Origin of the sequence: Streptomyces aureoversilis, from assembly GCF_042657885.1 — a bacterium.
In the GTDB taxonomy this organism is placed as follows: Bacteria; Actinomycetota; Actinomycetes; order Streptomycetales; family Streptomycetaceae; genus Streptomyces; species Streptomyces aureoversilis.
In genome coordinates this window covers 168,235-224,338 of sequence record NZ_JBHSKJ010000005.1, presented here as the reverse complement: position 1 = coordinate 224,338, position 56,104 = coordinate 168,235, and the positions used below count along the sequence as shown (strand labels likewise).

Here is a 56,104-nt window from a genome sequence, read left to right as displayed (position 1 = left end):
CGACATGGCCTACATCGGCCTCCTCGACCCCGACGGCGAAAGCTCCTGCATCCGCGCCTCCGACGGCGACACCACCGCCCTCAACGTGGGCCTGCGCGTGGCCGGCGGCCACGGCCTCGGCGGCGTCGTCCACGGGAAGGCCGCGCCCTCCTGGACCGCCGACTACCTCGGCGACGACCGCATCCCCCACTCCGAGGAGATCGACGAGGTCGTCCGGGCCGAAGGCCTGCACGCCATCATGTCCGTGCCCCTGCAGCACGGCGACTCCGTCTTCGGCACGCTCTACGGCGCCAACCGCAAGATCCGGCACTTCGCGCCCGACGAGATCGGGCTGATGCGCTCGCTCGCCGACCTCGCGGCCGTCGCCATCGAGAAGGCCCGGCTCCTCGACAGCGCCCGCGCCGAGGTCACCGAACTGGAGCTGGACAGCTCCCGCGCCCGCACCTACCTGACTACCGAACGGCGTCTCGCGGACGTCCGCAGCCGGCTCGTCGACCTCGTGCTCGACGGCTGCGACCTGCCCGCCGTCGCCGCCGAGGCCGCGGCCGTCCTCGACGGCGCGCTGATCGTCCGCGACGCCGACGGGCGCACCCTGGCCGTCGCCGGCGACCCGCCCCCGTCCGCGCTCGACGAGGCCGACATCGCCAAGGCCGTCCTCGACGCCCACGCCGGGCGCACCCCCGTCCGGGCCGGGGAGCGCGCCTGGGTCGCCTCCGCCGCGGCCGGGTCCGAGGCCCTCGGGGCGCTCGTCCTCGTCCCCGCGCAGCCGCCCACCGACAAGGAAGTGCGGCTGCTGCACTCGACCGCCCAGGTCTGCGCGACCCTCCTGCTCATCCAGCGCAACACCGCCCTCGTCGAGGGCCAGGTCCGCGACGAGCTCTTCGACGAACTCCTCTCCGGGCGCCGGCTCTCCGCACGGCTCGCCGACCGCGCCCGGCGCCTCACCGTCGACCTCACCCAGCCGCACGTCGTGGTCGTCGCCCGGCCCGAAGGCGGGCCCCAGGGCCGGGCCGTCGTCTGGGCCTCCTCGTACGCCTACCGGATGTCCGGCCTGAAGAGCGTGCTCGACGGCAGCATCGTGCTCCTGCTGCCCGGCAGCGACGCCGGCGCCACCGCCAAGGCCGTCTCCGAAGAGCTCACCCCGCTCCTGCACCACCCGGTGACGGTCGGCGCCGCGGGCCCCGTGACGGGGGACGGCGCGGTCCACCAGGCCTACCAGGAGGCCCTGCGCTGCGTGGACGCCCTGACCGCCCTCGGCGACACCGGAGGCTACGCCTCGCCCGGCGAACTCGGCTTCCTCGGCGTGCTGCTCGCCGAGGACCACGACGTCGACGGCTTCGTCCAGTCCGCGCTCGGCCCCGTCCTCGAGTACGACATGCTCCGCCTGACCGAGCTCACCCACACGCTGGAGGTCTACTTCGCCTCCGGCAGCAGTGCGACGGCCGCCGCGGACGTCCTCCACGTCCACCCCAACACCGTCTACCGTCGCCTGGAGCGCATCACGGAACTCCTGGGCCCGACGTGGCAGAAACCGGACCGGGCCCTGGAGATCCAGCTGGCGCTCCGGCTGCAGCGCACGCGGCACCTGCTGAGCCGGCGGCCGGACGGGGGGTAGGCGCGGGGGCCCCTGCGGGGGGCGGGGCGTACTGGTGCGGGGCTCCCGCCTCCGCGGGGCATCCGTTTCCCTGCCGGGCCGGGCGCATTCTTCCGCCGCGGCGGTGAGTAAGCGGCGACGGCGTGTCCGGCGGTGCCGGGCGTGCCTGAGGCGGGTGCGGCACCGCCGGTTGCCGCCGTTGGGGCTGAGCGCCGTTGCGGCGGGGGTATGGGTGCGCGGCACCCATGACCGCCGGAGCGGGAGCCGGAGCCGGGGCCGGAGCCGCCGCGAGCGCGGGCGTCAGGCGTACAACGCCTCGCCCGTGAGGGCGTAGGCCGAGGTCAGGGACGCGACTGCGTACGCCGCCGAGGACAGGGTCATGTGGCGGTGCCAGCCGGGGAAGGAGCGGCCCTTGAAGTCGCGGAGGCCCACGCGCGCGCCGACCTCCTCGCAGTCCGCCGCCGTGTCGTGGGCGAGGCGGGCCAGCCGCGCCAGTTCGCCGGCGGGCGTGCGGACCATGTCCGTCAGCCAGATCCGCTCGGGCGCTCCCTCCGGGTCGCGCCACTCGCCCAGCAGCAGCCCGGGCCGCTGCCCGCCCGCCGACAGCCGCCCGTGTCCCACCGGCAGCGCCACCGGGACCGCCGCCACCAGCCCGGCCCCCGCGATCCGGCGGCGCAGGCCCCGTACGCCCTGCAGGATCCGCAGGGCGGGAACGGGCCCCAGGCCGTGGCCCGGCAGCGCCGGGTCGGCCACGACCAGGCGCGCCGTGCCGCACACGCGGGCCAGCACCGGCAGGCCCGCCTCGGCGAAGCGCCGCACCGCGGGCCCGACCCGCGTCGTGGGCACGTCCAGCACGACGGGCCGGCGCGGCAGCTTCCACTTCCGCAGGTCGTCGAGGACCGTGCCCGTCGCGCTCTCGTCCGCGGTCTCCTCGCGCAGCGCCGACGCCGGGATGCCGGCGCCCTGCTCGGCGGGGCCGTCGGCTCCATCGGCCCCATCGGCCCCGCCGGGCAGGAAGAGCCGCCAGTGCACCGGCACGGTCATCGCGCCGGAGGCGAGCCACACTCCGAACGCGCGCTGCGCGTTGACCGTCTCGCCCAGCTCGGGGTCGAACTGCCGGCGCACGCCGACCGAGTGCTCGCCCCGCTTGGGGATGATCAGCTGCCGTACGACCCAGGCGCGGGCGGGCGCGATGCCCTCCACGTAGCGGCCGAGGGCCTCGCGCAGCGGGTTCCAGTGCCAGGTGGAGCTGCAGATGAAGTGGTGCAGGCTCTGCTGGCCGCCGGGCGCGCCGACGGCGCCCGCGATGTTCTGGATGGTCTTGCGGCCGCTCGCCGTGAGCAGTCCGTGCAGGTACTGCTCGCCCTTGCTGCGCTGGTCGCTGCGGCGCAGCGACCGGAACAGCACCTCGGCCATCTCGGCGACGAGGTCGTCGGGAACCCCCGGCCCCGTCACCGGCCCGGTCCTCGCCATCGGCCCGCCCACCGCCGGGAACGGCCCCCCGTGCCGCAGCCCCGTCACCATCGCCGCCTTGTTCACGGCACTCCCCCTCATGCCTCGCACCACGGCAGCCGCAGCCGGCTGCACTGTCACGATGCCGCCGCGGGGGCGCCGTGGAGGAGGGGAGGCGTACACACACTTGGGGCCGCGGGTGGTGAACGGTCTCCACACGCGGGGGTGGCCGGACACCCCCGCAGGCCCCCCGCAGGCGGGCCGGGCCGGGCGGGTCAGGTCGTCGCGACCCGTACCGAGATGCCCGCCAGGACCGTGCCCATCACGTAGCGCTGCATCCGCAGCCACCGCGGCCGGCGGCGCAGGAAGCCCGCGATGGAGCCGGCGCTCATGGCGATCAGGGCGTTGCCGGTGACGGCGACGGCGATCAGGGTGAGGCCGAGGACGAGGCTCTGACCTGCCACGGAGCCCCGGTCGGGGTCGATGAACTGCGGCAGCACGGAGATGAAGAGGATGGCGATCTTCGGGTTGAGGAGGTTGGTGACCAGGCCCATCGTGAAGAGCTTGCGCGCCGGGTCCGGCGGCAGCGGCTTCGGGTCGAACGCGGAGACCCCGCCGGGCTTGAGGGTCTTCCACGCGAGGTAGGCCAGGTAGGCGGCGCCGGCCAGTTTGAGGACCGTGTAGACGGCGGGCACGAGGCTGAAGAGCGTGGCGAGGCCGGCGACGGCGGCCAGCAGGTAGACGAAGAAGCCCACCGCGACGCCCAGCAGGGAGACGAGCCCGGCCCGCCGCCCCTGCGTGATCGAACGGGACACCAGGTAGATCATGTTGGGGCCGGGGGTGAGGACCATGCCGAGTTCTACGGCGGCTATGCCCACCAGCGCCTGAGTGCTGACCATGCGACTCCTCCGGGAGTGTGGGGTGCCGGCGGCCGGTCGGACCGTGGCCCCGCCCACCGCCGGTGATCACGTCATTCAACCCGGGCCCACGCCCCCGTGGCGGCAATTTTCGTGGCGTACACACCGAAGTCGGCGGCCTCGCGGCCCAGGACGCGCCGCACCCCGTCGGCGGGCTCGGCCGTGTGACCTGCGCGGTGCAGGGCGAAGAGCGCGTTCAAGGCCGTCGCGGCCGCCTCGGGCAGTCCTGCCGCGAGCAGTTCGGCGCGGTACTCCTCCGGCGTCAGCTCCACGTAGGCGATCTCCCGCCCCGTGGCGCGGGCGATCGTCGCGACGGCCTCGCCGAAGGTCAGCCCGCGCGGCCCGGAGACCTCGTACACGTCGTCGGTGTGCTCGGCGCCGCTGCGCGTGAGCAGCGCCGCAGCCACCTCGGCGATGTCGTCCGCGTCGACGAACGGCTCGGGCACGTCCCCGATCGGCAGCCCGAGACGCCCCTCGCGGACCGGCTGCCACCACAGGTCCTCGCTGAAGTTCTGGCTGAAGTTGCTGGCCCGGACGATCGCCCACTCGGCGCCGGAGCCGCGGACGGCCTCCTCGGCGACGGCCATGCCCTGCCCGAAGTCCGGCCCGACGTGCGCGATCCCGCGCCCGGAGAGGACCACGAACCGGCGCACGCCCGCCTCGACGGCCTGCCGCACGAAGACGGGCACCGCCTCGTACCCCTCGTCCGGGGCGATGAGGTAGACGGCCGAGGCCCCTTCGAGGGCGGCGGCCCACGTGCCGGGCTCCGTCCAGTCGAAGCGGACCTCGCCGGAGCGGGACGCCGCCCGGGCCGGGACACCCGCGGCACGGAGGGCGCGGACGACCCGGCGGCCGGTCTTGCCGGTCGCGCCGAGGACGAGGACGTCGTGGGGGGAAGTCGTGTTCTTGGAAGCGGTGTTCGTCATGGGTACAGCCAACCCGCCGGCCGCGGCGCCCACCATGGGCGACAGTCCGGGGCGCATGTCCGGGCGTACGAGCCGCCCGGACGAGCCGTCCGGCAGGCCGCATATCGTGCCCTCCATGGACCCTTTCGATGATCTGTTGCGGGGTGTGCGTGCCAACGGCGCCGTCTTCGGGGGGTCGGTGCTGTCGCCGCCGTGGGCGCTGCGGTTCACCGACGACGTCTTCCTGACCTTGTGCGCACCGCTGCGCGGCGGGGGCTGGCTCGTTCCGGCGGAGGGCGGGCCGCGGCGGCTGACCGCGGGCGAGACGGCGATCGTGCGCGGTCCGGACCCGTTCGTCTTCACGGACGATCCGGACTCCCTGGAGGGCGTCGCCGGCCCCGTGCGGGAGGTGTCCTGCGGCGGCCCGGACGCGGCGGGCCCGGGAGACCCGGCCGGCGGGGGCGTGGACGGGCGGACAGTGCTCATGGCGGGCGCCTACCGCGTGCCGGGGGAGGTTCCGCGCCGGCTGCTGCAGGTGCTGCCGCCCGTGCTCGTCGTCCCGGACGACCACCACGACTGCTCGTCGATGCGCGGGTACCTGGAGTCGCAGCTGTCCGCGCGCCTGCCCGGGCGGCAGATCGTGGTGGACCGGCTGCTGGACTGGCTGCTGGTGTGCACGCTGCGGGACTGGTTCGACCGGCCCGAGGCGGCGTCGCCCGCCTGGTACCGGGCGCTGGGGGACGAGGTCGTGGGTCCCGTCCTGCGCGCGATGCACGAGGCGCCGCACCGGGCGTGGACCCTGGCCTCGCTGGCGGCGGTCGCGGGCGTGTCGCGCTCCACGTTCGCCAAGCGCTTCCACGAGCTGCTCGGGGAGCCGCCGCTGGCGTACCTCACGGAGTGGCGGATGACGCTGGCCGTGGACCTGCTCGGCGAGCCGGGGGCCACGCTGGCATCGGTCGCGCACCGGGTGGGATATGCCGATCCGTTCGGATTCAGCACGGCGTTCAAGCGGGTCCGGGGGGTGAGCCCGAGCGCATACCGGGCCGGACGGAAAGCGGCTGATCAGCCGGTTTTCGCGGGCTGAATCACCGGAATCCTTACCCGGGGCCCAAACATAGGAATACGCCGAAGGTGGCCGGAAATTACGCCCGGGGGAGCGGGGCGCCCGCACCCTGTGCTTTACGCAACTCCCTTGCGCAAAGCGGAACTTGAGCGTCCGAATCACCGTGCGACCTGCCGCTACCCGTAGTGTCCGGGGAAAGCAACCGGCCATCTTTTCCCTGCAAATGTGACGGCAATCACAATCCTCGTGGCGTAAGTCGCCATTCCGCCTAGGGTGATCGCGCTGCCCGATGAAGTACCGAAGTGCTGAAGTGCTGATGAAAAACTGCACTGTGGATTGCTTTGCTTGTTAACCGCTCAGGGAGGCTGACGGTGGATAAGGCCGGCGACATCGACAACCCCGCACCCCCCTCACCCCCTTCCCTGTTGCTCTCCACCCGTCCCGAACCACTGGAAGCGCCCTATCCGCCCGGCAGCCTGGACCTGGACGGGGCCGCGGTGGACCATGCGGCCCTGGAGGACCGGTACCCGGTCTACGCGAAGTTCGGGCAGGAACTCGGGAACACACCCCTGATCGAACTGCCGGGCCCGGACGGCGGCGCAACGGTGCTCGCCAAGTGCGAGTGGGAGAACCCGGCCGGTTCCATCAAGGACCGCGTCGCCTACGCCCTGCTCGGCAGCGCCCTGCAGCGGCACGGCGCCCGCCCGCTCGACGAGCTCCGCGTCCTGGAGTACTCCGGCGGCAACCTCGCGAACGCCCTCTCCCACCTCTGCGCGGAGCTGGGCATCCGCTCCCGCTTCGTCCTGTCCTCGGCGAGCCCCCGCAGCCTCCTCGACACCCTCGCCGGGCGCGGTGCGCGCGTCGACCTCGTCGACAAGGAGCGCGGCTTCCTCGACGTGGTGCGCGAGGCCCTGCGCATCGCCGCCGAGGAGCCCGAGTGGACCCTGCTCTACCAGCACCGCAACCCCGCCAACGTCCTGCTGCAGGAGCGCACCACCGGCGCGGAGCTCACCGCGCAGCTCGGCGGCCGCGTCCCGGACGCCTGGGTGGCCTCCATCGGGACCGGCGGCACCCTCATCGGCGTCCTGCGGGCGCTGCGCGCACGCTTCCCCGCCGTCCGGGCCGTCGGCGTCACCCCCGCCGAGCTGCCGTACGGAAGCGAGCAGCCGCCCAACGGGCAGCGCAAGTACGCCGGTTCCGGCGGTATGGGTCACGGCATCCGGCAGCCGTTCGTGACGCTCCACGACGACGAGGTCGAGCACCGCACGGTGTCCTATCCGCGCGCCTTCGCCGCCATGGGCGAGTTCCACGACCTCACCGGCCTGCGCATCGGCAGCTCTGCCGCCGCCAACTGGCTCGCCGCGAAGGAGACGGCCGCCGCGCTGCCGCCCTCGGCGACGGTCGTCACCGTGCTTCCCGACGCCGGGACGCCCGAGGAGTGGGAGCAGCTCGGACGATGACGCGCCACGCCGCCGCAACCACCGCAACCACCGCAACCCTCACAGTGACGACAACGACCTCCGAGGGGCGCTGAGATGGCTCACCTGGTCCTGGTCGAGACGACCCCGACGGCCGGTTTCAAGGTCGTGAGCGAGGCCGTCGCGCTCGGCCACGAAGTGACCTTCGTGGCCCACTCCCTCGACCCCTACCTCGCCGCGGAGGGCGGCGAGGAGGCGCTGAAGACCCCGACCCGGCTGCTCACCGGAGTCCCCACCACGGACCCGGCAGGCCTGCTCGACGTCATCGGCTCCCTCCACCGCAAACACCCCGTGCACGGCGTGCTCGCCCTCAGCGAGGGCCACCTGCCCGCCACAGCGGAGGTCGCCGAGGCCCTCGGCCTGCCCTTCGAGAGCTCCGAGGTGATGCGGCGCCTGCGCGACAAGCACGCCGTGCGCGAGCTCCTGGGCGCCGCGGGCGTCCCGCAGCCGGCCTTCCGGCGGGCCCTGACGGTCGCTGAGGCCGTGGCCGCGGCCGGGGAGCTCGGCTACCCGGTCGTGGTCAAGCCGGCCGACGGCTTCGGCTCGCTCCACGTCGGCGTCGCGAACGACGCCGTCGAGGTCGCCGCCCTGGCGGAGGCCATCGCCGGGACGCGCTCCTACGGGCGCGGTGTCGCCGGCAGCGGAGTGGCGCTGCTGGAGGCGTACGTCCCCGGCCCCGTCGTCAGCTGCGAGATGGTGACCGTCGACGGCGTCAGCACCCCGTACGGCTGCGTGGACCGCATGCTGGCCCCCGCGCCGCACCCGGTCGAGCTGGGCGGCTGCTTCCCCGCCGAGCTCGCCGACGACGTGCGCGAGGCCGTCGTGCGCGTATGCACCGACGCGCTCGCCGCCGTCGGCATCCGCCGCGCGCACACCCACACCGAGGTGGTCCTCGGGCCGGACGGGCCGCAGATCATCGAGATCAACGGCCGGCTCATCGGCGGCTACGTCCCCACGATGATCAACTACGTCCTGGAGCGGAACATCTACCACGACGTCGTCGAACTGGCCCTCGGCGGCAGCCCGTCACCCTCACCCGTGCACGGCGTGGGCTGCATCCGGGCCATCACCGCACCCGTGTCCGGCGTGCTCGCCGGCATCGACGCGGACGCGGCGCGGCAGGCCCCCGGCACGGCGGAGGTCATGCTGCACGCCAGGCCCGGGCAGGAGGTGCGCCCCGCCCGGAACAACTTCGACCGGCTCGGCTTCCTCATCACCACGGCGGCGACGGCCGCCGAGGCGCGCAAGGCGGCGGAAGAGGCGCACGACCTCGTACGGGTGACGGTGGACGGCAGCGACGGCAGCGACGGCCGGAACGCTGCGGAGGACGCGTCGTGACCGCCGCCCGTCCGCGCGTGCTGTGCGTCGCCGGGAGCCCGAGCGCCGGCTCCCACACCCGCGCCCTCGTCGGGCACATCGGCGGCCTCCTGGAACGGCGCGGCTTCGACAGCGGGCTCGCCGACCTCGCCGTGCTCGACCTTCCGCGCAGCCACCCCGACCACTACTGGAGCGAGGATCCCCACCCCGTCGTCCAGGCACGCGAGTTCATCGGGGCCGTGCTCGCCAGCGACGCGCTGGTCATCGGGACGCCCGTCTACCACTCCGGGTACTCCGGGCTGCTGAAGAGCGCCGTGGACCTCCTGCCGTCCGACGCCTTCGCGGGCAAGGCCGTCGCCCTGGTCTCCCACGCCAGCGGGCCGCGCGGCTCGGCCACCGCCTGCGAGCAGCTCCGCCAGGTCGTGAAGGCCCTGGGCGGCTGGGCGGTGCCGATGCAGGTCAGCACGGTCTCCGCGGACTTCACGCCGGCGGCCGGAGGACAGCGGGACTTGGACGTGACGGGCCCGGTGCACGCGCGCTGCGTGGAACTCGCCGACCAGCTGACGGCGTTCACGCGGGCGATGCGGGGTGCGGCTGACAGCGGCACGACCGCCGAGGGCACCGCGGGGGACACCACCGAAAACACCACCGAAAACACCGCCGAGCACTCCGCGGAGGTGGCGGCATGACCCCGCCCCTGCCACCGTCCCCGGCCCCGTCCCTCCTGCCCCGCAGCCTGCGCCTCCTGCGCGAGGACCTGAAGGTCGTCGCCGACCGCGACCCCGCCGTGCGCAGCCGCGGCGAGGCGCTCCTCGCCCCCTTTCTGCCGGCCCTGTGGCTGCACCGCCCGGCGAGCGGGCTGCACGCGCGGGGCCACCGGGTCACGGCCCGCGTGCTGTCGCTCGTCGGCCGCTTCCTGTCCGGCGGGGTCGACATCCACCCGGGTGCGCGCGTCGGGCGGCGGCTGTTCATCGACCACGGCGCGGCCGTGATCATCGGCGAGGACGCCGTGATCGGCGACGACGTCACCCTCTACCACCAGGTCACGATCGGCGCGATCGGCTGGTGGCGGGACCGCCACCGGCTGCCGGGCGAGCGGCGCCACCCCACCCTCGGCGACCGCGTCGTGGTGGGGGCGGGCGCCTCCGTCCTCGGCCCTGTGTGCATCGGCGACGACAGCCTCGTCGGCGCGCACGCGCTGGTGACGGCCGACGTCCCGGCCGGGTGCCGGGTGTGGGCGCCGAAGAGCGAGGTCCACCCGAGGGGCAAGCCCTCCGTGGTGCGGGCCGCCGGCACGGAAGCGGTGGCGGACGTGACGGCGAACGTGACGACCAACGTGACAGCGAAGGCCACGGCGAAGAGGAAGCGAGGCGGTCTGTGAGTACGGGCACGGGCACTGATACGGGTACGGGTACCGGTACCGGCACCGGGGAGCACGCGGGCTACCGCGAGCTGCTGCGCGAGGCGTTCGTCCGGCGCTACGAGGACGGCGCGGACTCCTGGAGCGAGGAGCCGGCCATGCGGGAGCTCGTGCCGCTGCTCTGCACGGAACTCGCGCCGGGCAGCTCCGTCATCGACATCGGGGCGGGCCGCGGCCGCGACATGGAGCTCCTGCTCGCCCAGGGCCACCGGGTAACCGCGGTCGACCTCGTACGGCTGCCCGACTGGGAGGACATAGCCCGCCGGTACGGCGCCGCGGCCGCCTTCGAGGTCGGCAACTTCGCCGACCTGGCGGACGACCGCGTCTTCGACGCCGCCGTCGACAACGGCGTGCTCCACCACCAGGCCCCGGAGGACTACGCGCCCTACCTGGCCAACGTGCGGCAGCGGCTGCGCCCCGGCGGGCTGCTGGCCGTCAGCCTCTTCACCACGGCGGAGGAGCTCGCCGAGGGCGTCCTGAACCGCGCCGAGGACGGCCGCCTGTCGCGGTGGTTCAACGAGCGGGAGGCGACGGAGCTGCTGGCCGGGGCGGGCTTCACGGTGACCGCCGTGCGGACCGTGCGCAGAGAGCTGCCGGGCCTCGCCTACCTGCTGGTCCTTGCCCGCCGCGACGCGTAGTCCGTACGTGCGATCCGGACGCGCATTCCGGACGCCTCACCCCGACGCGTAACCCGTACGAAGGCCTGGTTGGTTCCGATGACCGCTCCGTCCCGAGGGGGCCCCGCCGCGGCCGCCCCCGCACCGGCGTCCGCGAAGCCGGGCAGCCGCATGTTCGCCTCGCTCGCCGTCCGCAACTACCGCTACTTCTTCTTCGGCCAGTTCATCTCGAACTCCGGTACGTGGATGCAGTTCGTCGCCCAGGACTGGCTGGTCTTCCACCTCACCGGCAGCACGTTCGCGGTGGGCGTCACCACGGCCCTGCAGTTCCTGCCGGTGCTGCTGCTCGGCCTGTTCGGCGGGGTGGTGGCCGACCGGTACCCGAAGCGGCGGATCCTGCTCACCACGCAGGGCGCGATGGGCCTGTTCGCCGCGGCCCTCGCCGTACTGACGCTGACCGACGTCGTCGCGGTCGCACACGTCTACGTCTTCGCGTTCCTGCTCGGCCTCATGAACGTCTTCGCCAACCCCGCGATCCAGACGTTCGTCCCCGAGATGGTGGGCCCCGAGCGCGTCGCGAACGCGGTGAGCCTGGGCGCGGTGAACTTCCAGAGCGCCCGGCTGCTCGGCCCCGCCGCCGCCGGACCGCTGATCGTCGTCATCGGCAGCGGCTGGGCGTTCGCCCTCAACGCGCTGTCCTACGTCGCGGTGATCGCCTCGCTGCTGGCCGTACGGGCCTCGGAGCTGCTGCCGGCGGCGCCGCAGCGGCGCGAGAAGGGCCAGATCAGGGCGGGCCTGCGGCACGTGCGGGAGCACCCCGAGCTCGTCCGTCCCATCGTCCTGGTCGGCTTCGTCTGCACCTTCGGTTTCAACTTCCCCACCCTGCTCTCGGGCTTCGCGTACAACGTCTTCGACGGCGGCGCGAAGGAGTTCGGCTTCCTCACGACGGCGGTCGGCCTGGGCGCCCTGGCCGGAGCCCTGATGTCGGCGCGGCGGCGCAGCAGCCGCACGGTGGTGCTGGTGGGGACGGCGGCCGCCTTCGGCGCCCTGGAGGCCGTGACGGCACTCGCGCCGTCCGTCTGGCTCTTCGGGGCACTGATGGTGCTGGTGGGTCTACTGAGCGTGACGTTCTCCACGACCGCCAACTCCCTCGTCCAGCTCCACACCGATCCCGCGATGCGCGGCCGCGTCATGGGCCTGTACATGCTCGTGTACACGGGCGGGACGCCCATCGGCGGCCCGGTGGTGGGCTGGGCGGTCCAGCACTACGGGGCGAGGGCCGGAATCCTGGCGTGCGGGCTCGTCGCGGTGGCCGCGGCGGTGATCGTCGGGCTGATCGCGCTGCGCGCTCCCCGTGCGGGGGCCGTCGCGGGTGGCTAGCGTGGCATCGGGGGAACGCTCGGGAATGCTCGGGAACGCTGGGGATCGCCGGCTGATCACTCGCTGATCGCTCGCCGATCGCCGGGAAGGAGCCGGGACCATGGCCGCGCAAGCAGAGGGCATGCCGTGCTGGGCCGACGCGATGTTCACGGACATCGAGAAGGCCAAGGAGTTCTACGGTGACGTCCTGGGATGGACGTTCGGCGAGAGCGCGACGGAGTTCGGCAACTACACCGAGGCGTACTCCGACGGAAAGGCCGTGGCCGCCGTCGTACCCCCCATGCCGGGCCAGGAGGGCAAGTCCGCCTGGTGCCTGTACTTCGCCTCGCCCGACGCCGCCGCCACCGCGGAGAAGATCCGCGCGGCCGGCGGCGAACTGCTGATGGAACCGATGACGGTCGGCGACTTCGGCACCATGGTCCTCGCCCGCGACCCCGCCGGCGTCACCTTCGGCGTCTGGCAGGCCGGCACGCACGAGGGCTTCCAGAAGCGCGGCGAGCCCGGCGCGTACTGCTGGGCCGAGGTCTTCACCCGCGAGCCCGGCAAGGCCGACGCCTTCTTCCCCGCCGTCTTCCCCTACGGGCTGCAGCACATGGAGGGCGAGGCGGACGCCGGCGACGAGCAGATCGACTTCAAGCTCTTCAGCCTCGGCGGCGACACGGTGCTCGGCCGGATGGCGATGGGCGAGGAATTCCCGCCGGAGATCCCTCCGTACATCCAGATCTTCTTCGCGGTCGGCGACTGCGACGCGGCGGTCGCCAAGGCCAGGGACCGCGGGGGCGAACTCCACTTCGGCCCGATGGACAGCCCCTTCGGCCGCTTCGCGGCCCTGACCGACTCCCAGGGCGCGTCCTTCGCCGTCATCGACCTGAACACGACGAAGGGCGCGATGCCGGAGCTGACGGACGAGAAGTGAGGACCTCCTCGGCGTAGACCTCCCCGGGCTACCGCTCGCCGATGCACGTGGGCCGCCCGTACTGGTCCGCCCCGACCGGACCGGGCACAGGATGTCGGGTCCGGCAGGGTGCAGCCTTCCTAACGTGAGGGACGTAAAGGAAGGAGACCGAGGTGCTGGAGCGGCTGAACGAGGCCCTGGAACACATCGAGTCGCATCTCGATCAGCGCATCGAGGTGACCGAGCTGGCACGGATCGCGGTGACGTCGGAGTACCACTTCCGCCGGATGTTCTCCGCGCTGGCGGGGATCCCGCTGTCGGAGTACATCCGGCGCAGGCGGCTCACCGTCGCGGGCGCCGAGGTGCTCGCCGGGGAGCGGACGCTGCTGGAGATCGCGGTGCGCTACGGCTACGGCTCGGGGGAGGCGTTCGCGCGTGCCTTCCGGGCCGTGCACGGTGTGGGCCCGGGCGAGGCCCGGCGGGCCGGTGCGGCCCTGAACTCCCAGCCCCGGATGTCCTTCCGCCTCGTCGTCGAAGGGAGCAGCAGCATGCGATACCGGGTCGTGGAGAAGGAACAGTTCCGTGTGGTCGGCAAGAAGGTCCGGGCCCCGCTGGTCCACGAGGGGGTGAACCCGGCGATCGCCGGCTTCATCCGGGGCATCGACCAGGAGACGATACGGCGCATCGCCGCCCTGTCCGACCAGCAGCCGGAGGGCATCGTAGGAGTGAGCGACGACCTGGACCCGAGCCGGGCGGAGGGCACCGAACTCGACTACTACCACGGTGTGGTGACCGGATCCGACGCCGTCCCCGAGGACATGGACGCACTCGCCGTCCCGGCCGGCACGTGGGCCGTCTTCGAGAGCTCCGGGCCGTTCCCGCAGGCGCTCCAGCACCTGTGGCGGGACGTCTTCACCCAGTGGTTCCCGTCCAACCCCTACCGCAGCCGCCCCGGCCCCGAAATCCTCCGCACCCGCCTGTCCCAGGACGCGGCACGGGCGGACGCGGAACTCTGGATCCCGGTGGAGCGGACCGAGGCCTGAACGCCGGCCACGCCGGCCTGAACAGCGGCGCGCTGCCCGGCCGGGCAGCGCGCCGCCGTGCACGCCTGCGCGGTCCGTGGGCGCCTCACCCCTCCACCGCCAGCCGGTACCCCCTCTTCGGGACCGTCCTGATCAGGCTCGCGTGCGCCCCCAGTGCGCTGCGCAGGCGGCCCACCGCCGCCTCGACCGCGTGTTCGTCCGTCTGGCCGGCGTCCCAGACGCGGCGCAGGAGTTCGCCCCGGCTGAGGACCCAGCCGGGGCGTTCGGCGAGGGTGCGGAGGATCGCGGCGGGGAGCGGGGGGAGCCAGAGGGCTTCGTCGCCGGCTATGAGGGCGTTGCCCTGGAGGACGAGGGGGCGGGGGCCGTTGCGGAGGGTGCGGCGGTCGCGGGTGGGGAGGATCTGGGTGAGGGTGCGGACGAGGGCGCCGAGTCGGCCGCGTTCGGGCTGGACGGTGGGGACGCCGGCGTCCTCCAGGGGGCGGGCGCAGACGGAGCCGACGCACACGGGCAGAACGGGGCCCCGGAGGGCGTCGAGGACCTGCGCGGACAGGCCGGCCTCGCGCGCGCAGGCCAGGAAGAAGTCGATGGCCGGGGCGCTGGTGAAGGTGAGGGCGTGGACCTCGTGGCGTACGGTCTGCTCGACGAGGCGCCGGGCGGCGCCCGGGTCCTCGGGCTGCGTCCAGCGGTAGACGGGCACTTCGATGACCTCGGCCCCGCGCTCGCGCAGGGTGTCCGCGAAGCCCGGGAGGGGCGCGCCGTGTTCCTGGACGGCGATGCGGCGGCCGGCGAGGTCGCGGGCGAGGAGCCAGGCCAGGAGTTCGTCGCACGCCTCGGAGCCGGGCGAGTAGGCCTCGGCCAGGCCGCTGGCGCGGACGGCGCCGGTCGCCTTGGGGCCCCGGCTGAGGACTTCCGCGCCCCGGCAGGCCCCGGCGAGCCCGGCGCCGTGCCCCCAGCCCTCGGCGGCGCTCATCCAGCCGCGCCAGCCGACGCCGGTGGTGGCGACGACGTAGTCGAGGGGGCCGGTGAGGCAGCGTTCGGTGGCGCGGCGCAGGGCCACGTCGTCGTCGAGCGGGACGATGCGCATCGTGGGCGCTTCGACGACGCGGGCGCCCCTGCGCCTGAGCAGGGCCGTGAGTTCGTCGCGCCGGCGGTCGGCGGTGACGCCGACGACGTAGCCGAGGAGCGGTCCGGGGGCGGGGGGTGTGCGGGGAGAGGTGCCGGTTCCCATGCTGCGCATGTTCGGACGACGGGGTTTCGGGGTCGTTGCGGGCCCGTCACGCAGGGGTAAGGGAAGGCGTCCGGCAGGTTACGGCGCATGTCGTACGCCCGACGCCGCCTGCCCGGCCGTGTGAACAGCGTGTACCGCACGGGCAACATGGCCGACGCGGAGGCGTAACGCCGCGGCGTGATCCTCGGTGCCATGACGACGACCGGCACCGATCCCGCCAGGGCCACCGACAGCCACTGCCCCTACTGCGCCCTGCAGTGCGGCATGCGGCTGCGCCCGCTCCCGGCCGGCGGCCCGGAGCCGGTCGAGGTCCTGGAGCGGCCGGACTTCCCCGTCAACCTCGGCGCCCTGTGCGGCAAGGGCCGGGCGGCCGCGGCCGTGCTGCGCCCCGGCGCCCGGCTCGCGCAGCCCCTCGTCCGCGACGCCCGGAGCGACCCACTCCGCCCCGCCTCCTGGGACGAGGCCCTCGACCGGGTGGCCGCGGGCCTGACGGCGGCCCGGCAGCGGTACGGGCGGGACGCCGTCGGTGTCTTCGGGGGCGGCGGGCTGACGAACGAGAAGGCGTACCTGCTGGGCAAGTTCGCGCGGGTCGCCCTGCGCACCGCGAACATCGACTACAACGGCCGCTTCTGCATGTCGTCCGCGGCGGCCGCGCACCGGCGGGCGTTCGGCATCGACCGCGGCCTGCCGTTCCCCATGGCGGACATCGCCCGTACGGACTGCGTGATCCTGGTCGGCGCGAACCCGGCGGAGACGATGCCGCCGGCGCTGCGCTACTTCCGCGAGCTGCGCGAGAACGGCGGCCGGCTGATCGTCGTCGACCCGCGCCGCACGCGCACCGCCGAGCAGGCCGACCTGCACCTGCAGCCGCTCCCCGGCACGGACCTCGCGCTCGCGCTCGGGCTGCTGCACCTGCTGATGGCCGACGGCCACCTGGACGAGGACTTCATCGCGCGCCGCACGACGGGCTTCGCGCAGGCCCGCGCCGCCGCCATGGCCCACTGGCCGGAGCGCGTGGAGCGGCTGACGGGCGTGCCGGTGGCGCAACTGTCCGCGGCGGCAGCGATGTTCGGCGGGGCCGGGCAGGGCATGGTGCTGACCGCGCGCGGCCCCGAGCAGCAGAGCAAGGGCACGGACACGGTCAGCGCCTGGATCAACCTGTGCCTGGCGGCCGGCAAGGCGGGGCGCCCCGGGTCCGGCTACGGCTGCCTCACCGGCCAGGGCAACGGCCAGGGCGGCCGGGAACACGGGCAGAAGGCGGACCAGCTGCCCGGCTACCGCTCGATCACCGACCCCGAGGCCCGCGCCCACGTGGCCGCGGTGTGGGGCGTCGACCCCGCCGCCCTGCCCGGGCCGGGGCGCAGCGCGTACGAGCTCCTCGACGTCCTCGGCCGCGACGGCGGCGTCCGCGCGCTGCTGCTCATGGGTTCCAACCCCGTGGTGTCGGCGCCCCGCGCCGCCCACGTGACCGAGCGGATCCGCGCGCTGGACTTCCTCGCCGTGAGCGACGTCGTCCTCTCCGAGACGGCCCGGCTGGCCGACGTGGTGCTGCCCGCCACCCAGTGGGCGGAGGAGACCGGCACGACGACGAACCTGGAGGGGCGGGTGATCCTGCGCCGCAAGGCCGTCGACGCCCCGGAGGGCGTCCGCAGCGACCTCGCCGTCCTGCACGGGCTCGCCGCCCGGCTCGGCGTGCCCGAGGGGTTCCCCGAGGACCCCGAGGAGGTCTTCGAGGAGCTGCGGCGCGCCTCGGCGGGCGGCCAGGCGGACTACGCGGGCATCAGCTACGACCGCATCCGCGACGAGGACGGCGTCTTCTGGCCGTGCCCCGGCGAGGACCACCCCGGCACGCCGCGCCTCTTCCTGGACCGCTTCGCCACCCCCGACGGGCGGGCGCGGTTCGCGGCGGTGTCGCACCGGCCCGCCGCGGAGGAGCCGGACGGCGACTACCCGCTGTTCCTGACGACGGGCCGCGTCGTCTCCCAGTACCAGAGCGGCGCCCAGACCCGGCGCGTCGACGAGCTCAACAAGGCCGCGCCGGGCCCCTTCGTGGAGCTCCACCCCGTCCTCGCCGGCCGGCTCGGGGTCGAGGAGGGCGAGCTGCTGGCCGTCAGCAGCAGGCGCGGGCGGGCGGTCGCCCCGGCCCGCGTCACCGACACCGTCCGGCCCGACACCGTCTTCATGCCCTTCCACTGGGGCGGCGCGGGCCGCGCCAACTCGCTGACGAACCCGGCCCTCGACCCCGTCTCGCGCATGCCGGAGTTCAAGGTGTGCGCGGTGCGCGTCGAGCGGGCCGCCCCTGCCTCGGCCGCCCCCACCTCGGCCTCCTCCCCCACCTCGGCCTCCTCCGCCGCCTCCGCCGCCTCCGCCGCCACGGAGGCGGACCGGTGACGCGCCGGATCGCCGTCGTGGGCGCGGGCATGGCCGCCGCCCGGTTCGCCGACCGGTTCCAGGCCCTCGGCGGGGACGCGGAGGTGACGCTGTACGGAGCCGAGCCCTGCGCCCCGTACAACCGGGCGCTGCTCGCCGACGCCCTCACGGGCCGCTACGCCGCGGACGACCTCACGCTGCCGTCCGGCGACGCGCGGCTGCGGACGGGCTGCGCGGTGACGGGGCTCGACACCGTCGCGCACACCCTGCGGCTGGCGGACGGCGCGCACGTCGCCTACGACGAGCTCGTGCTGGCCACCGGCGCCGAGCCGGTCCTGCCGTCCGTCGGCGGGCTGTGCGGCGCCGACGGCCGCCCGCGGCCCGGAGTGCACGTGCTGCGCACCGCCGCCGACTGCCGCAGCCTGGCCGGCGCGGCGGCGCACGCCCGCCGCGCGGTGGTCATCGGCGGCGGCGTGCTCGGGGTGAGCGCGGCCCGCGCCCTGGCCGCCCGGGGCCTGCCGGTGACGCTCGTCCACCGGGCCGGCCACCTCGTCGAGCGCGACCTGGACGGCCCGGCGGGCGGGATCCTGCGCCGGGGCCTGACGGAGCTGGGCGTCGAAGTCCTCACGGACAGCGTGGCGGAGGAGGTGCTGACGTCCCTCCCGGAGACCGTGGCACAGGCGGTCCGGGCGGGCGCCGCGGGGCGCACAGGCCGTCCGTCTCCCACCGTTCCCACCGCCCGGGCCCCGCGCCCCGTCACCGCCGTCCGGCTCTCCGACGGCCGGCTGCTGGACGCCGGCCTCGTCGTCGCCGCCTGCGGCGTCGTGCCCCGCACCGCGCTCGCCCGCGCCGCCGGGCTCCCCGTCCGCACCGGAGTCGTCGTCGACGACCGGCTCTCCTGCGCCCCGGACGCGTACGCGATCGGCGACTGCGCCGAGCACCGCGGCACCGCGCACGGCACGGCCGGCGCCGCCTGGGACCAGGCCGACGTGCTGGCCGCACGGCTCTCCGGCGCCGCACCGGACGCCGTGTACCCGGGCTCGCGCCCGTACACCCGGCTGACGGCCGGTCCCCTGGCGTACGCGGCGTTCGGCGAGACCGGACCCGAGGCGCCCGGGCCCGAGACCCCCGGGGTCGACGTCCTGCGGCTCGCCGACGCGACCCGCGGCTCGTACAAGAAGCTCCTGCTGCGCGGCGACCGGATCGTCGGCGGCATCCTCCTCGGCGACCCGGCGGCGGCCGGCGCCCTGGTCCGCGCCTACGAGCGGGACGAGCCCGTGCCCGGCGACCCCCTCCACCTGCTCGCGGCACCACCCCTGCAGCTGCCCGCGGCACCGCACGCGCCCCCCTCCGCGGCACCGCCCCCGCCCCCTTCCACGGCACCGCGCCCTCCTTCGTCCACCCCACCACTCCCGCCCCTGCCCACGGCCCGAGGAGCCTCCTGATGACGGTGAAACACCTGGTCCTGATCGGCCACGGCATGGTCGGCCAGCGCTTCCTGGAAGCCCTGACCGAGCGGACGCCGGAGTGGCAGGTGACCGTCCTGGCCGAGGAGCCGCGGCCCGCGTACGACCGCGTCCACCTGACCTCCTGGTTCTCCGGCACCTCTGCCGAGGAGCTCTCCCTGTGCAGCCCGGGGTTCGTGGCGGAGCACGGCATCGACCTGCGGCTCGGCGACCCGGCCACCGCCGTCGACCGGGCGGCGCGGACCGTCACCACCGCCTCCGGCCGCACCTTCCCCTACGACGCCCTGGTGCTGGCCACCGGCTCGTACCCCTTCGTGCCGCCCGTCCCCGGCCACGACGCCCCGGGCTGCCACGTCTACCGCACCATCGAGGACCTGGAGGCGATCAGGGAGGGCGCCCGCACGGCCCGCACCGGCGCGGTCATCGGCGGCGGTCTCCTCGGGCTGGAGGCCGCGGGCGCGCTGCAGGCCATGGGGCTGGAGACCCACGTCGTGGAGTTCGCGCCCCGGCTGATGGCGCTCCAGGTGGACGACGGCGGCGGCGCCGTCCTGCGCCGGAAGATCGAGGAGCTCGGCGTCGCCGTGCACACCGGCGCCGGCGCCCAGCAGGTCGACACGGACGACGACGGCCGGACCCGCGGCCTCACCCTCTCCGACGGCACCGCGCTCGCCGCCGACCTGGTGATCTTCTCCGCCGGGGTGCGCCCGCGCGACGAGCTGGCCCGCGCCTGCGGCCTGCCCGTCGGCGAACGCGGCGGCATCGTCGTCGACGACCACTGCCGCACGGGCGACCCCGCCGTCCTCGCCATCGGCGAATGCGCGCTCGCCTCCGACGGCCGCGTGTACGGGCTCGTCGCGCCCGGCTACGCCATGGCAGAGACGGCCGCGCGCCACCTCTCCGGCGGCGAGGGCACCTTCACCGGCGCCGACACCTCCACCAAGCTCAAGCTCCTCGGCGTCGAGGTCGCGAGCTTCGGCGACGCGCACGGCACCACCCCGGGCGCCCTCGACGTGCTGTACTCCAGCAGCCGCGACGGCGTGTACAAGAAGCTGGTCATCGGCGCCGACGGCGCGCTCCTCGGCGGCGTCCTGGTCGGCGACGCGGAGGCGTACGGCCTGCTGCGCCCCCTCGCCGCCAGCGGCACGCCGCTGCCCGCCCCGCCCGAGCAGCTCGTGCTGCCCGCCTCCGCCGGGGCGCCCGCCGGGCCGGTGGCCCTGCCCGACGAGGCGGTCGTCTGCTCCTGCCACCACGTCACCAAGGGCGCGGTCAGGGAGGCGGTGCGGGACACGGGCTGCACGAGCGTGCCCGACGTCAAGAAGTGCACCAGGGCCGGTACGGGCTGCGGCAGCTGCATCAAGATGCTCGGCACCATCGTCAACGACGAGCTCGCCGCGACCGGCGCCGAGGTCGCCCGCGGCCTGTGCGAGCACTTCGACCGCACCCGCGCCGAGCTCTACGAGATCATCCGCGTCAAGGGCATCGACAGCTTCTCCCGGCTCGTCGACGAACACGGCACCGACCCGCGGCGGTCCGGCGAGGGCTGCGACGTCTGCAAGCCCGTCGTCGCCTCGATCCTCGCCAGCCTCGGCAACGGGCACATCCTCGACGGCGAACAGGCCGCCCTCCAGGACACCAACGACCACTTCCTGGCCAACCTGCAGCGCAACGGCTCCTACTCCGTCGTCCCGCGCGTCCCCGGCGGCGAGATCACCCCCGAGGGCCTCATCGTCATCGGCGAGATCGCCCGCGACTTCGGCCTCTACACGAAGATCACCGGCGGGCAGCGGATCGACCTCTTCGGCGCGAGCGTCGACCAGCTCCCGCGGATCTGGCAGCGGCTCGTCGACGCCGGCTTCGAGTCCGGGCACGCCTACGGCAAGGCCCTGCGCACCGTGAAGTCCTGCGTGGGGGAGACCTGGTGCCGCTACGGCGTGCAGGACTCCGTCGGCCTCGCCATCGAACTGGAGCTGCGCTACCGCGGGCTGCGCGCCCCGCACAAGCTGAAGTCCGCCGTCTCCGGCTGCGCCCGCGAGTGCGCCGAGGCGCAGAGCAAGGACTTCGGCGTCATCGCCACCTCCGACGGCTGGAACCTCTACGTCGGCGGCAACGGCGGCGCGACCCCGCGCCACGCCGACCTGCTCGCCTCCGGCCTCGACCGCCCCACCCTGATCCGGACGATCGACCGCTTCCTGATGTTCTACATCCGCACCGCCGACCGGCTGGAGCGCACCGCCCCCTGGCTCGAACGCCTCGAAGGCGGCCTGGACCACCTGCGCGCCGTCGTCATGGACGACGCCCTCGGCATCTGCGCCGACCTCGACGAGCTGATGAACCGTCACATCGAGACGTACGAGGACGAGTGGGCCGCCACCCTCGCCGACCCCGAACGGCTGCGCCGCTTCGCCTCCTTCGCCAACGCCCCCGGCACTCCCGACCCGACCGTCCGCTTCGTCCCCGAACGGGGCCAGATCCGACCCGCCCTGCCGCACGAGCACGCGCGTGAGCACGAGCGTGCGCCCGAGCGCGAGCAGGCCCGTACGACGCCGGTGATCGCCGGTGCCCGGCTGGAGGTGCGTGCACGATGACGACGACCGTGGAGATCCACGACGGAACGGGCTGGCAGCCCGTGTGCGACTGGGAGGCGCTCGTACCCGGGCGCGGCGTCGCCGTCCTGCTCGGCGACCAGCAGGTGGCGGTCTTCCGCGACCGGGCCGGGGAGGTGTACGCCGTCGGCAACCGCGACCCCTTCAGCGGCGCGTACGTCCTCTCGCGCGGCATCCTCGGCAGCCGGGACGGCGTGCCGGTGGTGGCCTCGCCCATGTACAAGCAGGCCTTCGACCTGCGGACGGGCACCTGCCTGGACGAGCCGCTCGCGCCGGACGGCAGCGAGGCGACCGTGCGGGTGTGGCCGGTGCGGCGGGGGGAGGGTCTGCGGGGGATGCCCCCCGCGGTGCCGGCGGGGACGGCGCCGGAAGCGCACGCGCCGGGGACGCCGGAGGCGCCCGCCGACGCGCAGCCACCGCCACCACCACCCCCCGCGTCCCGCCCGCACGACATCGCCGACTGGCGCCCCGAGGACCCCGTCTTCTGGAAGGAGACGGGCGCCCGCGTCGCCCGCCGCAACCTGATCTTCTCCGTGCTCTCCGAGCACATCGGCTTCTCCGTGTGGAGCCTGTGGTCCGTCCTGGTCCTCTTCCTCGGCCCCGAGTACGGCATCGACCCCGCCGGGAAGTTCCTGCTCACCGCCCTGCCGACGGCGCTCGGCGCGGTGCTGCGGCTCCCGTACACCGTCGCCGTGGCCCGCTTCGGCGGCCGCAACTGGACGGTGTTCAGCGCCCTCCTGCTGCTCGTCCCGACCGTGCTGGCCGGCATCGTCCTCGAACCCGGCGTCTCCTACGGGACCCTGCTCGCCGTCGCCTGCGTCGCCGGGGTCGGCGGCGGCAACTTCGCCTCCTCCATGGCCAACATCAACGCCTTCTACCCGCAGCACCTCAAGGGCCGGGCCCTCGGGATCAACGCCGGCGGCGGCAACCTCGGCGTCCCCGCCGTCCAGCTCCTCGGCCTGCTGGTCCTCGCCACCGCGGGCAGCGGCCACCCGCGCCTGCTGCCGCTGATCTTCATCCCGCTGATCGCCCTCGCGGCCCTCGGCGCCGCGCTGCGCATGGACAACCTCACCGCCCTGCGCAACGACAGGCGCGCCCTGCGCGAGATCTGCCGGGAGCCGCACACCTGGGTCATGTCCGTGCTCTACGTCGGCACGTTCGGCTCCTTCATCGGCTTCGGCTTCGCCTTCGGGCAGGTGCTGCAGGTGCAGTTCCAGGAGGACTTCGGGACACCCGTCGCGGCCGCGGGCCTGACGTTCCTCGGCCCGCTGCTCGGCTCGCTGGTGCGCCCGTACGGCGGGCTGCTCGCCGACCGCTGGGGCGGGGCCCGGGTGACGCTGTGGAACTACGGGGCGATGGCCGCGGGCGCCGTGACCGTCCTGGCGGCGTCACGGCAGGGCTCCCTGCCGCTGTTCGTCACCGGGTTCGTGGCGCTGTTCGTCTTCAGCGGCATCGGCAACGGCTCGACGTACAAGATGATCCCGGCGATCTTCCGCGCGCAGGCGCGGACCGCCGTGGCGGCCGGCGCGGACCCGGACGACGCCGAACGGACCTCCCGCCGGCGCGCCTCGGCGCTGATCGGGGTCGCCGGCGCGGTGGGCGCCTTCGGCGGCGTCCTGGTCAACCTCGCCTTCCGCCAGTCCTTCCTGGGCACGCACAACGGCGACGCGGCGTACCTGGCCTTCCTGGCCACGTACGCCCTGTGCGCGGCGCTCACGTGGGCGGTCTACCTCCGGCCGGGCCGCAACCGGCTGGAAGGGGTGTGAGGGATGACTTCGTCGGCTTCGTTCCGACTGCTCGCGGAAGCTCCCGCCCTCGTCGCCGTCGCCCACGGCACCCGCAGCCCGGCCGGGGTCGCCGTGACCGAGGCGCTGGTGGAGCGCGTGCGCGCGCTGCGGCCCGGGCTCGACGTCCGGGCCGGCCACCTCGGCCTCGCGGCGCCGTCGCTGGAATCGGTCCTGGCCGGGCTCGACGGCGCGGCCGTGCTCGTGCCGCTGCTCCTCGGCACCGGTTACCACCTGCGCTCCGACGTCCCCGCCGCGGTGGCGGCCGCGCCGTGGCTGCACTGCCGCACCGCCCCCGCGCTCGGCCCGCACCCGCTGCTCGCCGAGGCCCTCGCCGGGCGGCTGGCCGAGGCGGGGCGGCCGGAGAGGTCCCCGGCGCCGGTCGTCCTCGCCGCCGCGGGCTCCTCCGACCCCGCGGCGGGGGCGGACACCGCTCGCATGGCGCGGCTGCTCGCCCTGAGGCTGGGAACGCGCGTGGTGCCCGCGCACGCGGCCGGGAGCGGTACGAGACCCGCGGACGCCGTGGCCGCCCTGCGGGCCGAGGGCCACGAGGACGTGGCCGTCGCCACCTACCTGACGGCGCCCGGGCACTTCAGCGAGGCGGTGCGCAGGGGAGTGGGGGCCCGGCTCGTCTCGGACCCGCTCGGGCCGCACGAGGCCGTGGCGCGGCTGGTCGTACGCCGGTACGAGGAGGCGGTGCGCCGGGAAGCGGTGCGGCAGGACGTCGTGCGCCGGGAAGCCGTGCGGCAGGGGGCAGCCTGACGGGAGGCCGTCCGCCGCAGCACGCTCGCCGCGCAGGCCCACGCAGGTCGAGGACGCGCACGCATCCTTGGGTCCGCCGCCGCGGGGATCAACCACGACGGTGGAGTCCGGCGGTGCCGTACGGGCTCGGGTGGACCGGGCACCGCCGGACAGGTCCGCGGTGGCGGATCGCCGTCGCCGCGGAAATGAAGGGGCAGGCCCCTTCACGGCTTCAGGAGGCTGTCTTTCACGGCTTCGGGGGGCCGTCCGTCAGGAGACCGCCCGTCAGGGGGCCGTGCCCGGCGGGTGCCGCGTCCGTCCGTCAGCCCGGCCCGTCCGTCAGCCGGACGCCCGTGACGAGCGACGGCCGGATCCGTACCGCGCAGTCCATCCGCTCGTCCCACCACGGCTCCAGCAGGGCCTCGTAGCGGGCGAGCTCGTCCGGGTCGGTGACGAGCGTGCAGTAGCCGGTGACCACGACGCTCCAGCCGAGGTGCGTGCCGGGGTCGATGGCGTCGGCCTCGTAGGCGACGACCACGCCCTGGCCCGGGCCGGGGTCATGGCTCCCGGCGCCCGCCGGCTCCGGACGCGCCGCGAGCCCGGCGAGGGCGGCTCCCTCGTGGGTGCGGATGACGACGTCTCCGCCGTCCACGACGTGGTTGACCGGACGGATGGCGGGCAGGGCGCGGCGGGTGAAGACGACCCGGCCCAGGGAGACGCTGCCCAGGAGCCGGAGGGACTCGGCGCGGCTGAGTTCGACCCGGTGACGGGGAGGTGCGGTGGCGTCGCTCACCCCACCAGTACAGGCGAGCCGATCACCGCGTACCAGGGGCCGTTCGGCCCCTGGGCGGGGGCGGGTCGGGGCCTGCTGCCGGTCACTGGGCACGGTCCGGCAGCGGATCGTGCCGGATGCGGGCGGCCGGGAGCGCCGGGGAGGGGCCCGCCGTGAGCCGGGCCACGAGCGGGCCGACCATGGACGGCGGCCCGCTGACATAGGCGAGGTGCCGGGCCCAGCTCCCGTGCCCCGCGACGACCTCCGCCAGCGCGTGGTGCGCACCGGGCCCCGGCCCCTCGCCGACCACCTGGGTGACCTGCAGCCACGGGTAGCGGCGTCGCAGTTCGTCCGGCTCCTCGGTGTCGTAGGGCGCGGAGGGGTGCCGGACGCCGAGGAAGAGGTGTGCCGCGCAGTGCGCGCTGCGGCGGGCGGCCAGGTCCTGCAGGAGGGCCTTCGCCGCCGCCCACCCGGTGCCGGTCGCAACGAGCAGCAGGTCGTGCGCGAGGTCGTCGTCGAGCGTCATCGTGCCGCTCGCCGGGCCGAGCCGCAGCGTGTCGCCGGGGCGGGTGCGGGTCACGAGGGCCTCGCTGACCCCGCCGCGGCCGGCCAGCCGCACGTGGAACTCCAGCTCGCCGTCCGGCCGGGGCGCGCAGGCCAGCGAGTACTGCCGCCACGCCTGCGGCAGCAGCGGCGAGGCCACGGCCGCGTACTGCCCTGCCCGGTACGGGTACGGCTCGTGCGTCCGCACGCGCAGGACGGCCAGGTCCGGGCGGCGCAGCTCGTGCCCGGTGACCGTGGCCTGCCAGGCGGGCGGCTCGCCGAGCGCGGCCTCCGCGCCCCGGACCATGGCCGCCACCGCGAACCGCAGCATCCGCACCCACGCCTGCTCCACGGCCTCGTTCCACCGCGGGCCCGCCGTGCGGCGCAGCGCCTCGCACAGCGCGGCCTCGAACGCCCGGTAGTGCGCGGGCCGTACGCCCAGCTTGCGGTGGTCGCGGCCGAGGCGGGTGAAGACGGACGCCACCTCGTCCGGGTCGTGCAGGTTCTCGATCAGGTACCAGAAGATCCCTTCGAGGTGCCTGCGCTGGAACTCCATCGACTCCGGGAAGAGGCGCCGCAGGTAGGGCCAGTGCGCGAACATCGCGTCGTAGAGGTGGGCGATCAAGTCCCCGAAGGGTGTGACGGGTTCGAGGTGGTCGACGATCAGGCGCTGGTCGGCGGCGCCGTCGTAGGGCCGCTGGGGCGGCGGCGACCCGGCCCGTTCGCCGGACCCTTCCGCCGCCTGCCGCGCCCCCGGGGACAGCAGCTGCCGGCGCAGCCGCATCGCGTCGTGCCGGGCGAGCAGGGAGTGGTAGGAGTCGTTGACGGTGTTCACGGGTCGGCAGCTCCTCGAGCTCCTCACGCGGGCTGGGACGCGTCAGTATGGCAACGGGCCGCCGGGCCCGCCCGGCCCCGGCCCGCAGGGCCGTTCGGCCCTATCGGGGCGGTGGCGGCGGGGTGTGAGCTGGTTGCGGGGTCCGTGCGAGCGGGCTCCGGCGGGGGCGCCCGCACCCGGTGCGCCGCGCCCCCGCCGGTCCCGGGCGCGCCGCCTCCGTCCGGCCCGGACATACTGCCTCGCATGGAACGGACCGATACGGACATGGCCCCGCAAGTCACCCCGGAAGCGGCCCCCTTGCGGGTCTTCATCCTCGACGACCACGAGGTGGTCCGCCGCGGTGTCCGCGACCTCCTCGAAGCGGAGCCGGACATCGAGGTCGTGGGGGAGGCGGCGACGGGCCGCGAGGCCCTCTCGCGCGTGCCCGCGTCCCGCCCGGACGTCGCCGTCCTCGACGTGCGCCTCGGCGAGCCGGGCGAGGAGGGCGGCGATCACGGCGGCATCGAGGTGTGCCGCGAACTGCGCGCCCGGATGCCCGGTCTGGCCTGCCTGATGCTCACGTCCTTCGACGACGACGAGGCCCTCTTCGACGCCATCATGGCGGGCGCTGCGGGCTACGTCCTCAAGCAGATCAACGGCTCGGAGCTGGTGTCCGCGGTGCGGACGGTGGCCACGGGGAAGTCGACGCTCGACCCGCGCACGGCGTCCCGGGTGATGGCCCGCCTGCGCGAGCCGAGCGAGCCGGAGGTGCCCGAGACGTCGGAGCTCGACCGCCTCTCGCCGCGCGAGCGGGAGATCCTCGACCTCATCGGCGAGGGCCTGACGAACCGCCAGATCGCCGACCGGCTGTTCCTCGCGGAGAAGACGGTCAAGAACCGGATCTCGTCGATCCTGGCGAAGCTGGGGGTGGGCAGGAGGGTGCAGGCGGCGGTGATCGCGGGGAAGGTGCGGAACGGCTGAAGCGGGGGCTCGCCGGGCCCTGGTCCGCGGGTGCTCCGGCCGGTCCGCGGGCGCTCCCGCCGGTCCGCGGGCACTTTCGCCGGTCCGCGGTACTCCGGCTGGTCCGCGGGCCATTCCCCGGTCCGCGGGCACTCCCCCCGGCGCCCCTCAGTCCGGCAGCGGCACACTCCACACGATCCGCGTCCCTCCGCCCTCGGGCGTCTCCACGGCCAGCCGGCCGCCGTGCAGTCCGGCCCGGGACCGCATGTTGGCCAGCCCGCCGCGCCGGGGCGCGGAGCCGACGCCCACGCCGTCGTCCGTGACGGTCAGCGTGGCCGAGGAGGCGTCCACCGTCAGGGCGACGTCCACCCGGCGGGCGCGGGCGTGGCGGGCCGCGTTGCTCAGGGCTTCCACGGCCACCGCGAGGACGTGCTCGGCGAGTTCGCCGGGGACGTCGGTGTCGGCGGGGCCCTCGATGCGCAGGGCGGGGGCGAAGCCCAGCGTCCGCGTGGCCGCCTGCACCGCCTCGGCCATGCCGCGCCGCAGGCTGGGCCCGCCGCCGCGGCCGTCGCCGGCCGTCCGCAGGCCGAAGATGGTCGACCGGATGATCTGGATGGTGGTGTCCAGGTCGTCGACGGCCCGGCCGACGCGCTCGGCGGCTTCGGGCCGGTCGATCAGCCGGGTGGCGCTCTGCAGGGTCATGCCGGTGGCGAAGAGCCGCTGGATGGCCAGGTCGTGCAGGTCGCGGGCGATCCGGTCGCGGTCGTGGAGGACGGCCAGCTCCTCGGACTCGGCGCGCCGCTGGGCGAGTTCGAGGGCGATGGCGGCCTGGTCGGCGAAGCCGGAGATCAGCTTCACCTCGGTGTCGTCGAACGGGGGCCGCCCGGGCCGCCGGTGCAGTCGCAGCGCACCGCATGCGCCGGGGCCGGACGGCAGGGGGACGACGACGGAGGGACCGTCGCCGGGCGCGGTGTCGACGGCGTCCTCGCTGTCGTGCACGACCACGGCGCCGTCCGCGTCCGCGACCTCCCGGGCCCGCTCGGCGATCAGCTTCAGCGCCTCGTCGGCGTCCGTGCCGGACAGCAGGCTGCGGGTGATCTCGCCCAGCGCCTGCAGCCAGCGCTCGCGGCGGCGGCTCTCGTGGTACATGCGGGCGTTGTCGATGGCGACGCCCGCGGCGATGGAGAGCGTGGTGAGGACGGCCTCGTCGTCGGCGTCGAAGGCGGCGCCGCCCCGCTTCTCGGTGAGGTAGAGGTTGCCGAACACCTCCTCGCGGACGCGCACGGGAACGCCCAGGAACGTGCGCATGGGCGGATGGTGCTCGGGGAAGCCGTAGCTGCGCGGGTGCCGGTTGAGGTCGGTGAGCCGGAGCGGGGAGGGGTTGTGGATGAGCTCCCCGAGGATGCCGCGGCCGCAGGGGGTGCGGCCGATGCGCGCGGCGAGCTCCTCGGACATGCCGACGGGCAGGAACTCCGACAGCGTCCCCCCGTCGCCGACGATCCCGAGGGCGCCGTACTCGGCGTCGGTGAGCGTGACCGCGGCCTCGACGATCCCGTGCAGGACCTGGGGGAGCTCCAGCCCGTGCCCGAGGCTCATGACGGCGTCGAGGAGCCCGCGCATCCGATCGGCCGACGGTAACCCGCCGGCTATGTGATCACCCGTCTGGTCCCCGGCCTGATCACCGGCCTGACAACCCGTCGGACGACCGGCCTGATCACCGGTCTGATCTGCGGTTTCCGTCATGACTGCTCCCCGGGCCAGGTACCTGTCCAGCAGCGTACGACAGGGCCGGCCGGCCCTGGGAAAGGGGCCCGCACGGCCCCTGCCGCCGCGCCACGCCACCGGCAAGACTGACGCGAGGCCGGGAGGAGCCGCGTCCCCCTCCCCCGTTGTCCGGAACTCCTCCCGGCCCCGCTCGGCTCAGCTCACCTCAGCCCGTCCCCCGCCTCCCGCCCCCGGCGGCCTCCGCGCCGCTGTCGAGGATGGGGCGGATGACCACGGGGGGCCCGGTCAGGCCCTCGGGGCCGGGACAGCGGGTGATGCGGGCGGCGATCTCGGTGACGCGTTCCGGGGTCGCGCAGTCCAGGACCCAATAGCCGGCGGGGAGCAGGGTCGTCTCGTCGTACGGGTCGTCGGTGATGACGGGGACGCCGTCCGGGCCGCTGCTCACCCAGAGGGTCTGCGCCGGTTCGGCGAGGCCGTTGGCGTCGATGAGTTCGCCGGACGCGGCCAGGTCCTCGCCGATCTTCCCCATGAACGCGAACATCGCCTGCAGGTCCTCCTCGCTCCACGCGGGGCCGCGGGCGGACGCCCTGCCGCTCATCGCGTCGTAGTCGGCCTGCGAGCCCTGCACCATGACGAGGTACCTCATGCGGCCACTGTCGGGGACTACCGGGGAGTACGCCCGGCCGGGTGAGCCGGGCGGGGGGACGGGTGGGGCCGCGCGGGGTGACGTGTGGGGGCGGCCGGCGCGGGCACATGTCGGGTTCCGGGGGCGGCGGACGACGCGAGAGGGAGGCTGCACGCGATGAAGGCCCTGATCTGCGGCGGTGGGATCGCGGGGCTCGCCCTCGCGCGGTGCCTCGGCGACCACGGCTGGGAGGTGGTGGTCCTGGAGAAGGCCGGCGGCCTCCGCACCCAGGGCTACATGATCGACTTCTTCGGCCCCGGCTACACGGCCGCCCGGGAGATGGGCCTGCTGCCCCGCCTGCGGGAGCTCGGCTACGCGGTGGACGCCCTCCGCTACGTGGACGGCGAGGGCCGCACGCGGGCCGGCCTGAGCTACGAGCGCTTCGGCAGGGCCGCCGGCGGCCACCTGATCAGCATCATGCGGCCGGACCTCGAACGGGCGCTGTACGAGAGCCTGCCCGGCAAGGTCGACGTGCGGTTCGGGACGGGGCTCACCGCGGTCACCCACCACGCGGACGGCGCGGCCGCGACGCTGACCGACGGCACGGAGATCGCGGCGGACGTCGTCGTCGGCGCGGACGGCGTGCACTCGGCCGTCCGCGGACTCGCCTTCGGCGACGACGAGCGCTACGTGCGCCGCCTCGGCTTCCACACCGCGGCGTTCGTCTTCGAGGACCCGGAGCTCCACGCCATCGGCCGGCGGAACTTCGTCCTCACCGACACGACCGACCGCCAGATGGGCTTCTACAGCCTGCGCGACGGCCGCGTGGCCGCGTTCGCCGTCCACCGCTCCGCCGACCCCGCCCTGCCGGACGACCCGCGGGAGACGCTGCGCCGCGAGTACGGCGGCCTCGGCTGGGTCGTCCCGCGGGCGCTGCGCGCCTGCCCGCCCGGCGACGAGGTGTACTACGACCTCGTCGCCCAGGTCGAGGTGCCCTGCTGGAGCCAAGGACGCGTGACCCTCGTCGGCGACGCCTGCTACGCCGTGTCCCTGCTCGCAGGCCAGGGCGCCTCGCTGGGCATGGCCGGCGCCTACCTGCTCGCCGAGCAGCTGGCCGGGGCGCCGTCGGTCGGGACGGCGCTGCGGCGGTACGAGGAGAGATGGCGCCCGGTGGTCGAGGAGAAGCAGCGAGCGGCCCGCCGGGGCGTGCGCTGGTTCCTCCCCGGCTCCCGGACGGAACTACAGGCGCGCCGCCTGGCCCTGCGCGCCGCCCGCCTGCCGGGCGTGGACCGCTACGTGGCGACGGCGTTGGCGGGGAGGACGAGGGGGGTGCTGGGGCGGGCGCTGAGGTAGGGGCGGTTCAACGGCCTGTTCCGCTACGGGAGTTCAGGGGTTCCGTGCCGGGGGCGCTTCGGTCACCATGGGGGTATGGCGGACAGGGCGGGAACCACCGGGACGGGCACCATGCGGTCCGACCTCATCGACCTCTCGGGCGCAGACCTGGACGAGTTGCGCGAGGTGGGCGGTCTGCCCGAAGCCCTCGACGCCCTGCGGAGCCGGCTGGCCGACGGGTCCTCCCCGCTGTGCCAGGGCGAGATGACCGCGCCGTGCGGGAGCGCGCCGTGGGCGCGGGGCGGGTCCCGGCCCTGACAGTTGATCAGCGCTGAGTCGTACCGGCTGCCGCTGCGGACGCTGCGCGCCGTGGCCACCGGCGAGGTGGCCGGACCGGACCTGGCGCTGCTGGCCTCGGTGCAGCGCAGCCGCCTGCTGCTGGCGCTCGCGGCCGCCCAGGACCGTACCGGGCCGTCGGAGCCCGCCGCCCGCCCGCCCGCAGGCGCACCCGCCACCCGCCCCGCGGCGGCCTGGGCACAGCTGGCGGCCGTGCAGCGCGGCTCCTTCCGGGGCGCGCGGCGCCGCCAGGATGTCGGCTCCCCGTAAGCGGCCCTGGGGCGAGAGTGCCCGTACCTGCCGTCGATTCGGCCCCACAGCGATCATCTCCCCCGGCGTCGTCCCGGTGTCGTCCCGGCGGCTGTGCGGTGCTCTTGCGGCGTCACGCGCGTCAGCGGCTTCACGGGCGTCATCGGCGTCAGCGACTTCATCGGCGTCATCGGCGTCAGCGGTGTCATCGGCGTCAGCGGTGTCAGACAAGGGCCGCGGCGGTCAGGGCGAGGGCGGAGCCGGCGAAGACCACGGTGTGGCGGACGTTCTGCAGGACCCGGGTCCAGGCGGGGAAGGCGCCCTCGGCGGCCTTGAGGAACGCGGGGACGTCGACCCGAAGCAGCTCGGGGTCGCCCTTGCGCCGGAACGCGGCCCGGACGGACTTCACGGCGCCGAGCTGGCTCTGCAGGATGGCGATGTTCGCGAGGAGCGCGATGGAGGAGAAGACCCAGGTGAGGGTGGTGCCCCAGGAGCTCCCGGCCAGGTTGAGCACGGCGGCGGCGACCATGGCCGCGGCGAAGCCGCCGGGCGCCCACCACTCGTGACCGCTCGCGTCGAAGCGCAGCTTGTTCTCCTCCAGGACCGCCGGGCGGACGCCCTGCCGCTGCAGCTCGGCGACGGCGGCGGTCCTGGCGGCGGCGCCGAAGCGGTGGCGCAGGAGCGGAATGCTGGCGAAGGCGGCGGCGACGAGGATCTGGGCGACGGCGGCGAGCGTGTTCATGAGGGCGCTTCCTTCTTCTCAGGGTGGGCGGAGCGGGCGGGGCGGGCTCTCGAGGCTCGACTTGAACTAAGTGCAAGTTCTCGATGTCGAGGACTCTAGCCCCGGACTTGAACACTGTGCAAGTGCTCACCTGAACTTTGTGCAAGTCGACTCGCGGGACCTATCGTGAGCGCATGCCACGCGAGACACTGACCCGGGAACAGATCGTCACGACCGCCGTCGAGCTGCTCGACGCGGACGGGCTGGAAGGGCTCAACATGCGCAGCCTCGGCCAGCGCCTGGGCTCGGCGGCCACCGCCGTCTACTGGCACGTCAAGAACAAGGACAACCTCGTCACGCTCGCCGGCGACCAGGTCTGGGGCGAGATCCGGCTGCCGGACCTCGACGCGGTCGACTGGCGCACCGCGGCCACCGCCATGGCCGGCGACCTGTACGCGATGTTCGTCCGCCACCCCTGGCTCGTGCAGGCCTTCGCGACCCACCTCTTCCACGGCGCCGGCAAGGCGCGTCACGACGACCACAACCTCGCCGTGTACGAGAAGGCGGGGTTCGTGGGCCCGCAGGCCGACCTGGCCGCCGCCGCCGTCTTCACCTACGTCCTCGGCAACGCCTCAGGTGCGGCCGCTTCGGCGTCGCTGACCCGGCGGATCGAGCGCGACGGCGGCGATGCGGGGGAGGTGTTCGCCGCCACGATGAAGGAGGCCGCCGAGGTCGCTTCCCGGTTCCCGCGCCTGCGCACCCGCATCGAGTCCGCCGAGTACGCCGAAGCTCCGGACGACACCTTCGACTTCGGCCTCCGGTCCCTCCTGGACGGCCTGGAGGTCCGGCTGCGTGGCGCGGGGGGCTCGAAGGGTTCGCCTGGCGCGGCGTGACGGGCGCCAGAAAAACTTACCCTCGTAGCAAAAATACCCTTGATCAACTGGGTCGCCCGTGCATAAGGTTACGTCCGTCGTAAGTTTCCGCCGGGCCGGGGGAAGCGGCATTGTGCATGCCGCTCATGCCGCCTTCCCCTCCCGCACCTGCCAGGAGCTGCCCTGAACGTCACCACCTCCACCCTGTCCCTCACCGTCGCCGACGTGGACGCCTCGCGTGAGTTCTTCTGCACCCACCTCGGCTACCAGGTCGCGATGGCCGCCGACGGCTTCGCGTCCCTGTCCCGCGGTGACGCCGCCGCCGACCTCGTCCTGCTGCGCCGCGGCACCGAAGTGCTCCCGCCCGAGCAGCGCGACCGGCAGGCCACGGGCCTGATCTTCGCGCTCACCGTCACCGGCATCGAGGCCGAGGAGGAGCGCCTGCGCGGGGCCGGTGCCCCCATCACCATGCCGCTGCGCGAAGAGCCCTGGGGCGAGCGGCTGTTCCAGCTGACGGATCCGAACGGAATCGTCGTCCAGCTCGTCGAATGGGCCACCCCTGAGGAGCCCGGGCAGACCGACGAACCCGGGCAGACCGACGAACCCGCCATGCAGGTGGTCGCCCCCACCGCCGGGAACGTCACCGACTCCCCGAACGCCCGCATGACCGGCCTGGCCGCCCCCAGCCGGGGCAGCACCGAGCTCAGCACCTGGACCGTCGCGATGGAGGCCGGCCGGACGGGTCCCGAGCACTCCGTCAGCCGTGAACAGGTCTGGACGGTTACCGCCGGCGTCCTCGAAGTCACCTGCGACGGCCGCACCGAGAAGATCGCGGCCGGTCAGACCCTCGTCCTGCCGCCGGACGTGCTCCGTCGGGTCCACGCGTCGCAGGCGGCCGAGGCCTACGTCGCCATGCGCTCGGACGGCGTGGCCTCCGTGCCCGGCGTCGACGGCACCCGGCCCCTGCCCTGGGCGCAGTAGCGGCACTTAGGGGCCCATGACGGCCCAAGGCGGCCCAAGGCGGCCCAAGGCGGCCCATGACGGCCCGCAGTAGCCCTTCCCTCCGCCCCCGCCCGCCTTCCCTCCCGCAGCCGACTCCCGTGACGGAGGCAGCTTGTCCGTGCGCATCACCGCCCTGACCGACCCCGACGAGGACTCCGCAGGCCGCCGCCTGGCCTGGCTGGCCGCCGACCCCGACGGCAACCCCGCCGGGTACGCCTTCCTGCGTCTGTTCGCCAAGGAGGGCCAGCGCCACCTCGCCGAACTGAACATCCAGGTCCACCCGGCCGAACGGCGCCGACAAGTGGGCTCCCGGCTGCTCGACGCGGCCGTGGCCGCCGCCCGCCACGACGGCCGGCGCAACGTCATCGCCCAGGCCGAGGCCCGCTCCGCCGGAGCCTCCTTCCTGACGGCAGGGGCCTTCCGGCCGGTCCTGACCCTGACCTACGCCCGGCTGGCACTGGCCGACGCGGACCTCCTCCTGCTCACCGCGATCGCCGACGAGCCCCACGCCGGGTACCGGCTGACGGCGTGGGAGGGAACGGTGCCCGACGAACTCGCCGACACCTTCGTGGCATCGCGCCGGGCCATGGACGACATGCCGATGGGAGCCGTCGACTACGGCACGGTCGTCTGGGACCTCGACCGGGTACGGGCGGCGGCCTCCGCCGTCGCCGCGCGCGGCGACCTCCTGCACACCGTGGCGGCCGTCGACCGCACGGACGGCTCCATCGCCGGCTTCACCGAGCTCGTGATCCCCGGCGGCGCAACCGGCGATGGCCAGCACTACGGCACGGCGGTGCTGCCCGAGCACCGCGGCCACGGCCTCGCCCGCTGGATGAAGGCCGCCGCGATCGTCCAGGCCCGCGAACGCCACCCCCGGCTCGGTGGCCTGCTCACCGACACCGCCGACAACAACCCGCACATGAGGCGCGTCAACGACGATCTCGGCTACCTGCCGACGCACACGGCTCACGAGTACCAGCTCGACCTGTAGCCCCAATGAGAGGGCGCAAGCCCCCCACTCAGACGGCGCAACGACAAGGGCCCCGAGCACCGGTATCCGGTGCTCGGGGCCCTCATCCGCCCTGCCGGGCGGTCGTCGGCGCGGCCTGCGCACCGGGTGCTCAGCCCGCCGGCCGAGTGGGCTCGGCCGCCCCATCGACCGGCCCTGCCGGCCCTGTCTGTCCGGCCTGCCCGCCGCAGAACACCTCCTTGACGAGCCTCTGCGTCGCCTTCTGGAACGGCTCGGCCAGGGACATCGCGGCGTCGTCCACGTAGTTCAGCGAGGCGGTCAGGGTCCTGCTGCCGTCTGGCGAGCTGTACATCAGCGCCGCGTGGCCCGCGATGCCGCCGTTGTGGGTGATGACGGTGCCGCCGCAGTCCGTGTCCTGCACGAACAGCCCCAGGCCGTAGCCGAACTTGGGGTGCGGCGTGCACATCTCGGCCAGCAGCGGGGGCGGCAGGAGCTTGCCGCCCAGGAGCGCGGAGATGAACGTGTGGAGGTCCTGGGTGGTCGAGATCATGTCACCGCCGCTGGAGATCCAGGAGGGGTTCTGGCGGGTGACGTCGACGGTCTTCTCCCGGCCGGCGTCCTCGTACCGGTAGTAGGCGTGGGCATGCGGTTCGGGGATCTCCTCCCGGGTGTCCGGCGCCAGGGTGCCCGACAGCCCGAGCGGCCCCAGGATCAGCCGCTGCATCTCCTCGGCGAGCGAGCGGCCGGTGGCCTTCTCGATCAGCAGCCTGGCCAGCACGTAGTTGGTGTTGGAGTAGCTCCAGTCCGTCCCCGGCTCGAACCGCGCCGGCTTGGACAGCGCCAGTCGTACGAGCTCCTCCGGCCGGTACGTCTTGAACCGGTTGTCCACCCACTCCCGGCCCTGCCAGGGGATCCCGGGCGCGACCGTCCCGTCGTCGTAGTACTCGCCGGTGAAGTTGAACACCCCGCTGGTGTGCTGCAGCAGCATCCGTACCGTGATCCGCCGGTCCAGCCCGAACTCCGGCAGGTGGTCGGCCACCGGGTCGTCCAGCCCGATCCTGCCCTCGGCCACCAGCTGCAGCACCAAGGTTGCGGTGAAGGTCTTGGTGTTGCTGCCGATCCGGATCCGCCCGTCGACCGGCGGCGCGGCGCTCTCACCCAGCTTGCCCACCCCGGCGCTGCCGACCCACTGGCCCCGCTCGTCGTGCACGCGCAGGTGCACCCCGGTGAAACCGGAATCGACGATCTCCTCGATGGCCTTCTGCAGCTCCGGGCGATCCTGCCCGGCGGCGTCGCGGGCTTCGGTGATCTTGAGGGTCGTGTTCGTCATGATGCGGCTCCTCGGGGGCTGCGGCTCGAAGACTGCGGGTCGGAGGGCGATGAGGGCGGAGGGTGCGGCGTCGGTGGCCGCGGGGTCGGAGGGCGCGGGGTCAGAGGCTGCGGGCGGTGATGTTGCCGTAGGCGGTGGTGGCGTGGATGTCGAGCTGGGCGTCGGCGCCGTCGGTGTTCTTGAGCGCGTTGTGGATGCGGCCGTAGGAGGTGCCGGCGTCCAGGGAGGCGGAGACTCCGCGGGCGGCGCCGACCGAGATCTCGCCGTGCTCGGTGCGCAGCGTGACCTCGCCGCGCAGGGCCTCGGTGATGTTCAGGTCACCCTTCTGGGTGGTGATCTGCGCGGGGCCGCCCAGGCGGCCGACCGTGATGTCGCCGGCCTGGAGGGTGAGGCGGGCGCTCGCGGTCTCGTCGAGCTTGACCGAGGCCTGCGCGGCCTCGAAGACGACGTCGCCGAGCCGTCCGACGCCGCGGAGTTCGGCCAGGGCCGCCTTCGCCTCGACGTGGGAGCCGGCGGGCAGCTGGACGGTCACCTCGACGGAGCCGGAGTTGCCGAGGACCCGGTTCTTCGCCGGTGCGGCCTCGATCCGCAGGACGCCGTCGGCGTAGGCGACCGTGATCTGCTCCGCCGCCTTCACGTCGCGGCTCTTGGAGGCGTCCGCGGGCAGGACCTCGACCGTGGTGTCGGCCCGGTCGGCGGCGATGAACCGGACGAGACCCGCGGGGATGTCGAGGACGGTGGAGACCGGGGCGGCGGTGGCGAACTTCTGCATGATGCTCTTCCTTTTGCTTCGTCGTTTTGCTTCGTCGTTGTTTCTGACGAGAGAAAAGCTACGTTGCCTTTACGGAGCCAGCAACATCTCCGTTGCGCAGAATCGACATATTTGCAGGTCAGAGCCCTGCAATCATTGCAATGATCTTGACGGGTAATGCAACGGTAGGCGTAGATCGTTGCAATGAAGTGAAGGTGAACGCTATGCTGGCGGCACCGAAGGGGTTACGCACGGAGGAGACCGCGATGCCGGGAGGCAGACTCACCCAGCAGGAACGTCAGCAGATCGCGCTGGGACTGGCCGACGGCCTCGCCTACGCGGAGATCGCCAGACGCCTCGACCGCCCGACCTCGACGGTCACGCGCGAGGTGATGCGCAACGGCGGGCCCACCGCCTACCGCGCCGAGCTGGCCCACCGCGCCACCGAACGCCGTGCCCAGCGGCGCAAGCAGGCCGCACCCCGAGGCGTGGAGGCGCCCCCGCAGCCCCACGGACGCGATGCCGAGGCCGTGCGCGAGTACGAGGAGACGTTCACCACCGTCCTCATGGGCTCGGGCATGCCCGCGATGTGTTCCCGGGTGATGGCCTGCCTCACCCTCACCGACACCGGCAGCCTCACCGCGTCCGAACTCGTCCAGCGCCTCCAGGTCAGCCCGGCGTCCATCTCCAAAGCGATCGCGTTCCTGGAGAGCCAGGCCTTCGTCCGCAGGGAACGCGACGACCGCCGCCGAGAGCGCTACGTCGTCGATGACGACGTCTGGTACCAGTCGATGGTGGCCGCCGCCCGGTCCATCGCCCAGGTCGTCGAGATCGCACGGCAGGGCGTCGGCGTCCTCGGCTCCGACACTCCGGCTGCCAACCGCCTCGAGGGCATCGCCCGCTTCCTCGACTTCGTCTCCGAGAGCACCTCCCGCGCCGCGGAGCAGGCCCGCGAAATCCTCCACACGAAACCCGGGACCACCCCGGGCGCCACCACTGCCGAGCCACGCCCGGACCGCGGATAGGCAGCCGCCTCGGGCGGGCCGTCCCGGCTGGTCACAGGGTGACGAGGCGGGCTTCCCGCTCGGCCGTGGCCGTGGCCGTGGCCGCGGTGTCCTGCCGGGTCCGCTCCGGGCGGCGCAGGACCGTGAAGGCGACGGCCAGGGCGGTGACGAGGAGGCCGGCGCCGACCGCGAAGGCCAGGTGGTAGCCGCTGGTCAGAGCCTCGGAGGCCGGGCGGCCCGCCGCGGTGAGGGCCTCGGTGCGGGAGGCGGCCAGGGTGGAGAGGACCGCGACGCCGAGCGCCATGCCGATCTGCTGGGTCGTGTTGAAGAGGCCCGAGGCGAGGCCCGCGTCCTCCTCCTTCGCGCCGGACATGGCCAGCGAGGTCAGGGCGGGGAGCGCGAGGCCGAACCCGGCGGCGAGGAGCATCACGGGGAACAGGTCGGTGAGGTAGTCGGCCTGGTCGGCCCGGCCGGGCACCCGGGTCAGCAGACCGAGCACGCCGACGAGGAGCACCAGGCCGGTCAGGAGGACGTTGCGCTCGCCGAAGCGGGCGTTGAGGCGGGCGGAGACGCCCAGGGACACCGCGCCGATGACGGCGGCCGCCGGCAGCATCGCGAGACCGGTCCTGGCGGCGCCATAGCCGAGCACGTTCTGCATGTAGAGCGCGACGAGGATCTGGAAGGAGAAGAGCGCGGCGACCATCAGCATCTGGACCAGGTTCGCGCCGGAGACGCTGCGCGAGCGGAAGATCCGCAGCGGCATGAGCGGGTTCTTCGCCGTGGCCTGCCGGGCGAGGAAGCCCGCGATCAGGACGAGCGCGAGGGCCCCGGAACCGAGCGTGTGGGCCGAAGTCGCCCCGTACTCCTCGACCTTGACGACCGTGTAGATCCCGAGCATCAGGCCCGAGGTGACGAGCAGCGCGCCGAGGGCATCCGCGCCCGCCTTCGGGCCGAGGCCGAGGCCGCGGACGCGGTCACGGTCGCCCGGCAGGGCGGGGAGGGCGGCGAGGAGGGCCGCGATGCCGATGGGCAGGTTGATGAAGAAGATCCAGTTCCAGGTGAGCGCGTCGGTGAGGACGCCGCCCAGCACCTGTCCGATCGAGGCGCCGGCCGCGCCGGTGAAGCTGAACACGGCGATGGCCTTGGCCCGTTCGCGCGGTTCGGTGAAGAGCGTGACGAGGATGCCGAGGCTGACGGCGGAGGCCATCGCGCTGCCGACGCCCTGGAGGAAGCGGGCGGCGATCAGGACCCCGGGGGAGGTGGCGACGCCGGCCAGCAGCGAGGCGGCGGTGAACACCCCCGTCCCCGCCAGGAACATCCGCTTGCGGCCGATCATGTCGCCGAGGCGGCCGGCGAGCAGGAGCAGCGATCCGAACGCGATGAGGTAGGCGTTGACGACCCAGCTCAGCCCGGCCGGAGTGAAGCCGAGGTCGCTCTGGATGGCCGGCATGGCGACGGTCACGATGCTGCCGTCGAGGACCGTCATCAGCATCCCGGTGGCCAGGACACCGAGCGCGAGCCGGCGGGAGCGGGCCGGGGCCGGGACGGATGTGGCGGGGGAGGAGGGTGCGGCGGTGGCGGGCATGGCGGGTCTCTCCTGTCGGTGGAGGCAACAGGAGAGACCGTAACAGATAGTTTTGTTGCAGACTATCTTTTACGGATCGAGGCCGGGTGGGTCATATGCGGTTGTTTCCGGGACTGCCGGGGTTGCCGGGACCACCAGGGCTGCTTTACCCCTTCTGACGCGCCCGCCGGGCCGGGCGGGGCCCCTCTGCGGGAGTCTCCAGATGCCCTGTCGCCAGGCGGTTCAGCGCCCGGAGCAGGGCGTCGCGCTCGTCGTCGGGCAGGGCGTCGAGAGCGTCCTCGTGAACGCTGTCGACGATCTTCTGGCTCTCCCCGGCGACCTTCGCCCCCTCCTCCGTCACCGCGATGATCCGCGCCCGCCGGTCGGCGCTGGAGGGCCTGCGCTCGGCGAGACCGGCCTTCTCCAGGGCGTCGACGGTCACCACCATCGTGGTCTTGTCCATGTCCCCGATCTCGGCGAGCTGAGCCTGGGTGCGCTCCTCCTCCAGGGCGTGAACGAGGACGCAGTGCATGCGCGGGGTCAGCCCGATCTCACCGAGCCGCGCGGCCATCTGCGTCCGCAGCACATGACTGGTGTGGTCCAGGAGGAAGGACAGGTCCGGTTCGGTGCGGGTGGGTGCCATGGCGGTCATGTCCGCCAGGGTAACGAAATCGATCCGTCACGGATTATCGACAAGCGGATGATCCGCGGGCACGGAGAAACGCCAGAGGGCCGGACCGCTGATGCGGTCCGGCCCTCTGATCGGGCGGAGGATACGAGATTCGAACTCGTGAGGGGTTGCCCCCAACACGCTTTCCAAGCGTGCGCCCTAGGCCTCTAGGCGAATCCTCCGCGGCAAACAATACAAGACGCGGAGGGGTGCTCGCGAACGCCTTGTGCCGAGGTGGGGGAGCGGGCACGGGCACTGCCCGGGATCCGCTAGGCTGGGGGACAAGCCCCTCACGTGGCGCTATCTCACCGAACTCCCCCAGGGCCGGAAGGCAGCAAGGGTAAGTGGGCTCTGGCGGGTGCGTGGGGGGCCCTTGTGTTTTCCGGGGGTCGCGCCGCGGTCCTTGCCGGGCGTCGCGCCGGGGCCCGGGGCGAGTCCGCAGGGGTCTCCAGGGGTCTGTGGATGTGATCGAGACCACTTGTCAGTGCGGCCCGATATCGTCGTACGTGTGTCGTCCCTCGCGCTCTACCGCCGTTACCGCCCCGAGTCCTTCGCCGAGGTCATCGGGCAGGAGCATGTCACCACCCCGTTGCAGCAGGCGCTGCGGAACAACAGGGTCAATCACGCGTATCTGTTCAGCGGACCACGCGGCTGCGGCAAGACGACGAGCGCGCGCATCCTCGCCCGCTGTCTGAACTGCGAGCAGGGGCCGACGCCCACTCCCTGCGGGGAGTGCCAGTCGTGCCAGGACCTCGCGCGCAACGGGCGGGGTTCGATCGACGTGATCGAGATCGACGCCGCTTCCCACGGTGGTGTGGACGACGCCCGTGAGCTGCGGGAGAAGGCCTTCTTCGGGCCCGCCTCCAGCCGCTACAAGATCTACATCATCGACGAGGCCCACATGGTCACCTCGGCGGGCTTCAACGCCCTGCTGAAGGTGGTCGAGGAGCCGCCGGAGCACCTCAAGTTCATCTTCGCGACCACGGAGCCCGAGAAGGTCATCGGCACCATCCGGTCGCGTACGCACCACTACCCGTTCCGCCTCGTCCCGCCCGGCACGTTGCGTGACTACCTGGGCGAGGTCTGCGAGCAGGAGAAGATCCCCGTCGAGGACGGGGTGCTGCCGCTCGTCGTGCGCGCCGGCGCCGGCTCCGTGCGTGACTCCATGTCCGTCATGGACCAGCTCCTCGCGGGCGCCGCCGAGGACGGTGTGACATATGCCATGGCGACGTCCCTCCTGGGCTACACGGACGGCTCGCTGCTCGATGCCGTCGTCGACGCCTTCGCGGCGAACGACGGCGCCGCGGCCTTCGAGGTCGTCGACCGCGTCATCGAGGGCGGCAACGACCCCCGCCGCTTCGTGGCCGACCTCCTCGAGCGCCTGCGCGACCTGGTGATCCTCGCCGCCGTGCCCGATGCGGTCGAGAAGGGCCTCCTGGACGCCCCCGCCGACCTCGTCGAGCGCATGCAGGCCCAGGCCGGCGTCTTCGGCCCCGGAGAGCTCAGCCGCGCCGCCGACCTGGTCAACGAGGGCCTGACCGAGATGCGCGGGGCGACCTCGCCGCGGCTGCAGCTGGAGCTGATCTGCGCGCGCGTGCTGCTGCCCGCCGCCTACGACGACGAGCGGTCCGTACGGGCCCGGCTCGACAAGCTGGAGCGCGGTGCGGCCGCGCTCGTGACGGCTCCCATGGCCCCCGCGGCTGGCTACGTGCCGGGTCCCGGCGCGCACGCCCCTGACCAGGCCTACGGGCAGCACGCGCCCGTCCCCGGGCTGTCGGGTCCGGCCGCCGCCCGCGCGGCGGTCTCCGGGGCTCCTGCACCCGCTGCCGCCCCCGCCCCGGCCGCCCCGGCCGTCCCTGCCGCCCCGGTTCCCCAGCCGGCCCCGGTGCCCCCTGCGGCCCCGGCACACCAGGCACCCCCGGCCCCGCAGGCGCCTCAGGCCCCCGCACCGGAAGCCCCCGCCGCACGCCCCGCCGGTGCGTGGCCGACTGCTGCCGCGCCCGGCCAGGGGGCCCCCGCCCAGGGCGCCCCCGCGAGCCAGGCCCCTGCCGCCTCCCGCCCCGGCGCCTGGCCGACCGCCGCGGCCCCGGGCAGCGGCCCGGCCGCCCCGGCCCCGGCCCCCGCCGCGCCCGCTCCCGCAGCGACCGCCCCGGCCGCCTTCGGCGGTGCCGGGTCCGTCGGCGACCCCACCCAGGTCCGCCAGATGTGGCCCGCCATCCTGGACGCGGTCAAGAACCGCCGCCGCTTCACCTGGATCGTCCTGAGCCAGAACGCCGAGGTCGTCGGCTTCGACGGCACCACCCTCCAGGTCGGCTTCGCCAACGCCGGCGCGCGCGACAGCTTCGCCAACAGCGGCAGTGAGGACGTCCTGCGCCAGGCGATCGGCGACGTCTACCAGGGCCAGGTCCAGTGGAAGATCGAGCTGGTCGTCGGCGGGGGTGGCGGCGGAGGCGGTGCGGGCGGCAACACCGGCCCCGGTACGCCCGCAGGCGGCTACGGCGGTGGCAGTGGCTTCGGCGGAGGGAGCGGCTTCGGCGGCGGCAGTGGCAGCGGCTACGCCCCCTCCGCGGCGCCCCCCGCCGCCCGGCCCGCCGCGGCCCCCGCCCCGGCCGCCCCGCAGCAGCCGCAGTCCCACCAGCCCCAGGCGCCCGCTTCACCCACGCCTCCGCCGCCCCCGGCATCCCAGGCGTACCGCGAGCCCGAGCCCCCGCCCGTCGCCCCCGAGGACGACATGCCCGCCGAGGACGATCCCGACCTCGTCGACTCGGCCCTGACCGGCCACGACCTGATCGTCCGCGAGCTGGGCGCGACGGTCATCGAAGAGATCGCGAACGAGTAGAGCGAGCCGAGCGGGTCAAGCGAGCCGAGCAGGTAGAGCGAGCCGAGCAGGTAGAGCGAGCGGGGCGGGAATCCCTGGGTGCGCCGCATGCGCCCCAGGGCGCCCCCCGTTCTTCTTCGCCCGGCATGGGGCGCCGGAGGCGGCGACCACGTAGGCTCGGGCTACCGAGACAAACGTCGTCGAGAGCCAGGAGCGAACCCGTGATTCCCGGTGGTGGCCAGCCCAACATGCAGCAGCTCCTCCAGCAGGCGCAGAAGATGCAGCAGGATCTCGCCGCGGCGCAGGAAGAGCTCGCCCGTACGCCCGTCGAGGGCTCCTCGGGCGGCGGTCTGGTGAAGGCCACGGTCACCGGCGCCGGCGAGCTCCAGGCCCTGGTGATCGACCCCAAGGCCGTCGACCCCGAGGACACCGAGACCCTCGCGGACCTCGTCGTCGCCGCCGTCCGTGACGCCAATGCCGCCGCGCAGCAGCTGCAGCAGCAGAAGCTCGGCCCGCTCGCCCAGGGCCTGGGCGGCGGCAGCGGCATCCCGGGCCTGCCGTTCTGACGGCGGCCCCGCCGCACCTGCCATACCCCCACCACAGCTGAAGAAGCCCGAGAAGGAGCATTCGATCCGTGTATGAAGGCGTGGTCCAGGACCTCATCGACGAGCTGGGCAGGCTGCCCGGCGTCGGTCCCAAGAGCGCGCAGCGGATCGCCTTCCACATCCTCCAGGCCGAGCCGGCCGACGTCCGCCGGCTCGCCCACGCCCTGACCGAGGTCAAGGCCAAGGTCCGCTTCTGCGCGGTCTGCGGCAACGTCGCCCAGGAGGAGCGGTGCCGGGTCTGCCAGGACCCGCGCCGCGACCCCTCGGTGATCTGCGTCGTGGAGGAGTCCAAGGACGTCGTCGCCATCGAGCGGACGAGAGAGTTCCGCGGCCGCTACCACGTGCTCGGCGGGGCGATCAGCCCCATCGAGGGCATCGGTCCCGACGATCTGCGCATCCGCGAGCTGCTCGCCCGGCTCGCGGACGGCACCGTCACCGAGCTGATTCTGGCCACCGACCCCAATCTGGAAGGTGAGGCCACCGCCACGTACCTCGCCCGCATGGTGAAGCCCATGGGGCTCAAGGTCACGCGGCTGGCCAGCGGCCTCCCCGTGGGGGGAGACCTTGAATACGCCGACGAGGTCACGCTCGGGCGTGCCTTCGAAGGGAGACGACTTCTCGATGTCTGACGCAACGCTGCACGACGCCAAGCGCGACCCCGACGACTTCGCGGTCTCGGTCGCGGACTCCATCGAGAGCTTCATCGTCGCCGTCGCCGAGGTGTCGCGCGGCGATGAGCCCGACAGTGCCGTTCCCTTCCTGCTGCTGGAGGTCTCCCAGCTCCTCCTGACCGGCGGCAGGCTCGGCGCGCACGAGGACTTCCTCCCCGACGAGCGGTACGAGCCCGACGTGGGCCCCGAGCCGGACGTCGACGAGCTGCGGGAGCGCTTCGCACGGCTCCTCGACCCCGTGGACGTCTATTCGGAGGTCTTCGACCCGTACGTGCCGCGCTCCGCCCCCGTCGCCTGCCGGATCTCGGACGACCTGGCCGACATCATCACCGACCTGCGGCACGGCATGGCCCACTACCGCGACGGCCGGGTCAGCGAGGCCCTGTGGTGGTGGCAGTTCTCCTACCTGTCCAACTGGGGCCCGACGGCCTCGGCCGCCCTCCGCGCCCTGCAGTCCCTGGTCGCCCACGTCCGCCTGGACCAGCCGCTGGACGAGCTGGGCGACCTCGACACGGACTCCGCGGCCACGGAGGAGCAGCTCGCCGAGGAGGCGGGCCGCGTCATGGAGGCGGAGATCGCGGGCCCGCTGGGCCTGCGCGGCGTCTGAAGGCCTGCCCGGCACCCCACGTGCTGAAGTGCGCTGTACGCAGCGCACTTCAGCCATAGTTGAGCATTCGACGTTTTCGTCCTCCCTCCCCTCGTAGCCTGCAAGGCAGACCCGACACGAGGGGATGAGGACATGGACGTCACTCCCGGCACCGGCCACCTCGGCGCTCTGACAGCCCAGTTGAGCGAGGTCGCCTTCGGCCTCTTCCACGCCTCCGCGCTGCGCGCGGTGACCGTCCACCGGGTCGCCGACCACCTCGCCGGCGGCCCGCTGCAGCCCGACGAGCTCGCCCGCCGCGCGGGCCTGCACGGCCCGACGCTGCGCCGGTTACTGCGGATGCTGGCCACGCGCGGCGTCTTCCAGGAGCACGGGGACGGCGCCTTCGGCCTCACCCCGTCCGCCGAGCTGCTCCGTACGGACGTGCCCGGCTCGGCGCACAGCGGGATGATCTGGCTCACCGAGGAGGTCTTCCGCCGCTCGGCCGCGGGCTTCGAGGACGCGCTGCGGACGGGCGAGACGCCGTTCGACGCGGCGTACGGCATGCCGTTCTTCGACTACCTGCACACGGACGCGGAGGCGCAGACCCGGTTCGACACGGGCATGGCCGCCATGTCCGGCCCGGAGGACGAGGTCGTCGCCGAGGCGTACACGTTTCCGGCCACCGGCACGGTCGTGGACGTCGGCGGCGGCCGGGGCGGTTTCCTGCGGGCCGTGCTCACCCGCAACCCCGGGCTGTCGGGGGTCCTGTTCGACCAGGAACAGACCGTCGCCGCGCACCTCTTGGACGTCAAGGAGACCGCGGGCCGCTGGCGCACGGACGCCGGGAGCTTCTTCGAGGCCGTGACGCCCGGCGGCGACGTCTACCTGCTGAAGCACATCCTGCACGACTGGAACGACGAGGACTGCCTGCGCATCCTGCGCGCGATCCGCACGGCGATCGCCCCCGGCGGCACGCTGCTGGCGGTGGACGCGATCCTGCCGCCGGGCAACGACCCGCACTTCTCCAAGGGGCTGGACCTCATCATGCTGGCCTGCCTGAGGGGCCGGGAGCGGACGGAGGAGGAGTTCCGCGCGCTGCTCGGCGAGGCGGGGTTCCGGGTGAACCGGATCATCGCCACGGAGACCTTCGCCTCGATCATCGAGGCGGCGGCGATCTAGCCCTCGTCGGCCTGGCCCCCGTCGGCCCAGCCCCCGTCGGCCTGGCCCTCGCCCCCCATCGGCCCGGCCCCGTCGGCGTCCATGTCACGATCAGGCTCCGGCCTGACCCGACCGTCCGGGCTGCCGAGACGTGTGGGTGGGGGGGATGACGTGCGCCGTGGGCAGCTCCTGGGCTGTTTGGGAGTCACCGAGAGGGAAGAACGGATCTACCGCTGCCTCCTGAAGGGGGAGCGGGAGACCGCGGGGGCGATCGGCGAGGCGCTGGGGCTGGCCGGATCGGAGGTCCGCGCCGCCCTGGAGCGGCTGACCGGGCTCGGTCTGGTGCGTGCCCGCGGCGCGGGTGACGGTCACGATGACGGTTTCGCGGCCGGCTCCACGGACAGCTCCGCGGACAGCCTTTCGGACAGCCTTTCGGACAGCCTTTCGGACGGCTTCGCGGCCGTCGACCCGGCCATCGGCGTCGAGCGGCTCGTCGAGGACGTCCTGGCCGGCCTGCGGACGCAGATGCAGCAGGCGGACGCGGCGAGGGCAGCGGTCTCCGAGCTGGGACAGGAGTTCCGGCAAGGAGAGGGCGTACGGGCTCCGGCGGCGGACATCGAGCACGTCACCGGTCGGCAGGAGGTCTGGGACCGGCTCGACGAACTGAGCTTCTTCGCGTACCGCGAGGTCATGGCGATCCACCCCGGCGCGCCGTGGCGGGCCTGGAACATCGAGGCGGCCCGCCCGCTCGACATGCGCTGCCTGCGCCGCGGCCTGTCGTACCGGCTGATCGTCGTGCGCGAGGCCCTTCAGGACGCCCTGACCAGGGCGTATCTGGATGAGCTCCGATCGGCGGGGGCGCAGATCCGCTGCGTGGAGGAACCGGTGCAGCGGATGGCCGTCTACGACCGGAGCCGAGCCGTCGCGCCGCTCGACCCGAGCGAGGGCCGGCGCGGTGCCGTCGTCGTGCGCCAACCGGGGCTGGTCGCCGGCCTCGTGGACCTCTTCGAGCGGACTTGGCAGTCGGCCGCGGACGTGGCCACCGTGGCCGCCGTGGACGGCGGTGGCGACTGCCCGCTGTCCGAGCTCGACAAACGGGTGCTGAACGCACTCCTGCGAGCCGACAAGGACGAGGTCGCGGCCCGTGAACTGGGTGTCTCCCTGCGGACGTTCCAGCGGTACGTCGCCCACGTCCTGGCCCACCTGGACGCCGGCAGTCGCTTCCAGGCGGCCGTACGGGCGAAGGAGCGCGGCTGGCTTTAGGCCGCCGCGGGTCCCGGCACGGGACCGTCACGGGGCAGGGACAGCGAGTTCCCGCGTAGCGAGTTCCCGGGTGGCGGGTGCCTCGAAGGTGCGGTAGCCGTCCTCGATGCCGATCCTGATGTCGGTGAAGGCGAGGTACCCGTCGCCGATCAGCGGGGTGTCGCGGAGCTCCTCGACCAGGTGGTAGTACGCCTGCAGGTCCGCGGTCTCCAGCAGCGCGAAGTCGGTGTGCCGGGCATGGAACGCCTCGGCGTCGAAGAACCGCGCCGAGACGCGGTCGGCGTACTCGGCCAGCACGGGCTGGATGCACTGCTCCCGCAGGGCGTTCCGCTCGTCGCGGGAGAGCCTGAGCCAGGCGGGGCTGAAGGCGTAGCTGAGAACGATGGTGTAGCGCATGGGAAGAATCTCCCGGATGCCCGGGCCCAACGGGGCGCGGAACGCTGCCGGGATTGCGCCAGACGATGGCGCATCAGCGACACCGCCTCGCCGCACTGCCTTCGCCGACGCCGGGGTCGGCGCGCAGCCGGGCGCGGAGCCCCGTATGGTGCAGCTCACAAAGTGAGTGGCTCGGGCCTTTGAGGGAAGAAGCGACCGCGGGCGGTCCGAGGGAGCACCGTCCGCGATCATGGCGCGGTCGACACGTCTCACCATGCGATATCGGCATGGCTGATTCCGACCGCTCGTTAGACTGAGCCGACCGCATTACACAGAGCTGCGAGGAGCGCACGTGGGCCTTGTCGTGCAGAAGTACGGAGGCTCCTCCGTTGCCGATGCCGAAGGCATCAAGCGGGTTGCCAAGCGAATCGTGGAAGCCAAGAAGAACGGCCACCAGGTGGTCGTCGTGGTTTCCGCGATGGGTGACACGACGGACGAGTTGATCGATCTCGCCGAGCAGGTTTCGCCGATGCCTGCCGGTCGTGAGTTCGACATGCTGCTGACCGCCGGAGAGCGGATCTCCATGGCGCTGCTGGCGATGGCGATCAAAAACCTCGGCCACGAGGCGCAGTCCTTCACGGGCAGCCAGGCCGGTGTCATCACGGACGCGGTCCACGGCAAGGCGCGCATCATCGACGTCACGCCGGGCCGCATCCAGCAGTCCGTGGACTCCGGCAACATCGCGATCGTGGCCGGCTTCCAGGGCGTGTCCCAGGACAGCAAGGACATCACGACCCTGGGCCGCGGCGGCTCGGACACCACCGCCGTCGCCCTGGCCGCCGCGCTGAACGCCGAGGTCTGCGAGATCTACACCGATGTCGACGGGGTCTTCACGGCCGACCCGCGGGTGGTGAAGAAGGCCCGCAAGATCGACTGGATCTCGTTCGAGGACATGCTGGAGCTCGCGAGCTCCGGTTCCAAGGTGCTGCTGCACCGCTGCGTCGAGTACGCACGCCGTTACAACATCCCGATCCACGTGCGCTCGTCCTTCTCGGGGCTCCAGGGCACCTGGGTCAGCAACGAACCGCAAGGGGACCAGCCGATGGAGCAGGCGATCATCTCGGGCGTCGCGCACGACACCTCCGAGGCCAAGGTCACGGTCGTCGGTGTGCCGGACAAGCCGGGTGAGGCCGCGACGATCTTCCGGGCGATCGCGGACGCCGAGATCAACATCGACATGGTCGTGCAGAACGTCTCCGCGGCGTCCACCGGCCTGACCGACATCTCCTTCACCCTCCCGAAGACCGAGGGCCGCAAGGCCGTCGAGGCGCTGGAGCGGACGAAGGAGCGCGTGGGCTTCGACTCGCTGCGCTACGACGACCAGATCGCGAAGATCTCGCTGGTCGGCGCCGGGATGAAGACCAACCCGGGCGTCACGGCGACGTTCTTCGAGGCCCTGTCGAACGCCGGGGTGAACATCGAGCTGATCTCGACCTCCGAGATCCGCATCTCGGTCGTCACCCGCGCCGACGACGTGAACGAGGCCGTCCGGGCGGTGCACTCCGCCTTCGGCCTGGACAGCGAGAACGACGAGGCCGTCGTCTACGGAGGCACCGGGCGATGACCGCCGGCCCCGCGGCCCGTACCGCCACCCGCCCGGGTGCCGGTACGGGCCGTAAGCCGGTGCTCGCCGTCATCGGCGCCACCGGCGCCGTCGGCACGGTCCTGCTGGAGATCCTTTCGCAGCGTGCGGACGTGTGGGGCGAGATCCGTCTCGTCGCCTCCCCGCGCTCGGCCGGGCGCCGGCTCACCGTGCGCGGCGAGGAGACCGAGGTCGTCGCGCTGAGCGAAGAGGTCTTCGACGGCGTCGACGTCGCCATGTTCGACGTGCCGGACGAGGTCTCCGCCCGGTGGGCGCCCATCGCGACGGCCAAGGGCACGGTCGTCGTCGACAACTCCGCCGCCTTCCGGATGGATCCGGACGTGCCGCTGGTGGTGCCCGAGGTGAACGCGCACGCGGCGCGGGTGCGCCCGCGCGGCATCGTCGCCACGCCCAACTGCACCACGCTGTCCATGATCGTCGCGGTGGCCGCACTGCACGCCGAGTTCGGGCTCGGCGAGCTGGTCGTCTCCTCGTACCAGGCGGCGTCCGGGGCGGGCAAGGCGGGCGTGGACACGCTGCGGGCGCAGCTGGCCGCCGTGGCCGGCTCCTCCCTCGGGACGCAGCCCGGCGACGTGCGCCGGGCTGTCGGTGACGGCCTGGGCCCCTTCCCGGCCCCCCTCGCGCTGAACGTGGTGCCCTGGGCCGGCTCGCTGCGGGAGGACGGCTGGTCCTCCGAGGAGCTGAAGATCCGCGACGAGTCCCGCAAGATCCTGGGGCTGCCGGACCTGCGGGTGGCGGCGACGTGCGTACGGGTCCCCGTGATCACCACGCACTCGCTGGCCGTGCACGCGCGCTTCGAGAACGAGGTCACGGTCGGGCAGGCGCACGAGATCCTGGCGAGCGCGCCGGGGGTCGTGCTGGTGGACGACCCGGCCGAGGGGGAGTTCCCCACGCCCGCCGACGCGGTGGGCACGGACCCGACCTGGGTGGGGCGGGTGCGCCGGTCGATGGACGACCCGAAGGCGCTCGACTTCTTCGTATGCGGTGACAATCTGCGCAAGGGGGCGGCGTTGAACACGGCTCAGGTCGCCGAATGCGTGGCGGCAGAGCTGAGCACTCCCTAATCTGGAGAAGTGGTGAAGGTCTTGAAGGTCCTGTGATCAAGTCGTTGGTCCAGACCTCTTGAACTGGGCAGATGAAGTGTTCGACGATGCGCTCCCCGCCCACTGCAACCGCCGGCGGCCGGGGGGCGTCTTTGCTGCCGTCTCTCAGGGCGGCAACAGAACCGGGGCATTGAGGAAGAGCTGGTACGCATGAGGGCATATGACGCATCGTCACGCGGCGCATCGTCAGACGCGGCGCCTCGCGTGTACAACCCTGACGGGGGGAAGCGTGTCCAACAGGCGTGGCAGAGGTCATCAGCATCGCAACCGCCCCGAGGCGCGGCGGCAGCGCACTGCGTCCGCGTTCGCACCCGTCGGGCGGCATGCCGGTGATCGCTCCCTGGCCGGCCGCCCGCACCGCCGCCCAGCTCCCGCCCCAGCGGGGGGACGCTGACGAAGCAATGGCAGCGGGCACCACAGTCGATCACCTCACCGAGACCTACAGGGCCCACTACCGCTCCCTGCTCGGCCTTGCCGCGCTGCTCCTCGACGACACCGCCTCCTGCGAGGACGTGGTCCAGGAGGCCTTCATACGGGTGCACTCCGCGCGCGGCCGGGTCCGGGACCCGGAGAAGACCCTCGCTTATCTGAGGCAGACTGTCGTCAATCTGTCCCGCTCGGCGCTCCGCCGCCGCATCCTCGGGCTGAAGCTGCTCTCCAAGCCGATGCCCGACATGGCGAGCGCCGAAGAGGGAGCGTACGAACAGCTGGAGCGCGACCAATTGATCAAAGCGATGCGCGGACTGCAACGCCGGCAGCGTGAAGTCCTCGTCCTCCGCTACTTCGCCGATATGACCGAGGCCCAGGTCGCCGAGACCTTGGGTCTCTCGCTCGGCTCGGTCAAGGCGTACGGGTCGCGGGGTATCGCGGCGCTCCGCGTCGCCATGGAGGCCCCGGCATGAACCGCCCCCCCTACGACGGGCCCGGTCCCGACGACGAGCGTGGCGGCGGCATGGACGAACAGGCGCTCCGGCAGCTGCTGCAGGGCGCCGTCGAGGACATCGAGCCCGCTCCCGACGCGCTGGAGCACATCCGGCGCGCCGTGCCGGCCCGGCGCACCCGCCGCAGGCACGCCCTCGTGGGCGCCGCGGCCGCGCTGATCCTCGGCGGAACCGCCCTGCCCGCGGTCGTCCACGTCGCCACCACCGGTGACGAGGTCGAGGAGCGCCACGCCAACACGGCCAGCTCCCAGCACACCCCCGAGGAGCCGGGCGCCGAGCCCGACAGGGTGGGCGACGGCGGCGGCCGGCCCGAGGAGGGCGAGGCCCGGAACCACGACGAGAAGCGGGAGCAGCGCAAGAACGAGGGGAGCAAGGGCAACGAACCCAAGCCCGCCGCCTCCTCCCCCGCGGGCAACCTCCCCGCGCCCACGAACACCTTCGCCGCCGTCTCCCCGATCTGCGACCGCGACCAGCTCGGCAAGGGCAGCGGCTCCGTCGGCCCCGCCGACCGGGACGGCCGCGTGTACGGCGCCTTCCGCGTGGTCAACGTCTCCCGTGCCGTCTGCACGGTGGGCGGGCCCGGGACCGTCGCCGCGAGCCCGCGGGGCAGCGCCGAGAGCGGGCGCGTCTCCGTCGTCGACCACACGCCGGGCGACGCCGCGACCGGCCTGCCCGACCCCACGACCGAGCCCAGCGAGGTCATCCTCCAGCCCGGGCAGGCGTACGAGGTGAAGTTCGCCTGGATCCCGACGGCCGACGGCACGCGCAACAGTTGCGCCAAGAACACCGGCGGGGCCTCTCCGGCGCCTTCCGCGGGCGGTGGCGGCGCCAGCGCCTCCCCGGCCAGTGGCACGGCGGCTGCCCAGCAGCCGAGCGCGCCGGATTCGCCTCCGCCCACGCCGCCGCCGAGCATCGTGCTCAGCCACACCCCGGACGTCGGCGAGCCGGCCATAGCCGACGCCAAGATCGACGACGCGTGCGCCGGCACCGTCTACCGGACGGGTCCGATCGTCACCCCGAGCTGACGCCTTTCGTGATGCCTGGCGTGACGCCCGAGCCGACGGTGGCGGCGGTGCCGGTGGCGCCCCCGGCAGGGGGCGGTGACCGCCCCGGCGGGCGTGCCCGTACCGTGGTGGTGTGTATCGGTTCCTGCTGACTCCCCGCTGGTGGGCGATCAACGTCTTCACCGTGGTGGCCATCCCCTTCTGTCTCTTCATGGGCAGCTGGCAGCTCGGCCGCTTCGAAACGCGCGTCGACTCGCACCGCGAGCAGCAGACGCAGGCCGAAGACGCCGGGAAGGCCGGGGCCGAGCCCCTGCGCGACCTCCTCCCGGTGACGACGGAGACCACCGGCCGCCGGGCGACGGCCTCCGGCCGCTACGACACCGGGCACCAGCTGCTCGTGCCGGAGCGGAGCCTGGACGATCGCCGGGGCTTCTACGTGCTGACCCTGCTGCGCACCGACGACGGCAAGGCCCTCCCCGTCGTCCGGGGCTGGCTGCCCGGCGACGCGGCCTCCAAGGCGGACACCGCCGGGGTGCCCGCCCCGCCGGCCGGCCGCGTGACGGTCACCGGCGCCCTCCAGTCCTCGGAGAGCCCCGGCTCCAAGGGCGTGCACGCGAGCGGCGGCCTGCCCGAGGGCCAGGTCGGCGTGATCAGCGCCGCCTCACTGGTCAACCTCGTGCCGTACGGGGTGTACGACGCGTGGATCACCGCCACCGAGGCGGACGGGGCCATGACCCCGGTGCCCCCGGCCGCCGCCCCGAACAGCGGCCTGGACCTCAAGGCCTTCCAGAACCTCGGCTACACCGGTGAGTGGTTCGTCTTCGCCGGCTTCGTGCTGTTCATGTGGGCCAGGCTCTTCCGCCGGGAGGCGGAGGCCGCGCGCGACCTGGCCCTCGGCATCACTCCGGAGCGGGCTCCGGATGCTGCGGGGCAGACTCCGGACGGCTCGGGGCAGACTTCGGACGGCTCGGCACGGACCCCTGACGGTCCTGGGCAGACCCCTGACGGTCCTGGGCAGACTCCTGAGGGTCCTGGGCAGGACGGCCCAGATGACGCTCCGCAAAAGCGATCTCCAGCCGGAGCTGCTTGATCCGCTCCTCCACCACCAGGGAGCCGTGGCCCGCGTCGTAGCGGTAGACCTCCAGGGGGTGGCCGCGGCCCTCCAGCCGCTCCACGTAGTTCTCGATCTGCCGGATCGGGCACCGCGGGTCGTTCATGCCCGCGGAGATGTAGACCGGCGCCCGCACCTCGTCGACGTACGTCAGCGGGGAGGACGCCGCGTAGCGCTCCGGCACCTCCTCCGGGGTGCCGCCCAGCAGCGTGCGGTCCAGGGCCTTCAGGGCCTCCATCTCGTCGTGATAGGCCGTCACGTAGTCCGCCACGGGCACGCCGGCCAGGCCCAGCGCCCAGGCGTCCGGCTGGGTGCCCAGGCCGAGCAGCGTCAGGTAGCCGCCCCACGACCCGCCGGCCAGCACCAGCCGCGCGGGGTCGGCGATCCCCGCGGAGACCGTCCAGTCCCGGACCGCCGCGATGTCCTCCAGCTCGATGAGACCCACCCGGTGCTTGAGCGCGTCCGTCCAGGCGCGGCCGTAGCCTGTTGAGCCGCGGTAGTTGATCCGGACGACCGCGTAGCCGTGGTCGACCCAGGCGGCGGGGCCCGCGGCGAAGGCGTCGCTGTCGTGCCAGGTCGGGCCGCCGTGGACGTCGAAGACCGCGGGGAAGGGCCCGGTGCCCTCCGGCACCTGGATCAGGGCGTGCACCTTGCCGCCCGGCCCGTCCACCCAGACGTCCCGGACCGGCACGGACCGCGGGGCCCGGCCGACCCCGCCCGGCAGCGCGGGCGGATCCAGCACGACCTGCCCGCTCGTGGACCGCACGACCGACGGCTCGGCCGCCGAGGACCACAGGAACTCCACGCTGCCGTCCGGCCGCGGCAGGGCGCCCGACACCGTGCCCACGGGGGTGTCCAGGCGGGTCAGCGAGGAATCGGCCAGGTCGTAGCGCCACAGCTCGCTGCGGGCCTGGTGGCTGTGCTCGACGAGCAGCGCGGAGCCGTCCGGATACCAGCCGGCGTCCAGGTCGCCCGGCAGGTCGACGGCGAGGGCCGTCTCCTCGCCCGTGGCCGCGTCCCACAGCATCGGCTCCCAGCGGCCCCGCCGCTGGTGCCCCACGAGCAGCCGGGAGTCCCCGGGCACCGGCGCGAAGCCCATGACCGCCAGGCCCAGCTCCTCGGTGCCGCCGCGGGTGTCGTCCAGCTCGGCGACGGTGCTGCCGTCCGGGCGCACGATGCGGACGGCCGAGTGCATCGCATCGCCGTGCTCGGTGTGCTCGATCGCGATGAGCGTGCCGTCGTACGACATGCCGCCGACCCCCGCGGACTCGGCGTGGCGGTAGATCTCCACGGGCTCGGCACCGGGCCGCGCCACGTGGACCGTCGACCCGCCCTCGTCCGTGGAACGGCCGACCACGGCCGTGCCGTCCCGGCCCAGGGCCAGGCCGGCCGGGTAGGAGGGCTCGAGGCCGGGCACGGCGGGCTCGTCGGCCCCGCCGTGGAAGGGCTGGCGCATCCACACGCCGAACTCGTCCCCGTCCTTGTCGGCGAACCACCAGATCCACTCGCCGTCGGGCGGCAGCACCCCGCCCGTCGTGCCGTTCGGCCGGTCGGTCACCTGGCGCTGCGTGCCCGTGGCGCGGTCCCACGCGTACACCTCGAAGGTGCCCGTCACGTTGGACACGAACAGCGCGCGGTCGGGGGCGTCCTTCGCCCATCTCGGCAGCCCGACGCGCGGCGCCCGGAAGCGCTTCTCCCAATCCGGCACGGTCGCTGCCGCATCCGGCACGGTCGCTGCGCCCGGCTCGGCCGCCGCCGCATCCGGCACCGCCGCCGTGCCCTGGGGGGCGACGGCGGGCCCCTCGTCCTTCTGCCCGGACCTCTGCTCGGACCCGTTGCTCTCAGTCATGGCCCCATTCTGCGACGGAGCGGGGACATCGCGCCGAGGGCGGCCGCAGCCTGTGGATAACTCCGTTGCGGACGGGTCCCTTCCGCCCGGGCGCGGGCTCAGGACCGGTCGCCCGGCACCGGGCGCAGGCCCAGCCGGTCGGCCGTGTCGTCGTCGAAGTCCTCCAGGAACCCGGCGAGCGTGTCGGCGAGGTGGTTCATGCCCCGCGCCCCGAACAGCACCGGCTGGTAGCCCGAGACCCGGTAGGGCGTGGCGACCATGGCCCGGACGTCCAGCTCCCGGACCTCGCACGAGCCCAGCCGCTCCAGCTCCCCGTACGAGGACAGCAGCGCCGCACCGTAGGCCTTGACGCCGCCCGAGCCGGAACCCGCTCCCGCCCCGGCTTCGGCCCCCTTCTCCCCCATCACGCCGAACTCCAGCGTGAACCAGTACACGCGGCTG

At 73.7% G+C, this 56,104-nt stretch carries 49 protein-coding genes, 1 tRNA gene, 1 other RNA gene and 2 pseudogenes (2 of these 53 running past the window's edge); 36 read left to right on the top strand and 17 right to left on the bottom strand.

All coding sequences use genetic code 11. The annotated features are described in order from the left end of the window. On the top strand, positions 1-1,615 hold the 3' portion of the coding sequence (locus tag ACFPP6_RS11045) for a helix-turn-helix domain-containing protein (RefSeq protein ID WP_382039680.1). 314 nt of this gene lie to the left of the window's left edge; 1,615 of the gene's 1,929 nt are visible here — the last part of the coding sequence; its start codon lies beyond the left edge, outside the window; the stop codon is at positions 1,613-1,615. Positions 1,616-1,894: 279 nt separating this feature from the next. Here ACFPP6_RS11045 and ACFPP6_RS11040 read toward each other — a convergent pair whose 3' ends face one another. The 3 genes from ACFPP6_RS11040 to ACFPP6_RS11030 all read right to left on the bottom strand — a co-directional run bounded on the left by ACFPP6_RS11040 (position 1,895) and on the right by ACFPP6_RS11030 (position 4,889). Continuing rightward, on the bottom strand, positions 1,895-3,067 hold the full coding sequence (locus ACFPP6_RS11040; protein WP_465269369.1) for an IS701 family transposase: 1,173 nt from the start codon (positions 3,065-3,067) through the stop codon (positions 1,895-1,897). A 254-nt stretch (positions 3,068-3,321) separates the two neighbouring features. Beyond that, on the bottom strand, positions 3,322-3,945 hold the full coding sequence (locus ACFPP6_RS11035) for a LysE family translocator (protein WP_382039675.1): 624 nt from the start codon (positions 3,943-3,945) through the stop codon (positions 3,322-3,324). Between the two features lie 71 nt (positions 3,946-4,016). Then, positions 4,017-4,889 (bottom strand): NmrA family NAD(P)-binding protein, encoded by an 873-nt coding sequence (locus ACFPP6_RS11030; RefSeq protein WP_382039672.1) that lies wholly within the window; start codon positions 4,887-4,889, stop codon positions 4,017-4,019. 115 nt (positions 4,890-5,004) lie between these two features. Between ACFPP6_RS11030 and ACFPP6_RS11025 the strand changes: the two genes are divergently transcribed. The 9 genes from ACFPP6_RS11025 (at position 5,005) to ACFPP6_RS10985 (ending at position 14,081) form a co-directional block, all read left to right on the top strand. Next, positions 5,005-5,952 carry an AraC family transcriptional regulator gene (locus tag ACFPP6_RS11025; RefSeq protein WP_382039669.1) on the top strand — a complete coding sequence of 316 codons (948 nt, stop codon included), beginning with the start codon at positions 5,005-5,007 and terminating at the stop codon, positions 5,950-5,952. A gap of 350 nt (positions 5,953-6,302) precedes the next feature. Beyond that, entirely contained in the window at positions 6,303-7,391 is a 1,089-nt protein-coding gene (locus ACFPP6_RS11020) for a PLP-dependent cysteine synthase family protein (protein WP_382039666.1), read from the top strand. 75 nt (positions 7,392-7,466) lie between these two features. Continuing rightward, on the top strand, positions 7,467-8,747 hold the full coding sequence (locus ACFPP6_RS11015; protein ID WP_382039664.1) for an ATP-grasp domain-containing protein: 1,281 nt from the start codon (positions 7,467-7,469) through the stop codon (positions 8,745-8,747). After that, on the top strand, positions 8,744-9,415 hold the full coding sequence (locus ACFPP6_RS11010) for an NADPH-dependent FMN reductase (protein WP_382039661.1): 672 nt from the start codon (positions 8,744-8,746) through the stop codon (positions 9,413-9,415). The genes ACFPP6_RS11015 and ACFPP6_RS11010 overlap by 4 nt, the downstream gene beginning before the upstream one ends. Beyond that, positions 9,412-10,107 carry a serine O-acetyltransferase EpsC gene (gene epsC, locus ACFPP6_RS11005; protein ID WP_382039659.1) on the top strand — a complete coding sequence of 232 codons (696 nt, stop codon included), beginning with the start codon at positions 9,412-9,414 and terminating at the stop codon, positions 10,105-10,107. The genes ACFPP6_RS11010 and epsC overlap by 4 nt, the downstream gene beginning before the upstream one ends. Beyond that, positions 10,104-10,784 (top strand): class I SAM-dependent methyltransferase, encoded by a 681-nt coding sequence (locus ACFPP6_RS11000; protein ID WP_382039656.1) that lies wholly within the window; start codon positions 10,104-10,106, stop codon positions 10,782-10,784. The genes epsC and ACFPP6_RS11000 overlap by 4 nt, the downstream gene beginning before the upstream one ends. A gap of 78 nt (positions 10,785-10,862) precedes the next feature. Further along, on the top strand, positions 10,863-12,143 hold the full coding sequence (locus ACFPP6_RS10995; protein ID WP_382039653.1) for an MFS transporter: 1,281 nt from the start codon (positions 10,863-10,865) through the stop codon (positions 12,141-12,143). Positions 12,144-12,243: 100 nt separating this feature from the next. Beyond that, complete coding sequence (locus tag ACFPP6_RS10990) at positions 12,244-13,059, top strand: VOC family protein (protein WP_382039650.1); 816 nt, start codon at positions 12,244-12,246, stop codon at positions 13,057-13,059. Positions 13,060-13,211: 152 nt separating this feature from the next. After that, entirely contained in the window at positions 13,212-14,081 is an 870-nt protein-coding gene (locus tag ACFPP6_RS10985) for an AraC family transcriptional regulator (RefSeq protein ID WP_058045464.1), read from the top strand. An 85-nt stretch (positions 14,082-14,166) separates the two neighbouring features. Here the strand turns inward: ACFPP6_RS10985 and ACFPP6_RS10980 are convergent, their stop codons facing one another. Continuing rightward, entirely contained in the window at positions 14,167-15,309 is a 1,143-nt protein-coding gene (locus tag ACFPP6_RS10980; protein ID WP_382039647.1) for a uroporphyrinogen-III synthase, read from the bottom strand. A 192-nt stretch (positions 15,310-15,501) separates the two neighbouring features. Here ACFPP6_RS10980 and ACFPP6_RS10975 point away from each other — a divergent pair, with 192 nt between their 5' ends. From ACFPP6_RS10975 to ACFPP6_RS10950, 6 genes and pseudogenes are all read left to right on the top strand, one after another. Continuing rightward, positions 15,502-17,700 carry a molybdopterin oxidoreductase family protein gene (locus tag ACFPP6_RS10975; RefSeq protein ID WP_382039644.1) on the top strand — a complete coding sequence of 733 codons (2,199 nt, stop codon included), beginning with the start codon at positions 15,502-15,504 and terminating at the stop codon, positions 17,698-17,700. Further along, entirely contained in the window at positions 17,697-19,124 is a 1,428-nt protein-coding gene (locus ACFPP6_RS10970; protein WP_382039641.1) for an NAD(P)/FAD-dependent oxidoreductase, read from the top strand. The genes ACFPP6_RS10975 and ACFPP6_RS10970 overlap by 4 nt, the downstream gene beginning before the upstream one ends. Beyond that, positions 19,124-21,730: a nitrite reductase large subunit NirB gene (gene nirB, locus ACFPP6_RS10965; protein WP_382039638.1), complete on the top strand. Its 2,607-nt coding sequence runs from the start codon at positions 19,124-19,126 to the stop codon at positions 21,728-21,730. The genes ACFPP6_RS10970 and nirB overlap by 1 nt, the downstream gene beginning before the upstream one ends. After that, positions 21,727-22,059: pseudogene (gene nirD, locus ACFPP6_RS10960) on the top strand (nitrite reductase small subunit NirD); the annotation flags it as partial. The gene nirB and the pseudogene nirD, both read left to right, overlap by 4 nt. A 24-nt stretch (positions 22,060-22,083) precedes the next feature. Next, positions 22,084-23,514: a nitrate/nitrite transporter gene (locus tag ACFPP6_RS10955; protein WP_382040136.1), complete on the top strand. Its 1,431-nt coding sequence runs from the start codon at positions 22,084-22,086 to the stop codon at positions 23,512-23,514. A gap of 3 nt (positions 23,515-23,517) precedes the next feature. Beyond that, entirely contained in the window at positions 23,518-24,294 is a 777-nt protein-coding gene (locus ACFPP6_RS10950) for a sirohydrochlorin chelatase (protein ID WP_382039635.1), read from the top strand. A 301-nt stretch (positions 24,295-24,595) separates the two neighbouring features. On the opposite strand, the gene ACFPP6_RS10945 is transcribed toward ACFPP6_RS10950, so the two are convergent. Continuing rightward, positions 24,596-25,066, bottom strand: coding sequence for a pyridoxamine 5'-phosphate oxidase family protein (locus ACFPP6_RS10945; RefSeq protein WP_382039633.1), 471 nt, complete (start codon positions 25,064-25,066; stop codon positions 24,596-24,598). A gap of 82 nt (positions 25,067-25,148) precedes the next feature. After that, a complete protein-coding gene (locus ACFPP6_RS10940; protein WP_382039630.1) occupies positions 25,149-26,423 on the bottom strand; it encodes a globin domain-containing protein in 1,275 nt (424 codons plus the stop codon). Positions 26,424-26,666: 243 nt separating this feature from the next. Between ACFPP6_RS10940 and ACFPP6_RS10935 the strand changes: the two genes are divergently transcribed. Next, positions 26,667-27,383, top strand: coding sequence for a response regulator (locus tag ACFPP6_RS10935; RefSeq protein ID WP_382039627.1), 717 nt, complete (start codon positions 26,667-26,669; stop codon positions 27,381-27,383). 147 nt (positions 27,384-27,530) lie between these two features. On the opposite strand, the gene ACFPP6_RS10930 is transcribed toward ACFPP6_RS10935, so the two are convergent. Continuing rightward, the gene (locus ACFPP6_RS10930; protein WP_382039624.1) at positions 27,531-28,982 is read right to left on the bottom strand and encodes a sensor histidine kinase; all 1,452 of its coding nucleotides are present in this window, start codon (positions 28,980-28,982) and stop codon (positions 27,531-27,533) included. Between the two features lie 310 nt (positions 28,983-29,292). Then, positions 29,293-29,733 carry a YciI family protein gene (locus ACFPP6_RS10925; RefSeq protein ID WP_382039621.1) on the bottom strand — a complete coding sequence of 147 codons (441 nt, stop codon included), beginning with the start codon at positions 29,731-29,733 and terminating at the stop codon, positions 29,293-29,295. Between the two features lie 156 nt (positions 29,734-29,889). Between ACFPP6_RS10925 and ACFPP6_RS10920 the strand changes: the two genes are divergently transcribed. From ACFPP6_RS10920 to ACFPP6_RS10910, 3 genes are all read left to right on the top strand, one after another. Then, a complete protein-coding gene (locus tag ACFPP6_RS10920; RefSeq protein WP_382039618.1) occupies positions 29,890-31,065 on the top strand; it encodes an FAD-dependent monooxygenase in 1,176 nt (391 codons plus the stop codon). A gap of 75 nt (positions 31,066-31,140) precedes the next feature. After that, the gene (locus ACFPP6_RS10915) at positions 31,141-31,362 is read left to right on the top strand and encodes a hypothetical protein (protein ID WP_382039615.1); all 222 of its coding nucleotides are present in this window, start codon (positions 31,141-31,143) and stop codon (positions 31,360-31,362) included. A gap of 3 nt (positions 31,363-31,365) precedes the next feature. Beyond that, positions 31,366-31,650 carry a hypothetical protein gene (locus tag ACFPP6_RS10910; RefSeq protein ID WP_382039612.1) on the top strand — a complete coding sequence of 95 codons (285 nt, stop codon included), beginning with the start codon at positions 31,366-31,368 and terminating at the stop codon, positions 31,648-31,650. Positions 31,651-31,852: 202 nt separating this feature from the next. On the opposite strand, the gene ACFPP6_RS10905 is transcribed toward ACFPP6_RS10910, so the two are convergent. Next, entirely contained in the window at positions 31,853-32,371 is a 519-nt protein-coding gene (locus ACFPP6_RS10905; RefSeq protein ID WP_382039609.1) for a hypothetical protein, read from the bottom strand. 173 nt (positions 32,372-32,544) lie between these two features. Between ACFPP6_RS10905 and ACFPP6_RS10900 the strand changes: the two genes are divergently transcribed. From ACFPP6_RS10900 to ACFPP6_RS10890, 3 genes are all read left to right on the top strand, one after another. Then, complete coding sequence (locus ACFPP6_RS10900; RefSeq protein WP_382039607.1) at positions 32,545-33,243, top strand: TetR/AcrR family transcriptional regulator C-terminal domain-containing protein; 699 nt, start codon at positions 32,545-32,547, stop codon at positions 33,241-33,243. A 147-nt stretch (positions 33,244-33,390) separates the two neighbouring features. Further along, positions 33,391-34,203, top strand: a complete 813-nt coding sequence (locus ACFPP6_RS10895) for a VOC family protein (protein WP_382040133.1) — start codon at positions 33,391-33,393, stop codon at positions 34,201-34,203. 133 nt (positions 34,204-34,336) lie between these two features. Continuing rightward, positions 34,337-35,218: a GNAT family N-acetyltransferase gene (locus ACFPP6_RS10890; RefSeq protein ID WP_382039604.1), complete on the top strand. Its 882-nt coding sequence runs from the start codon at positions 34,337-34,339 to the stop codon at positions 35,216-35,218. A 130-nt stretch (positions 35,219-35,348) separates the two neighbouring features. Here the strand turns inward: ACFPP6_RS10890 and ACFPP6_RS10885 are convergent, their stop codons facing one another. Then, on the bottom strand, positions 35,349-36,527 hold the full coding sequence (locus ACFPP6_RS10885; protein ID WP_382039601.1) for a serine hydrolase domain-containing protein: 1,179 nt from the start codon (positions 36,525-36,527) through the stop codon (positions 35,349-35,351). 100 nt (positions 36,528-36,627) lie between these two features. Continuing rightward, the gene (locus ACFPP6_RS10880; RefSeq protein ID WP_382039598.1) at positions 36,628-37,299 is read right to left on the bottom strand and encodes a DUF4097 family beta strand repeat-containing protein; all 672 of its coding nucleotides are present in this window, start codon (positions 37,297-37,299) and stop codon (positions 36,628-36,630) included. A 245-nt stretch (positions 37,300-37,544) separates the two neighbouring features. Between ACFPP6_RS10880 and ACFPP6_RS10875 the strand changes: the two genes are divergently transcribed. Further along, positions 37,545-38,303, top strand: coding sequence for a helix-turn-helix domain-containing protein (locus ACFPP6_RS10875; protein WP_382039595.1), 759 nt, complete (start codon positions 37,545-37,547; stop codon positions 38,301-38,303). Between the two features lie 31 nt (positions 38,304-38,334). Here ACFPP6_RS10875 and ACFPP6_RS10870 read toward each other — a convergent pair whose 3' ends face one another. The 3 genes from ACFPP6_RS10870 to ACFPP6_RS10860 all read right to left on the bottom strand — a co-directional run bounded on the left by ACFPP6_RS10870 (position 38,335) and on the right by ACFPP6_RS10860 (position 40,698). Further along, on the bottom strand, positions 38,335-39,867 hold the full coding sequence (locus ACFPP6_RS10870) for an MFS transporter (protein WP_382039592.1): 1,533 nt from the start codon (positions 39,865-39,867) through the stop codon (positions 38,335-38,337). Positions 39,868-40,012: 145 nt separating this feature from the next. Further along, a complete protein-coding gene (locus ACFPP6_RS10865; protein ID WP_382039589.1) occupies positions 40,013-40,498 on the bottom strand; it encodes a MarR family winged helix-turn-helix transcriptional regulator in 486 nt (161 codons plus the stop codon). Positions 40,499-40,613: 115 nt separating this feature from the next. Next, a tRNA-Ser gene (locus ACFPP6_RS10860) sits at positions 40,614-40,698 on the bottom strand. Between the two features lie 100 nt (positions 40,699-40,798). Here ACFPP6_RS10860 and ffs point away from each other — a divergent pair. From ffs to ACFPP6_RS10825, 7 genes are all read left to right on the top strand, one after another. Next, positions 40,799-40,893: signal recognition particle sRNA small type (ffs, locus tag ACFPP6_RS10855), an RNA gene on the top strand. 131 nt (positions 40,894-41,024) lie between these two features. Beyond that, positions 41,025-43,355, top strand: a complete 2,331-nt coding sequence (locus tag ACFPP6_RS10850) for a DNA polymerase III subunit gamma and tau (protein ID WP_382039587.1) — start codon at positions 41,025-41,027, stop codon at positions 43,353-43,355. Between the two features lie 200 nt (positions 43,356-43,555). Further along, complete coding sequence (locus tag ACFPP6_RS10845; RefSeq protein WP_179081912.1) at positions 43,556-43,900, top strand: YbaB/EbfC family nucleoid-associated protein; 345 nt, start codon at positions 43,556-43,558, stop codon at positions 43,898-43,900. A gap of 68 nt (positions 43,901-43,968) precedes the next feature. Beyond that, positions 43,969-44,568, top strand: a complete 600-nt coding sequence (gene recR, locus ACFPP6_RS10840) for a recombination mediator RecR (RefSeq protein WP_382039583.1) — start codon at positions 43,969-43,971, stop codon at positions 44,566-44,568. Then, on the top strand, positions 44,561-45,217 hold the full coding sequence (locus tag ACFPP6_RS10835) for a DUF5063 domain-containing protein (protein ID WP_382039580.1): 657 nt from the start codon (positions 44,561-44,563) through the stop codon (positions 45,215-45,217). The genes recR and ACFPP6_RS10835 overlap by 8 nt, the downstream gene beginning before the upstream one ends. Positions 45,218-45,349: 132 nt before the next feature. Further along, positions 45,350-46,375, top strand: coding sequence for a methyltransferase (locus tag ACFPP6_RS10830; protein ID WP_382039577.1), 1,026 nt, complete (start codon positions 45,350-45,352; stop codon positions 46,373-46,375). Between the two features lie 177 nt (positions 46,376-46,552). Next, complete coding sequence (locus tag ACFPP6_RS10825; protein ID WP_382039574.1) at positions 46,553-47,617, top strand: helix-turn-helix transcriptional regulator; 1,065 nt, start codon at positions 46,553-46,555, stop codon at positions 47,615-47,617. Between the two features lie 27 nt (positions 47,618-47,644). Here the strand turns inward: ACFPP6_RS10825 and ACFPP6_RS10820 are convergent, their stop codons facing one another. Continuing rightward, a complete protein-coding gene (locus tag ACFPP6_RS10820) occupies positions 47,645-48,013 on the bottom strand; it encodes a darcynin family protein (protein WP_382039571.1) in 369 nt (122 codons plus the stop codon). A 331-nt stretch (positions 48,014-48,344) separates the two neighbouring features. On the opposite strand from ACFPP6_RS10820, the gene ACFPP6_RS10815 reads away from it, so the two are divergent. The 5 genes and pseudogenes from ACFPP6_RS10815 to ACFPP6_RS10795 all read left to right on the top strand — a co-directional run. Further along, a complete protein-coding gene (locus ACFPP6_RS10815; RefSeq protein WP_058045511.1) occupies positions 48,345-49,616 on the top strand; it encodes an aspartate kinase in 1,272 nt (423 codons plus the stop codon). Continuing rightward, on the top strand, positions 49,613-50,719 hold the full coding sequence (locus ACFPP6_RS10810) for an aspartate-semialdehyde dehydrogenase (RefSeq protein ID WP_382039568.1): 1,107 nt from the start codon (positions 49,613-49,615) through the stop codon (positions 50,717-50,719). The genes ACFPP6_RS10815 and ACFPP6_RS10810 overlap by 4 nt, the downstream gene beginning before the upstream one ends. Positions 50,720-51,000: 281 nt before the next feature. After that, positions 51,001-51,660: a SigE family RNA polymerase sigma factor gene (locus tag ACFPP6_RS10805; RefSeq protein ID WP_336004131.1), complete on the top strand. Its 660-nt coding sequence runs from the start codon at positions 51,001-51,003 to the stop codon at positions 51,658-51,660. Beyond that, a complete protein-coding gene (locus ACFPP6_RS10800; RefSeq protein ID WP_382039564.1) occupies positions 51,657-52,724 on the top strand; it encodes an anti-sigma factor in 1,068 nt (355 codons plus the stop codon). The genes ACFPP6_RS10805 and ACFPP6_RS10800 overlap by 4 nt, the downstream gene beginning before the upstream one ends. A gap of 112 nt (positions 52,725-52,836) precedes the next feature. Beyond that, positions 52,837-53,679, top strand: a pseudogene (locus ACFPP6_RS10795) (SURF1 family protein); the annotation flags it as partial. On the opposite strand, the gene ACFPP6_RS10790 reads toward ACFPP6_RS10795, so the two are convergent. Together ACFPP6_RS10790 and ACFPP6_RS10785 are read right to left on the bottom strand one after the other, a co-directional pair. Next, on the bottom strand, positions 53,603-55,522 hold the full coding sequence (locus ACFPP6_RS10790) for a S9 family peptidase (RefSeq protein ID WP_382040131.1): 1,920 nt from the start codon (positions 55,520-55,522) through the stop codon (positions 53,603-53,605). The pseudogene ACFPP6_RS10795 and the gene ACFPP6_RS10790 overlap by 77 nt on opposite strands. A gap of 239 nt (positions 55,523-55,761) precedes the next feature. After that, positions 55,762-56,104: the 3' portion of a phenylalanine 4-monooxygenase gene (locus ACFPP6_RS10785; RefSeq protein ID WP_382039561.1), read on the bottom strand. It continues 581 nt past the right edge of the window; the window shows 343 of its 924 coding nt (coding positions 582-924); its start codon lies off the right edge, out of view; the stop codon is at positions 55,762-55,764.

What these genes read in the sequence shown, in the direction of transcription:
- ACFPP6_RS11040 (WP_465269369.1), bottom strand. Translation starts at nt 3,067, where the DNA reads ATGGCGAGGACCGGGCCGGTGACGGGGCCGGGGGTTCCCGACGACCTC.
- ACFPP6_RS11035 (WP_382039675.1), bottom strand. Translation starts at nt 3,945, where the DNA reads ATGGTCAGCACTCAGGCGCTGGTGGGCATAGCCGCCGTAGAACTCGGC.
- ACFPP6_RS11030 (WP_382039672.1), bottom strand. Translation starts at nt 4,889, where the DNA reads ATGACGAACACCGCTTCCAAGAACACGACTTCCCCCCACGACGTCCTC.
- ACFPP6_RS11025 (WP_382039669.1), top strand. Translation starts at nt 5,005, where the DNA reads ATGGACCCTTTCGATGATCTGTTGCGGGGTGTGCGTGCCAACGGCGCC.
- ACFPP6_RS11015 (WP_382039664.1), top strand. Translation starts at nt 7,467, where the DNA reads ATGGCTCACCTGGTCCTGGTCGAGACGACCCCGACGGCCGGTTTCAAG.
- epsC (WP_382039659.1), top strand. Translation starts at nt 9,412, where the DNA reads ATGACCCCGCCCCTGCCACCGTCCCCGGCCCCGTCCCTCCTGCCCCGC.
- ACFPP6_RS10995 (WP_382039653.1), top strand. Translation starts at nt 10,863, where the DNA reads ATGACCGCTCCGTCCCGAGGGGGCCCCGCCGCGGCCGCCCCCGCACCG.
- ACFPP6_RS10990 (WP_382039650.1), top strand. Translation starts at nt 12,244, where the DNA reads ATGGCCGCGCAAGCAGAGGGCATGCCGTGCTGGGCCGACGCGATGTTC.
- ACFPP6_RS10980 (WP_382039647.1), bottom strand. Translation starts at nt 15,309, where the DNA reads ATGGGAACCGGCACCTCTCCCCGCACACCCCCCGCCCCCGGACCGCTC.
- ACFPP6_RS10975 (WP_382039644.1), top strand. Translation starts at nt 15,502, where the DNA reads ATGACGACGACCGGCACCGATCCCGCCAGGGCCACCGACAGCCACTGC.
- nirB (WP_382039638.1), top strand. Translation starts at nt 19,124, where the DNA reads ATGACGGTGAAACACCTGGTCCTGATCGGCCACGGCATGGTCGGCCAG.
- ACFPP6_RS10955 (WP_382040136.1), top strand. Translation starts at nt 22,084, where the DNA reads ATGCCCCCCGCGGTGCCGGCGGGGACGGCGCCGGAAGCGCACGCGCCG.
- ACFPP6_RS10950 (WP_382039635.1), top strand. Translation starts at nt 23,518, where the DNA reads ATGACTTCGTCGGCTTCGTTCCGACTGCTCGCGGAAGCTCCCGCCCTC.
- ACFPP6_RS10935 (WP_382039627.1), top strand. Translation starts at nt 26,667, where the DNA reads ATGGAACGGACCGATACGGACATGGCCCCGCAAGTCACCCCGGAAGCG.
- ACFPP6_RS10930 (WP_382039624.1), bottom strand. Translation starts at nt 28,982, where the DNA reads ATGCGCGGGCTCCTCGACGCCGTCATGAGCCTCGGGCACGGGCTGGAG.
- ACFPP6_RS10925 (WP_382039621.1), bottom strand. Translation starts at nt 29,733, where the DNA reads ATGAGGTACCTCGTCATGGTGCAGGGCTCGCAGGCCGACTACGACGCG.
- ACFPP6_RS10920 (WP_382039618.1), top strand. Translation starts at nt 29,890, where the DNA reads ATGAAGGCCCTGATCTGCGGCGGTGGGATCGCGGGGCTCGCCCTCGCG.
- ACFPP6_RS10915 (WP_382039615.1), top strand. Translation starts at nt 31,141, where the DNA reads ATGGCGGACAGGGCGGGAACCACCGGGACGGGCACCATGCGGTCCGAC.
- ACFPP6_RS10905 (WP_382039609.1), bottom strand. Translation starts at nt 32,371, where the DNA reads ATGAACACGCTCGCCGCCGTCGCCCAGATCCTCGTCGCCGCCGCCTTC.
- ACFPP6_RS10900 (WP_382039607.1), top strand. Translation starts at nt 32,545, where the DNA reads ATGCCACGCGAGACACTGACCCGGGAACAGATCGTCACGACCGCCGTC.
- ACFPP6_RS10885 (WP_382039601.1), bottom strand. Translation starts at nt 36,527, where the DNA reads ATGACGAACACGACCCTCAAGATCACCGAAGCCCGCGACGCCGCCGGG.
- ACFPP6_RS10880 (WP_382039598.1), bottom strand. Translation starts at nt 37,299, where the DNA reads ATGCAGAAGTTCGCCACCGCCGCCCCGGTCTCCACCGTCCTCGACATC.
- ACFPP6_RS10875 (WP_382039595.1), top strand. Translation starts at nt 37,545, where the DNA reads ATGCCGGGAGGCAGACTCACCCAGCAGGAACGTCAGCAGATCGCGCTG.
- ACFPP6_RS10870 (WP_382039592.1), bottom strand. Translation starts at nt 39,867, where the DNA reads ATGCCCGCCACCGCCGCACCCTCCTCCCCCGCCACATCCGTCCCGGCC.
- ACFPP6_RS10865 (WP_382039589.1), bottom strand. Translation starts at nt 40,498, where the DNA reads ATGACCGCCATGGCACCCACCCGCACCGAACCGGACCTGTCCTTCCTC.
- ACFPP6_RS10835 (WP_382039580.1), top strand. Translation starts at nt 44,561, where the DNA reads ATGTCTGACGCAACGCTGCACGACGCCAAGCGCGACCCCGACGACTTC.
- ACFPP6_RS10830 (WP_382039577.1), top strand. Translation starts at nt 45,350, where the DNA reads ATGGACGTCACTCCCGGCACCGGCCACCTCGGCGCTCTGACAGCCCAG.
- ACFPP6_RS10820 (WP_382039571.1), bottom strand. Translation starts at nt 48,013, where the DNA reads ATGCGCTACACCATCGTTCTCAGCTACGCCTTCAGCCCCGCCTGGCTC.
- ACFPP6_RS10810 (WP_382039568.1), top strand. Translation starts at nt 49,613, where the DNA reads ATGACCGCCGGCCCCGCGGCCCGTACCGCCACCCGCCCGGGTGCCGGT.
- ACFPP6_RS10800 (WP_382039564.1), top strand. Translation starts at nt 51,657, where the DNA reads ATGAACCGCCCCCCCTACGACGGGCCCGGTCCCGACGACGAGCGTGGC.